Source organism: Fimbriimonadaceae bacterium (assembly GCA_019638775.1).
Taxonomy (GTDB): Bacteria; Armatimonadota; Fimbriimonadia; order Fimbriimonadales; family Fimbriimonadaceae; genus JAHBTD01.
Genome location: JAHBTD010000001.1, coordinates 226,956 through 283,870, shown reverse-complemented (window position 1 = coordinate 283,870; position 56,915 = coordinate 226,956). Strand labels below are relative to the sequence as shown.

57 protein-coding genes and 2 tRNA genes (1 of these 59 only partly in view) are annotated in these 56,915 nt (G+C 55.4%); 26 read left to right on the top strand and 33 right to left on the bottom strand.

Annotated features, from left to right (window positions below; all coding sequences use genetic code 11):
- Positions 1-3: 3 nt before the first annotated feature.
- The 7 genes from KF784_01335 to KF784_01305 form a co-directional block, all read right to left on the bottom strand.
- Positions 4-1,230, bottom strand: a complete 1,227-nt coding sequence (locus KF784_01335; GenBank protein MBX3117679.1) for an ABC transporter permease — start codon at positions 1,228-1,230, stop codon at positions 4-6.
- Positions 1,230-2,876 (bottom strand): efflux RND transporter periplasmic adaptor subunit, encoded by a 1,647-nt coding sequence (locus KF784_01330; protein MBX3117678.1) that lies wholly within the window; start codon positions 2,874-2,876, stop codon positions 1,230-1,232. The genes KF784_01335 and KF784_01330 overlap by 1 nt, the downstream gene beginning before the upstream one ends.
- A 61-nt stretch (positions 2,877-2,937) precedes the next feature.
- On the bottom strand, positions 2,938-4,137 hold the full coding sequence (locus KF784_01325; protein ID MBX3117677.1) for a peptidase C39 family protein: 1,200 nt from the start codon (positions 4,135-4,137) through the stop codon (positions 2,938-2,940).
- Positions 4,138-4,177: 40 nt separating this feature from the next.
- Complete coding sequence (locus tag KF784_01320) at positions 4,178-4,399, bottom strand: acylphosphatase (protein ID MBX3117676.1); 222 nt, start codon at positions 4,397-4,399, stop codon at positions 4,178-4,180.
- Between the two features lie 167 nt (positions 4,400-4,566).
- On the bottom strand, positions 4,567-4,944 hold the full coding sequence (locus KF784_01315; protein MBX3117675.1) for a hypothetical protein: 378 nt from the start codon (positions 4,942-4,944) through the stop codon (positions 4,567-4,569).
- Between the two features lie 58 nt (positions 4,945-5,002).
- Positions 5,003-6,097 (bottom strand): dehypoxanthine futalosine cyclase, encoded by a 1,095-nt coding sequence (mqnC, locus tag KF784_01310; protein ID MBX3117674.1) that lies wholly within the window; start codon positions 6,095-6,097, stop codon positions 5,003-5,005.
- A gap of 99 nt (positions 6,098-6,196) precedes the next feature.
- Positions 6,197-6,967, bottom strand: coding sequence for an HAD family hydrolase (locus KF784_01305; protein MBX3117673.1), 771 nt, complete (start codon positions 6,965-6,967; stop codon positions 6,197-6,199).
- 148 nt (positions 6,968-7,115) lie between these two features.
- On the opposite strand from KF784_01305, the gene KF784_01300 reads away from it, so the two are divergent.
- The 4 genes from KF784_01300 to KF784_01285 all read left to right on the top strand — a co-directional run bounded on the left by KF784_01300 (position 7,116) and on the right by KF784_01285 (position 12,543).
- The gene (locus tag KF784_01300; GenBank protein MBX3117672.1) at positions 7,116-7,685 is read left to right on the top strand and encodes a sigma-70 family RNA polymerase sigma factor; all 570 of its coding nucleotides are present in this window, start codon (positions 7,116-7,118) and stop codon (positions 7,683-7,685) included.
- Positions 7,678-7,917 (top strand): mycothiol system anti-sigma-R factor, encoded by a 240-nt coding sequence (rsrA, locus tag KF784_01295; GenBank protein ID MBX3117671.1) that lies wholly within the window; start codon positions 7,678-7,680, stop codon positions 7,915-7,917. The genes KF784_01300 and rsrA overlap by 8 nt, the downstream gene beginning before the upstream one ends.
- A 57-nt stretch (positions 7,918-7,974) precedes the next feature.
- Positions 7,975-9,546 (top strand): calcineurin-like phosphoesterase family protein, encoded by a 1,572-nt coding sequence (locus tag KF784_01290; protein MBX3117670.1) that lies wholly within the window; start codon positions 7,975-7,977, stop codon positions 9,544-9,546.
- A 228-nt stretch (positions 9,547-9,774) separates the two neighbouring features.
- The gene (locus KF784_01285; GenBank protein ID MBX3117669.1) at positions 9,775-12,543 is read left to right on the top strand and encodes a PAS domain S-box protein; all 2,769 of its coding nucleotides are present in this window, start codon (positions 9,775-9,777) and stop codon (positions 12,541-12,543) included.
- Positions 12,544-12,598: 55 nt separating this feature from the next.
- Here the strand turns inward: KF784_01285 and KF784_01280 are convergent.
- The 3 genes from KF784_01280 to KF784_01270 all read right to left on the bottom strand — a co-directional run bounded on the left by KF784_01280 (position 12,599) and on the right by KF784_01270 (position 13,488).
- Positions 12,599-12,683, bottom strand: a tRNA-Leu gene (locus KF784_01280).
- A 70-nt stretch (positions 12,684-12,753) separates the two neighbouring features.
- A complete protein-coding gene (locus KF784_01275) occupies positions 12,754-13,302 on the bottom strand; it encodes an LmeA family phospholipid-binding protein (protein MBX3117668.1) in 549 nt (182 codons plus the stop codon).
- Positions 13,303-13,413: 111 nt separating this feature from the next.
- A tRNA-Gly gene (locus KF784_01270) sits at positions 13,414-13,488 on the bottom strand.
- A 291-nt stretch (positions 13,489-13,779) separates the two neighbouring features.
- Here KF784_01270 and mfd point away from each other — a divergent pair.
- Together mfd and KF784_01260 are read left to right on the top strand one after the other, a co-directional pair.
- Entirely contained in the window at positions 13,780-17,316 is a 3,537-nt protein-coding gene (gene mfd, locus KF784_01265; GenBank protein ID MBX3117667.1) for a transcription-repair coupling factor, read from the top strand.
- A 7-nt stretch (positions 17,317-17,323) separates the two neighbouring features.
- Positions 17,324-17,863, top strand: coding sequence for an AhpC/TSA family protein (locus tag KF784_01260; protein ID MBX3117666.1), 540 nt, complete (start codon positions 17,324-17,326; stop codon positions 17,861-17,863).
- A gap of 138 nt (positions 17,864-18,001) precedes the next feature.
- On the opposite strand, the gene KF784_01255 is transcribed toward KF784_01260, so the two are convergent.
- The 3 genes from KF784_01255 to KF784_01245 form a co-directional block, all read right to left on the bottom strand.
- On the bottom strand, positions 18,002-18,766 hold the full coding sequence (locus KF784_01255; GenBank protein ID MBX3117665.1) for a hypothetical protein: 765 nt from the start codon (positions 18,764-18,766) through the stop codon (positions 18,002-18,004).
- A 161-nt stretch (positions 18,767-18,927) separates the two neighbouring features.
- Entirely contained in the window at positions 18,928-19,767 is an 840-nt protein-coding gene (locus tag KF784_01250; GenBank protein MBX3117664.1) for a hypothetical protein, read from the bottom strand.
- On the bottom strand, positions 19,764-20,381 hold the full coding sequence (locus KF784_01245; GenBank protein ID MBX3117663.1) for a GNAT family N-acetyltransferase: 618 nt from the start codon (positions 20,379-20,381) through the stop codon (positions 19,764-19,766). Before KF784_01245 ends, KF784_01250 begins: the two co-directional genes overlap by 4 nt.
- Before the next feature lie 281 nt (positions 20,382-20,662).
- Here KF784_01245 and KF784_01240 point away from each other — a divergent pair, with 281 nt between their 5' ends.
- Positions 20,663-20,821, top strand: a complete 159-nt coding sequence (locus tag KF784_01240; GenBank protein ID MBX3117662.1) for a hypothetical protein — start codon at positions 20,663-20,665, stop codon at positions 20,819-20,821.
- A gap of 9 nt (positions 20,822-20,830) precedes the next feature.
- On the opposite strand, the gene KF784_01235 is transcribed toward KF784_01240, so the two are convergent.
- Together KF784_01235 and KF784_01230 are read right to left on the bottom strand one after the other, a co-directional pair.
- The gene (locus tag KF784_01235) at positions 20,831-21,151 is read right to left on the bottom strand and encodes a hypothetical protein (protein MBX3117661.1); all 321 of its coding nucleotides are present in this window, start codon (positions 21,149-21,151) and stop codon (positions 20,831-20,833) included.
- Between the two features lie 38 nt (positions 21,152-21,189).
- The gene (locus KF784_01230) at positions 21,190-21,612 is read right to left on the bottom strand and encodes a hypothetical protein (protein ID MBX3117660.1); all 423 of its coding nucleotides are present in this window, start codon (positions 21,610-21,612) and stop codon (positions 21,190-21,192) included.
- Positions 21,613-21,659: 47 nt separating this feature from the next.
- Here KF784_01230 and KF784_01225 point away from each other — a divergent pair, with 47 nt between their 5' ends.
- Complete coding sequence (locus KF784_01225; protein ID MBX3117659.1) at positions 21,660-23,267, top strand: NFACT family protein; 1,608 nt, start codon at positions 21,660-21,662, stop codon at positions 23,265-23,267.
- Here the strand turns inward: KF784_01225 and KF784_01220 are convergent.
- Genes KF784_01220 through KF784_01195 form a run of 6 tightly spaced genes read right to left on the bottom strand, consistent with a single transcriptional unit; the run spans position 23,264 to position 29,334 of the window.
- Positions 23,264-23,938 (bottom strand): TrkA family potassium uptake protein, encoded by a 675-nt coding sequence (locus KF784_01220; protein MBX3117658.1) that lies wholly within the window; start codon positions 23,936-23,938, stop codon positions 23,264-23,266. The two genes, KF784_01225 and KF784_01220, sit on opposite strands and share 4 nt — an antisense overlap.
- Before the next feature lie 3 nt (positions 23,939-23,941).
- Positions 23,942-24,394, bottom strand: a complete 453-nt coding sequence (locus KF784_01215) for a TrkA family potassium uptake protein (GenBank protein ID MBX3117657.1) — start codon at positions 24,392-24,394, stop codon at positions 23,942-23,944.
- A 12-nt stretch (positions 24,395-24,406) separates the two neighbouring features.
- Positions 24,407-26,782 (bottom strand): HD domain-containing protein, encoded by a 2,376-nt coding sequence (locus KF784_01210; protein ID MBX3117656.1) that lies wholly within the window; start codon positions 26,780-26,782, stop codon positions 24,407-24,409.
- Complete coding sequence (locus tag KF784_01205) at positions 26,742-28,334, bottom strand: hypothetical protein (GenBank protein ID MBX3117655.1); 1,593 nt, start codon at positions 28,332-28,334, stop codon at positions 26,742-26,744. The genes KF784_01210 and KF784_01205 overlap by 41 nt, the downstream gene beginning before the upstream one ends.
- On the bottom strand, positions 28,331-28,780 hold the full coding sequence (locus KF784_01200; GenBank protein MBX3117654.1) for a hypothetical protein: 450 nt from the start codon (positions 28,778-28,780) through the stop codon (positions 28,331-28,333). The genes KF784_01205 and KF784_01200 overlap by 4 nt, the downstream gene beginning before the upstream one ends.
- The gene (locus KF784_01195; protein ID MBX3117653.1) at positions 28,777-29,334 is read right to left on the bottom strand and encodes a sigma-70 family RNA polymerase sigma factor; all 558 of its coding nucleotides are present in this window, start codon (positions 29,332-29,334) and stop codon (positions 28,777-28,779) included. The genes KF784_01200 and KF784_01195 overlap by 4 nt, the downstream gene beginning before the upstream one ends.
- 87 nt (positions 29,335-29,421) lie before the next feature.
- Between KF784_01195 and KF784_01190 the strand changes: the two genes are divergently transcribed.
- Positions 29,422-30,987 (top strand): LPS-assembly protein LptD, encoded by a 1,566-nt coding sequence (locus tag KF784_01190; GenBank protein MBX3117652.1) that lies wholly within the window; start codon positions 29,422-29,424, stop codon positions 30,985-30,987.
- A 4-nt stretch (positions 30,988-30,991) separates the two neighbouring features.
- On the opposite strand, the gene KF784_01185 is transcribed toward KF784_01190, so the two are convergent.
- Positions 30,992-31,198, bottom strand: a complete 207-nt coding sequence (locus KF784_01185; GenBank protein ID MBX3117651.1) for a hypothetical protein — start codon at positions 31,196-31,198, stop codon at positions 30,992-30,994.
- Between the two features lie 155 nt (positions 31,199-31,353).
- Between KF784_01185 and KF784_01180 the strand changes: the two genes are divergently transcribed.
- Positions 31,354-33,237 (top strand): glycogen debranching enzyme family protein, encoded by a 1,884-nt coding sequence (locus tag KF784_01180; protein ID MBX3117650.1) that lies wholly within the window; start codon positions 31,354-31,356, stop codon positions 33,235-33,237.
- Between the two features lie 34 nt (positions 33,238-33,271).
- On the opposite strand, the gene KF784_01175 is transcribed toward KF784_01180, so the two are convergent.
- A complete protein-coding gene (locus KF784_01175; GenBank protein MBX3117649.1) occupies positions 33,272-33,844 on the bottom strand; it encodes a PEP-CTERM sorting domain-containing protein in 573 nt (190 codons plus the stop codon).
- Positions 33,845-34,136: 292 nt separating this feature from the next.
- Between KF784_01175 and KF784_01170 the strand changes: the two genes are divergently transcribed.
- A complete protein-coding gene (locus tag KF784_01170) occupies positions 34,137-37,658 on the top strand; it encodes a DNA polymerase III subunit alpha (GenBank protein ID MBX3117648.1) in 3,522 nt (1,173 codons plus the stop codon).
- Here the strand turns inward: KF784_01170 and KF784_01165 are convergent.
- Both KF784_01165 and KF784_01160 read right to left on the bottom strand, forming a co-directional pair.
- The gene (locus tag KF784_01165; protein MBX3117647.1) at positions 37,626-38,525 is read right to left on the bottom strand and encodes a M48 family metalloprotease; all 900 of its coding nucleotides are present in this window, start codon (positions 38,523-38,525) and stop codon (positions 37,626-37,628) included. The two genes, KF784_01170 and KF784_01165, sit on opposite strands and share 33 nt — an antisense overlap.
- A 47-nt stretch (positions 38,526-38,572) precedes the next feature.
- Positions 38,573-39,145 (bottom strand): hypothetical protein, encoded by a 573-nt coding sequence (locus KF784_01160; protein ID MBX3117646.1) that lies wholly within the window; start codon positions 39,143-39,145, stop codon positions 38,573-38,575.
- Positions 39,146-39,340: 195 nt separating this feature from the next.
- Here KF784_01160 and KF784_01155 point away from each other — a divergent pair, with 195 nt between their 5' ends.
- The 6 genes from KF784_01155 (at position 39,341) to KF784_01130 (ending at position 43,875) form a co-directional block, all read left to right on the top strand.
- On the top strand, positions 39,341-39,682 hold the full coding sequence (locus KF784_01155) for a prepilin-type N-terminal cleavage/methylation domain-containing protein (GenBank protein ID MBX3117645.1): 342 nt from the start codon (positions 39,341-39,343) through the stop codon (positions 39,680-39,682).
- A gap of 140 nt (positions 39,683-39,822) precedes the next feature.
- Positions 39,823-40,272 (top strand): prepilin-type N-terminal cleavage/methylation domain-containing protein, encoded by a 450-nt coding sequence (locus KF784_01150; protein ID MBX3117644.1) that lies wholly within the window; start codon positions 39,823-39,825, stop codon positions 40,270-40,272.
- Positions 40,273-40,306: 34 nt separating this feature from the next.
- Entirely contained in the window at positions 40,307-40,879 is a 573-nt protein-coding gene (locus KF784_01145) for a hypothetical protein (GenBank protein MBX3117643.1), read from the top strand.
- 3 nt (positions 40,880-40,882) lie between these two features.
- A complete protein-coding gene (locus KF784_01140) occupies positions 40,883-42,784 on the top strand; it encodes a hypothetical protein (GenBank protein MBX3117642.1) in 1,902 nt (633 codons plus the stop codon).
- Positions 42,785-42,796: 12 nt separating this feature from the next.
- A complete protein-coding gene (locus tag KF784_01135; protein ID MBX3117641.1) occupies positions 42,797-43,231 on the top strand; it encodes a hypothetical protein in 435 nt (144 codons plus the stop codon).
- 47 nt (positions 43,232-43,278) lie between these two features.
- Positions 43,279-43,875, top strand: coding sequence for a hypothetical protein (locus KF784_01130; protein ID MBX3117640.1), 597 nt, complete (start codon positions 43,279-43,281; stop codon positions 43,873-43,875).
- A gap of 3 nt (positions 43,876-43,878) precedes the next feature.
- On the opposite strand, the gene KF784_01125 is transcribed toward KF784_01130, so the two are convergent.
- From KF784_01125 to KF784_01110, 4 genes are all read right to left on the bottom strand, one after another.
- Positions 43,879-44,988, bottom strand: coding sequence for an Mrp/NBP35 family ATP-binding protein (locus tag KF784_01125; GenBank protein ID MBX3117639.1), 1,110 nt, complete (start codon positions 44,986-44,988; stop codon positions 43,879-43,881).
- Between the two features lie 224 nt (positions 44,989-45,212).
- Positions 45,213-45,932: a hypothetical protein gene (locus KF784_01120; protein MBX3117638.1), complete on the bottom strand. Its 720-nt coding sequence runs from the start codon at positions 45,930-45,932 to the stop codon at positions 45,213-45,215.
- Entirely contained in the window at positions 45,929-46,456 is a 528-nt protein-coding gene (locus tag KF784_01115) for an RNA polymerase sigma factor (GenBank protein MBX3117637.1), read from the bottom strand. Before KF784_01115 ends, KF784_01120 begins: the two co-directional genes overlap by 4 nt.
- 214 nt (positions 46,457-46,670) lie before the next feature.
- Positions 46,671-47,231: an RNA polymerase sigma factor gene (locus tag KF784_01110; protein ID MBX3117636.1), complete on the bottom strand. Its 561-nt coding sequence runs from the start codon at positions 47,229-47,231 to the stop codon at positions 46,671-46,673.
- A gap of 220 nt (positions 47,232-47,451) precedes the next feature.
- On the opposite strand from KF784_01110, the gene KF784_01105 reads away from it, so the two are divergent.
- Positions 47,452-48,339: a hypothetical protein gene (locus tag KF784_01105; GenBank protein ID MBX3117635.1), complete on the top strand. Its 888-nt coding sequence runs from the start codon at positions 47,452-47,454 to the stop codon at positions 48,337-48,339.
- Between the two features lie 9 nt (positions 48,340-48,348).
- On the opposite strand, the gene KF784_01100 is transcribed toward KF784_01105, so the two are convergent.
- Genes KF784_01100 through KF784_01090 form a run of 3 tightly spaced genes read right to left on the bottom strand, consistent with a single transcriptional unit; the run spans position 48,349 to position 50,331 of the window.
- Positions 48,349-49,197, bottom strand: coding sequence for a hypothetical protein (locus KF784_01100; GenBank protein MBX3117634.1), 849 nt, complete (start codon positions 49,195-49,197; stop codon positions 48,349-48,351).
- 34 nt (positions 49,198-49,231) lie between these two features.
- A complete protein-coding gene (locus KF784_01095; GenBank protein ID MBX3117633.1) occupies positions 49,232-49,825 on the bottom strand; it encodes a sigma-70 family RNA polymerase sigma factor in 594 nt (197 codons plus the stop codon).
- A complete protein-coding gene (locus KF784_01090; GenBank protein MBX3117632.1) occupies positions 49,822-50,331 on the bottom strand; it encodes a DUF4446 family protein in 510 nt (169 codons plus the stop codon). Before KF784_01090 ends, KF784_01095 begins: the two co-directional genes overlap by 4 nt.
- A 102-nt stretch (positions 50,332-50,433) precedes the next feature.
- Here KF784_01090 and lepB point away from each other — a divergent pair, with 102 nt between their 5' ends.
- Positions 50,434-50,985 carry a signal peptidase I gene (gene lepB / locus KF784_01085; protein MBX3117631.1) on the top strand — a complete coding sequence of 184 codons (552 nt, stop codon included), beginning with the start codon at positions 50,434-50,436 and terminating at the stop codon, positions 50,983-50,985.
- Positions 50,982-51,461, top strand: a complete 480-nt coding sequence (locus KF784_01080; protein MBX3117630.1) for an NUDIX domain-containing protein — start codon at positions 50,982-50,984, stop codon at positions 51,459-51,461. The genes lepB and KF784_01080 overlap by 4 nt, the downstream gene beginning before the upstream one ends.
- Here KF784_01080 and KF784_01075 read toward each other — a convergent pair.
- On the bottom strand, positions 51,458-51,649 hold the full coding sequence (locus KF784_01075) for a DUF1289 domain-containing protein (GenBank protein MBX3117629.1): 192 nt from the start codon (positions 51,647-51,649) through the stop codon (positions 51,458-51,460). The genes KF784_01080 and KF784_01075 overlap by 4 nt on opposite strands.
- A 164-nt stretch (positions 51,650-51,813) precedes the next feature.
- Between KF784_01075 and nusA the strand changes: the two genes are divergently transcribed.
- The 6 genes from nusA to tpiA all read left to right on the top strand — a co-directional run.
- Positions 51,814-52,872: a transcription termination/antitermination protein NusA gene (gene nusA, locus KF784_01070; protein ID MBX3117628.1), complete on the top strand. Its 1,059-nt coding sequence runs from the start codon at positions 51,814-51,816 to the stop codon at positions 52,870-52,872.
- Positions 52,873-52,898: 26 nt separating this feature from the next.
- Complete coding sequence (locus KF784_01065) at positions 52,899-53,156, top strand: YlxR family protein (protein ID MBX3117627.1); 258 nt, start codon at positions 52,899-52,901, stop codon at positions 53,154-53,156.
- Entirely contained in the window at positions 53,141-55,087 is a 1,947-nt protein-coding gene (gene infB, locus KF784_01060; GenBank protein MBX3117626.1) for a translation initiation factor IF-2, read from the top strand. The genes KF784_01065 and infB overlap by 16 nt, the downstream gene beginning before the upstream one ends.
- Before the next feature lie 207 nt (positions 55,088-55,294).
- Entirely contained in the window at positions 55,295-56,131 is an 837-nt protein-coding gene (locus tag KF784_01055; GenBank protein ID MBX3117625.1) for a prepilin-type N-terminal cleavage/methylation domain-containing protein, read from the top strand.
- 114 nt (positions 56,132-56,245) lie between these two features.
- Complete coding sequence (locus tag KF784_01050; GenBank protein ID MBX3117624.1) at positions 56,246-56,701, top strand: OsmC family protein; 456 nt, start codon at positions 56,246-56,248, stop codon at positions 56,699-56,701.
- An 86-nt stretch (positions 56,702-56,787) separates the two neighbouring features.
- A protein-coding gene (tpiA, locus tag KF784_01045; protein MBX3117623.1) for a triose-phosphate isomerase crosses the window boundary here: on the top strand, positions 56,788-56,915 show its beginning. Its footprint extends 664 nt past the window's final position; only the first 128 of its 792 coding nucleotides appear in the window; it begins with the start codon at positions 56,788-56,790; the stop codon falls past the right edge of the window.

Below are 56,915 nucleotides of genomic sequence, written 5' to 3'. Positions count from 1 at the left end.
GGTCTACTCCGTCCGCAACGCGTCAATGGGTGAAAGTCTCGATGCACGATAAGCGGGATACAGGCCAAAAACGACGCCGATAAAAGCTGAGAAAATAGCAGCCCCGATGGCGGCCGTAATGGGGAAGGGCGTGGCTAAGCCCTCTTCGGTTGGAAACTTCAACGACGCGGTGAGGATCTGCACCAATTGCCCAAAAATCCACGCGAAGGTCATGCCGATAATTCCACCGACCAAGCTAAGAGTCGCCGATTCGACGAGGAACTGGCTGAGGACGGTGCCGCTGCGCGCGCCGATGGCCTTGCGCAGGCCGATCTCCTTGGTGCGCTCGGTGACGGAAACCAGCATGATGTTCATGATGCCGATGCCACCTACGAGCAGTGAAAGCGCCGCGATTCCGGCAAGCATGATGCCAGCCATTCCGAAGATGCCGTTGAGAACTTGAAGAACCGATTCGTTCGAGTCGAGGCGGTAAAGACGCTTATTGTTTGAGCGTGCCATCATCGCCTCCCAAACTCGATCCATAACGACTTTGACCTTCTCACCCTCCTTCGGGCGCATGCTGATGAACATGACCCGGTCATCGCCCGACCATTTCTTTTGAAAGGTGCTCAGCGGCACGAGGACATCGAATTCGTTGCTGTCGCCAAAGGCGCTGTGCTTCTTCATCACGCCAACGACTTCTACCGATAGACCTCGGAACGTAATGATCTTGCCTAGCGGGTTTTCCGCCTTGAAGAGCCGATTCTTGGTTTCGTCGCCGATGACACAGACGTTTGCAAGGTTTTCGAGATCGGCTTTGTTGATCGAGCGACCCTGGGTGATTTCATAGTTGCTCATCTCCAGGTAGTACTCGTCAACACCCTTGAGCGCCGCTTTGTCCAGGCTTTCGCCTTCGTGAGATGCTTCCAGCTTTCCGCCATCCGTCATCGGAGAGATGATATCAAGCGCCGGGATTCGCTCGCGCAAATAGGTGACATCGTCCATCCGCAGTCCGTCAATGCTGCCCAGCGACTGTCCGCGCTGTCGGCCGGGATCGAAGAAGAGATAGATGGTGTCGGCTCCAAACTGGTTGAACTGTCCGTTCATGTAGGCTTGGAATCCGTTCGAGATCATGACGATGATGGTCACGGAAAAGACGCCGATGATAACGCCGAGCATAGTGAGCAACGCACGCAGCTTATGCGTCCGAAGCATGTCGAGGGCAACGAGAAACGATTGCCACAAGCCCATTATTCGCCGTCTCCACCCGCCTGCATAAATCCTTGTCGTTCTGGACCAGTGAACTTGGGCCGATCGACTTCGGCTCCTTCAGAGACCCCGCTCAAAATCTCGATGTAGGCTCCACTCGAAGCGCCAGTTTGCACCGGAGTACGTTTAGGCTTGGCATCTTTGCCTGTGCCCTTGAGCATGACGAACGAACCTTCTTTATCCTTGCCAACGTATTCGGCGGGCAGGCGCAGGACATTATCGCGTCGGAGAACTTCCATCGTGCACTTGGCTGACATTCCGGATCGGAGCGCGCTGTCACTATTGGCCAGCCAGACCTCAACCTCGTACTTCACCACCGCATCGGCGCTAGCTGCCGCTCCACCTTGCCCTGCAGCAGCGAGGCTTGTACTGGCAGGAGCGATACGCTTGACGGTGCCCTTGAAGGTCTTCTCGGGGAGGGCGTCAACAGTGACGATGGCCTCCATTCCGACCTTGAGTCGGGCGGTGTCGATTTCGTTGATCTCCAAGCGGACTCGCATCGAGTCGCGGTCTTCGATGCGGAAGATCGCCGTTCCTTGGGAGAACCCGCTGAGGCCCGTAACGAGATCGCCGATCTCAAGATAGCGCTTGGCGACAACGCCATCCACCGGAGCGATAATCTTTGTTTCGTTAAGCTGACGCTGGCTATCCTGAAGGACACTGCTAAGCCGAGTCAGGTTGGCTGCCGTTTCCTTCTTGGACTGCTGCATGGCCTCGACGTCACGTAGACCTGCTTTGGCGCGGGCAACTTCAGCTTGGGCCTGCTCAACGTCTCGCTTCTTGTTGACATCTTGAATGCTGTTGACCACTGCGCGGTCATATTCGGCCTGCGCTTGCCGGATCGATTCTTCGGATCGAGATCGCTCAATCTTTTGCTGCTCGTCGAGGCGGTCCAATTGATCCTGAGCAGATCGTAGCCGTACCCGTGCGATGGCGATCTCTTGGCGGGCTGTGTCGAGCCGCTGTCCGGCAACGTATCCCAGCTTAACCAGCTCTTCGATGCGCTTGTATTCCTGCTCGGAGGTGTCGAAAGTTGCTTTAGCTTCGGTGAGCGCCCGCTGGGCTTCTGTGCGAGCATTGGGTTGAGTTGACTTGAGAAGAAGATCGTGGCCCTGCTTCGCCGAGTCCAAATTTGCCTTTGCCTGTCGGATCGCAGCACTTGTGAGTTTGGGCTGGGCAACAAGTTCATTTTGAAGTTGAGCAAGGCGAGCAACAGCGGTATCGTAGGCCGCCTTTGCCGTAATCCGACGCTGCTCTATCTCAATATCCTGTCTGGCGATAGAACTGCGCGCCCCTGACAGCGTGGCGTTGTCCTGATCGACGCGAAGCTGAGTCTCTTGGGGGTCAATCTCGGCGATGAGCTGGCCTTGCTTGACGATATCGCCCTCTTGGACATACATCTTGAGAAGTCGGCCTGTAGCCCTGCTGCGGACCTCCACAGCCTTCACGGCATCGGCAGTTCCGGTTTCGACGACCTTGCGGAGGATCTCACCGCGTTCAACTTTGATGACTCCCTTCTTCGCTTCAGCCGCTGCTTTTTGGGCTGCGCCCATGGTCTTCACCATGTATCCCCCAATTCCACAGATGACCACAACGACGATGAGAAGGACAACGGCGACCTTTTTCATAAGCGAACCCAGTATCCGAGATTACGGCTTGGGGCGGTAGGGCATGTGGGACAGTTTGAGGCTAGGGTCCCGAATACCTGTTACTGATGAGCCTAATGACTGAGTCATGCGACTCAGGAAAAATGAGATAAGTTGTACGATTCGATGTAGCCCATGCTCGCTCGAACGCCCAACGGTCGTAGGTTTGGCGCACGATTCGCTTGCCGGGGTCATTGAAAATGGGATCGCCGTTCTTTGTGAAGCCGACACAGACGACGAGGTGTCCGTCCTTCTTGCCCTGCTTATCCTTACCTTTCAGAAGATCGTAACTCACAGAGCATGCGACCGGGATGCCTTTGGCGATCAGTTGTTCAAGGGTTGCGCTGCTCTCAAGCCGAGCAACCAAGCCTCGCATTCCTGGGAAGCTCCCGGCATAAGCAGTGTTAAAGGGCCAATTTCCGGTGCCCGGCCAATTCGGGTCGTTGACGGCCGCGCAAACTCTTTCGACACCCTCATCCAACTCTGGACGGTTCAGCTTATTTGCCCAGTAAGCGAGGATCATGGATGTTGCAGTTGGGCTGCAAATGGCGCTGCCGTTGGGGTAGTCGCCTTGGCAGCGCTGGGGGACAAGAAGGAGCTTGCCCCATGCTTCCCGAAAAGTAACCTCAAAAGTCATAGGTCCAGCAGAAGTGATGAAAATTGGGTCGCCCTTCCTTAGGGCTGTTCCCGGCTTGCTCGATTCAGGGCTCATATATCTACTTATGAACTCTTCCGAAGTCTGTGGGACTGGAGTTGGTGTTCTTGAATCGACGGCGCTGACAAATAGAGACTTGATCAAGGGATGCCCGTTTGCAGCGAGGAGAGGTCTATCCGACGTGATTCGTATGTCGATTTTTCTGACCGCCTCGTTAAGCACCAAGATGTCCGTTTGCACTTTGCCGAAAGTGTTCGATTGGCCGTTCGTACTCTCACGCACCCCCTTCAAACTCCATGTGCCCAGCGTGAAATAAGGGCCGCGCTGATCCCAGAATACAGGTCTGACCTCAAACTTGATTGTCGCATCGGTGTCACGCTCTACATTCCAGCTCAGAACAATGTTGTTCCATTGAACCAAGGCAACGTCTTCAAGCTCAATAGAAAGCCGGTCAGGTGAATAATCGCGAGTCTTGAACTCCTTGAAGTACAGTGTTTGAGTACTCCTCGCTGGAACGAGCAAAAGTCCCTCAGACTGGGGAAAGCCATTTCCGTTCAATGCTAGTGCAGTGAGCAGGGCTGTTAGCATGGAATCAGTTTAGCTCTCCTCGTTCCAGACGCCAAGTAAATTATCGACTCGGCCCAATCTCGAATCCCTCAAAACTTAACCCACTCACGACCCCTAGATCCTGCACCGATTCCACCCGGCCGGGACCACCGCGAAGCCGAAGCGTAAGGTCGTTCAAGATGGCTTCGATATCGTGCTCGGCAACCAGCTCCACTGCGCCGTCACGAGAGTTCCAGACTTCTCCTTTACACCCGAGCGTCAATGCCGTCTCTTGAACGAACATCCTAAACCCGACGCCTTGAACGTAGCCCGTCACGCGAAAGTGTCTGCACGCCACGGCAAGAGTTTAGCGGCAATCTCAAAGAAACCCGCGAAAAGAGAACTCTTCCCCCTTGATGGGGAGGCGGTGCACGAAGTGAACAAGGCGCGGGTGACGGGCCGTGAGAGATCCTAAGCCTCTTTTGAAAAGCGCTGGATGACTTCGATCTTCCCGACGATATGTGCGTTGAAATCCTCCAACTCCTCCGCAGGTATCCACAGCTCCTGATGCTGGGAAGCCCCGGCAGTCTGCACCGGATACCGCGCCGCCCACTCCGCATCCACCTCAAACCGCGTCACATAGCCCACGAACCCGGAAGCAGCATCCTTTGTGTTCCAATCGCGAGCGATCTGGATGGCGTACTCCTCGCTGAGGACAGGGTAGAAGATCGGCTGGATCGGGAGTCGGGGAGGGAAGGCGGCATAGCCGGACTGTGCGATGAGGTCCAGTTCGGCCTGTCCAACGGGTCTGTACAGGATGAGCGTCTTGCCAGCAGATGAACTCAACATGCGCTCCTGTCGGATTTCGGATATCGGATCACCGATCACCGATTACTGATCACAAAACTCAAATCAATTCGTACCGCGTGTTTCTTCGATGCGGCTCATAGCCCGCATCCCGAATCTCTCGCTCGAACTCTTCAGCGCTCAGGATGAACTTATTGCCCGCCGCAGAAACGACGTTCTCCTCAATCATGATCGAGCCGAAGTCGTTCGCGCCGTAGTTCAGCGCGGTCTGTGCGATCTTCGGTCCCTGGGTGAGGATAGACACCTGTAGATTATCGATATTGTCTAAGAAAATGCGCGAAACTGCTACAGTTTTAAGATAATCCCAGCCCGACGCTTTCTTCGCAATCGGCAGGTTAGTATCTTCAGGCTGGAAGTTCCAGGTGATAAAAGCGCGGAACGGATTGCACTCATCTTGCAGGTCACGAATGCGCCCAAGGTGCTCCACCCGATCTTCAATCGTCTCCACATGCCCAAACATCATCGAAGCCGTGCTGCGAATGCCAAGGGCAGACGCCGTGCGCATACACTCCAGCCATTCGTCGGTCGTGTCTTTGTAAGGGGCGATAATTTTGCGAACGCGGTCGACCAAAATCTCTCCGCCCGCACCCGGAATCGAGTGTAGGCCCGCATCCTTCAGCCGTGCAAGGCAATCGTGAAGGGTCAGCTTCGAGATGTGGGCGATGTAAATGATCTCTGCCGGGGAGAGCGCATGGAGGATGACACCGGGGTAGGCGGTCTTAATCTTGCGGAAAATCTCTTCGTAGTATTCGATCTTGAGTTTGGGGTTCAGACCACCCTGGAAAAGGATCTCAATCCCGCCCTTATCCACCGTGTCCCCAACCTTCTGGAGAATCTCCTCTTCGGGAAGGAGATAGCCCTCATCATGCCCTGGAACCCTGTAGAAAGCGCAGAATTTACACCGCACCCAGCAGACGTTGGTGTAGTTCAGAATCCGTCCGATGATGTAGGTGACTGTGCGCCCAGGGACCCGCTGCTGCCTTCGATGGTTGGCAAGGGTCGCCAGATCCAACGGGTTGTTGTGCTCAAAAAGGAACAGAGCTTCATCCGCCGAGATTCGCTCGTTGTTGAAGACCTTGTCTGCGATGGAGTCAAAGGTGATCCCTTCGAGACTCGTGGGCGCGACGGAAGACATTAGGCTTATTGTACTCGGGAGGCGGTTTTGGTGGTTCGGACTATCGGCGATTGGGCGGTGGATTACTCGGGTGAGACACTCAAACCACAACGAAATGCCCTATAGCAAGGTGAGCAGCGGCGTTAGGCTGCTCTCTTCAAGATCGGGCCGGGGTGCGCCTTCAGGGCGGTCTTCGGGCATGGGATGAATTCCCGGTGCGCTGGGCGGGATATCGCTTGCCCGCCGCACCCAAAACGTTTTCCATCCAGCAAGGATCGCGGGCTCAATGTCGTGACGATAGCTGTTGCCCACGAACAAAATCTGCTCGGGCGGGAAACCCACAGCCTGCTCGGCCATGCGGAAAAGCTCGGGCACGGGCTTGCCAAATCCGACCTCTCCTTCGATGTATATGTGGTCGAAGAACCGTTCGATGTTGAGGGTGTTGACCTCTTGCCGCTGGATGTCGGCGGGACCGTTGGTCATCAAGCCGAGCGGATATCTTCCGTAGAGGTGGTTGAGGACATCAAGCGACTCATCAAAGAGCTTAAGATTCGCGTCACGCAAGGTCATGTAGGTGTGGCTGAGGGCTTCGGCGCGGGGGGTGTCGTCCACACTGACCCTTTCAAGGGCAAGACGCATCTGTTCGGTTCGCGTCTTCGTGCCAGATTTCAGGTACTCGGCATAAAGATCGGTGCGTTTGACTCGAGGGCTGAAATCTCGGAAAGCTCCTGCCCAATGCCCAATCATCTCTTCGGGCGTGTAGCCGTCTGGACCGTGCTGCTCAAATGCTGATCGCAGGGCGGCTTTGGAGGCGATCCAATAAGCGCACAGGGTGTCGTCGAGATCGAAATACACGGCCTTGACGTCGGCAAACGGGTTTGAGCAACTCACAATAGGCTTAAATTATGGCGGATCGGAAGCGTGTCCCGACCCGCCAATTGGCAAATAGTACGTCGTCCGTCCTGGCTGGGCTTGCCCAGTAGCTTCGATAACGTACAATAACTCCATCAAGTGTCATCAGTTTGTTTTGGAGTGAGATTTGGATAAAGGCGCGTTCGAGAATTTGCTTCAGCCTGAGCTTGAAAAGGCGTATCGCTATGCGTTGCGGCTTGTTAGCGGCAACGCAGATGAAGCAGCCGACCTTCTCCAAGACGCCACGCTTGCTGCTTTTAAAGGACGCGAAGGGTTCAAGCTGGGAACCAATTTCCGTGCCTGGTTCTTCAAGATTCTGACTAACGAGTTTTATCGAACCAGAACGAGAAAGCAAGTCCAGACAGTTGACATCGCTGACGTCCAAGACGCTTACCTATACGTGAACGCCGCCCAAGCGGGAGTTCATTTAGAAGGAGCCGATCCTGCGCGGGAGCTTTTCGACTCGATCGAAGCGGAACACGTCAAAAAGGCTTTAGAATCGCTTCCCGAAGAGTTTCGGATGGCCTGTATGCTTTTCTTTCTGGGCGACATGAGTTATGAAGAGATTGCTGCAACGCTTGATATCCCGGTGGGGACAGTCCGGTCCCGACTCCACCGTGGACGAAAAGCCCTCCAAGCCGAACTGTGGGAGTTCGCCAAAGCCCGAGGAATCGTTGGAGGTGGCGCCCATGTCTGAGAGGATGCTTAGTTGCGAGGAAGTTCTTGCCTTCCTGATGCCCTACTTAGATAGGGAGCTCGACAGCGAAGAGTCTGCACTCGTCCAGCACCATCTCGATGCTTGCGGGCATTGTGCATCGCTATTCAGCTTCGAACAGTCGATGCTCAAGCTGGTCAAGGATAAGCTCAACGAAGAATCCATTCCCGAAGATTTGCGCAGCCGAATCTTTAGCTCCTTGAACGAAGCCTAAGCCGCCGTCGTTTGGGTTAACACCCCCTTGACGTTGTTGCGGTGTATGCTTTTATCTATGATCACCTCGGCTGCACTGCTTGCCCTCTCCATTCATGGGCTCATCCCTGCTCAAGTTCCCGCCCCCGAGGCTTACGTTGGGACGGCGACCGGATTCGTCTTTGACGATAGGAACGGAAATGGCAAGAAGGACGGGGGTGAGCCAGGTATCCCTAATGTACGCGTCTCGAACATGCGGGAAGTGGTTGCCACCGATCGTAGTGGCAAATGGACGCTAGGGCACACGAACGATACAACGTTTTTTGTGGTGAAGCCTAAGGGCTGGATGACGCCTGTCGATGAAGACAACGTCCCGCGGTTTTATTACATTCACAAGCCGGACGGTTCGCCAAAGTTGAGATTCGAGGGCGTTGCCCCAAGCGGGCCGCTTCCCGCGTCGATCGACTTTCCTCTTCACCAACAGAAGGAGAGCGATAAGTTTTCTGCGATCTTCTTTGGCGACACGCAGCCCAGAGATTTGCGCGAAGTCAACTATCTTTCACGCCAGATTATCGACCCGTTGATCGGGCATACCGAGGGGAGTTCCTTCGGGGTGACACTCGGGGATATCGTGTTCGACGATCTTTCGGTGACCATGCCGCTGGTCAAGACCATCGGCCTGATCGGCATTCCTTGGTACTACGTGCTGGGCAACCACGACATCAACTACGACGCGAAGAACGACAAGTATTCGGATGAGTTTTGGGAGAAAACATTCGGTCCGTCGTACTACTCGTTCGACAGCGGCCCAACCCACTTTGTGAGCCTCGACAACGTGTTGTGGACGGGGGCGGAGAATTCAACCAACAACCGGGGAAGCTATAAGGGCGGCCTTGGCGCCGAGCAGCTTGAATGGCTCCGTCAGGACCTCAAGTTTGTCCCATCCAACCAGCTTGTTGTGGTGATGATGCACATTCCGATGACGGACATGGTGGACCGGGAGGAGCTCTATCGAATCCTCGAGAAGCGTCCCTATTGCCTTTCAGTATCGGCGCATACACACACCCAAGAGCACCGATTTATCACTGAGAAAGAGGGGTGGAAGGGTTCCAAGCCGCACCATCACGTCGTGAGCGTCACAACGTGTGGCAGTTGGTGGTCCGGCGCTCCCAACGAGTTTGGAGTGCCACACTCGACGATGCGCGATGGCGGGCCCATCGGTTATTCAATTTTCTCGTTCGATGGAAATCAGTATTCGATTCAGTACCGCGTAGCCGGCAAGCTCCCCAATTATCAGATGAACATCTACGCGCCGGATGAAATGAAAGCGGAGGACGTGCAGTCGTTCGAACTCTATGTGAACGTGTTCGGCGGATCGGAAAGGTCGAAGGTAGAAATGAGCTTTGCTGGTGGGTTGTGGCTGCCGATGGATAAAGCGTTGGAACCCGATCCCGAATTCGTAAAGATGAGCGCGCGAGACAAGGAGTTGAAGCCCCCATATCGGGCCTTGCCAGCGGCTGCAAACTCAACCCATCTTTGGAAGATTAAGCTTGGACGCACAGTCCCGCCCGGGGTATATCCGATTCACGTACGCACAACCGACATGTTCGGGCAAACCTATACGTCAACCCGTGCTCTGCGCGTGAATTAAATAAGCTGAAAAGCGGATTCTGAGTGAGAAGGAAACGGCATTTTCGAGCTAAATAAGTTGCTCCATTTTTGACATAAAACTGGATTACGATGCTTCCCGATGTTTGCAATCGTATAGTAAGCTACCGATTGGATTTGATTGTTCGTTCGCAAGTTGTAGCGAGTTGCCTTAAGATTCGCTTGAAAGTAATTTTAATCGCGTAACAGTCCCGGTTCATGAGGGGAAGGCATGGTCTGGAGATTCCGCAAACCAAATATGGGTTTATCAACGAGGTTGATCATAGCTTCGGTATTCCTGGTGGCGTTTACAGCGTTGTCCGTGGGCTATCTCTCGTATCGCAACCTTGAGAGTGTGATCATTCCAACCGAAATGGAGCGTCTAGAGACGCTTACTCGTCGGCGCACTGCACAATTTACTTCTTTTACCGAGGATACGCAGGCCGAGATCATCTCCGTTCGAGGCTCGGAAGCTGTCGAAGGAATCATTCGCGCAACCGTCGGTGGTGGGATAGATTCAGTCGCTGGGGAGACCCTTGAAGAGTGGAAACGGGTACTTGCGAACAATCTCGCTGCAAGCCTGAAAGCTCGCCCCTCGTACTATCAATTTCGTCTGATTGGTGTCGCCAACGGAGGAAAAGAGCTCGTCCGCGTGGATCGTGGTGGGCAGGAAGGCAGCATCCGTATTGTCCAATCGGATGGACTCCAAGAAAAAGGAAGCCGATCCTATTTTGCCCGTACATTGGAGCTTCAGAATGGCGAAACCTATGTCTCACCAGTTGAATTGAATCGTGAACAAGGCAAGGTGGAAGTCCCGCACGTCCCCATCATGCGAGTGTGCACCCCTGTACATTTGCCAAGCGGCAAAGTCTTTGCAATCCTGGTGATCAGTATCGATATGCGCATCGTGCTGGAGCGCATTCGATCAATGGCGGCTGTTGGGGCAACACTCTATGCGGTCGATAGTCAAGGCAACTATTTGATCCACCCACAAAAGGACCGAGAGTTTGCGTCTGATCTGGGCAAGGACTCAACCTGGCAAGAGGACTTCCCGTCCTTTACAAGCGCTTTTGCTTCGGGAGAGGATATTGCTTACGCCACGATGGGCTCTGGCCCGGATCAACTTTACGTCGTTGCTTCGACCGTTCAACTGATGGACAAGAAGTTTGTCGCGATTATTCAAACAATGCCCCGATCCATCGTCATGGCCCCAGCCGATGCAGTGCGGAAGGCTGGCATGTTCGGAGGTTTCGCGGCTGTTGTGATAGCCGTCCTCTTTGCTGTCCTCATCGCCCGATCCCAGATCAAACCTCTGGAGCAGCTAACTGCGGCAGTGGAACATTTTGATGGTGAAGAAACCCTGGAAGTGCCAACTTCAGCGGCAGGTGAGATCGGGGTTCTCGCCCAATCCTTCGATTCGATGATGGCGGATATCCGCGATAAGACGACCTCTCTGCGCAACATGTACGAGATGGAGAAGCTCTACGGAGCGGTCGTTGAGTCGTCGTCGGAGGCCATTATCACGGTCAGTTTGGATGGAGTCATTACCGCTTGGAATGCCGCAGCAGAGTCGGTGTTTGGTTACTCGGCACAGGAAATGATCGGTCAACCCGTCGAACTACTCGTGCCCGAAGACCGGAAGAACGAGATTAAGGAAGAACTGGAATTGATGGTCCGTGGAGAGCGACGAGAACGCTTTGAAACGGTTCGATTGAATAAGTCAGGCCAACCGCTCTTCGTTTCAGCGACGATTTCTCCCGTCTTTGGCGAGGATGGAGAGGTCGTCTGTTTTTCGAAGATGGTTCGCGATATCAGCGATCAGAAAAAGCTGGAAGAGCGCCTGAGACTTGCTCAGAAAATGGAAGCGATGGGCACGCTTGCGGGTGGCATCGCCCATGACTTTAATAACGTTCTCACCGCGATTGTCGGCAACGTAAAGCTTGCTCAAGATGAACTTGAGTTCGACCATCCCGTTCAACGCGATCTTTCTGAGATCGAGAAAGCTTCCGCAAGGGGAGCTTCGGTGGTCCGCCAGATTCTAAGAATGAGCCGCTCGGAAGCTCCGAAGAACGAGCAGGTCAATGTTGAGGCGGTGATCCAAGAGACGATTCAGTTCTTGAAGGCAACGAAACCGAACAACATTGAGATCGACATCCAATTCGACCCCGACATGCCAGCAATCCTTGGCGACTCCACCGAATTGCATCAGGTGATGATGAACCTCGGTGTCAACGCCTTCCACGCCTTGCGTGATCGTGGCGGCAAACTGGAGATTCGCGGAACGGTGATTACCCTCGACGAAGTGGCTGCGGGAACGTTCCCGAACCTGACCCCCGGACGGTTTGTGCGCATCTCCGTGAGCGACACGGGCAAGGGTATGGACAGCCAAACTCTACAGCGCATCTTTGAGCCGTTCTTTACGACAAAGGGCAATGGCGAGGGCACAGGTCTTGGGCTTTCAGTGGTCTATGGCATCGTTGAGCGGCATGGCGGGGCCATCACGGCATACAGCGAACCCGACAGAGGGACGATGTTCCGCATCTACCTGCCCGCGATGGAGTCGTCGGCTCCGGCGAGCAGCGCAAATGACGACCGAGTTTTCCGTGGTAATGGCGAGAGCATCATGTATGTCGATGACGACGAAGCTCTCGTTTTGATGGTCACCCGAATGTTGCGTCGGCTGAACTATGAGGTCGCGGGCTTTACCGATCCACAAGAGGCCCTGAAGGTCTTCCTTTCCGATACGCAGCGCTTCGAAATTGTGGTGACGGATATGTCGATGCCACACATCGACGGCCCCGAATTCGTTCGCCAACTGCTAGCCGTCCGCCCTGACGTTCCGGTCATTATGGTGACCGGCTACATCCGCCCCGAGGACATCGAGCAAACGAACGATCTTGGCATTCGGAAGTTGGTGCTTAAGCCCAACACCGTTCAAGACATGGGCCAAATCCTTCACGAATTGCTCGAAGAGCTGAGGATTAAGAAGGGGAGCAGTTAGTCGCAGGGAGCAGATATCTTCAAGGAATCTTCAGGGCTCAAGCTGAAAGAACAGATGGTGGGCAAGGAGAGACTCGAACTCTCACCCCGTGAAGGACTGGAACCTAAATCCAGCGCGTCTACCAATTTCGCCACTCGCCCAGGGGAGATTGAATATACCCGCCGTTAAGGTACGGGTCGGGACTGCTCTGCTCCGATACGAAGCCTTGCTCTATCCTCCAACAATCGACTCTGGCAGATCAAACGTTCCCCGCAGTTCGACCGCCTCGTGCATCACTTCCACTTCTGTTAGGGTCACAGGAATGGGGATCATCGAAGTCTCAAACAGCGGATTGATATCGTCGATAATCTTCTGCACCACCCCGGTCGGTGCGAGCCCCAGCGCCTTCGCTGACTTCACGTAGGCCATCACCTTCGTACCGCTCTCTACCTTTAGTCCGCATTGCACTTCCACGGAGATTGATACGCCAACGCGTACGACAGCCTCAATATCGATCACTCCCGGACTGAAGCTGATCGTCAACTCCTCGACTTTGCCAAGGTCACGATAGCCGAGGAAGTGGGCGATAGAGTCCTGCGAGATTCGGGCGACGACCTCTCCTGGTTTGGGCAAGGATGCTTGAAATGGATCGCCGAAGATGCTGATGCGATCTCCCGTAATGCTCAGGCTGTCGATGATCAGCCCTGGCGGAGTCTTCACGTAATCCAATCGAATGGAGACTTTTTCGGCGCTGCCGGAGGGACGCGCTTTCTTCGACATGTTCCGATTAGTATGCGACGAAGGCGGTTGAGGTTGCAAAGGTCCCTGTAGTGAAGCGGAGAGCTTCTTAGGGTTGCTTTGGAAGATTTCGCGGGCGTCCAGAAGAAAAACTGGAGCGGGAAAAGAGATTCGAACTCTCGACCCTCTCGTTGGCAACGAGATGCTCTACCACTGAGCTATTCCCGCTCGCGAAGGGCATATTTATACCCGGTCGGGCCGATGATTGCAAGGGACTTTTTGGGAGGGTTGGCAAGTAGTTGGCAAGTAGTCGGCAGGTTGTTATCAAGTGGTCGGCAGGTGGTTGGCAAGTTGACTTTTTATAATGAGTTGTCCACTTCGGAGCACAACCTGAAACCAACGTGCCGACTACATGCAGACAACGTGCCAACCACCTGCCGACTACCTGCCAACCACCTGACAAACCTTTTCACATCGTCCCGTCTAACCCCAACAGAACCCGGTACACTCCCCACACAGATGCGCTTTTCGGACTGGGCAAAACGCCTCCCCGATCTCTCGGCGCTCAAACCGGCATTTGAGTCTTTAAACGCTTCCTCGACATGGCAGTCCGTGGCCGACGAGGCGCGTGCGGTCCTGCTCGCTGCTCAGTTTCTTAGGGCTCCTAGTAAAGTGTTGGTGTTGACCAGCACCTACGAAAAATGCCTCAAATGGCAGGCCAAGCTGGTTCTTGCTGGCATTGCCGAATCCCAAATCAAGCAGCTCCCAAGCGGAACCTCTGCGCTCTTTGAGGATGCCGCGCCCGAGCATATCGCCCTCTCGGAGCGGCTGGGGGCTGTTCGCGCCCTTGCCGACGACGATCCGGTGATCGTGATTGCCACGGCCCCCTCCGCCCTGGAGAGGACCCTTCCCGCCGACCTCCTTCAGGATCTCCATCTTGAGCTAAGGCCAGGAGGAGAGATGGACCCGGATAAGCTCGTGAGCCGCCTCAAAAGGCTGGGTTATGAGCATCAAGAGCCCGTGCGTCTGCCGGGGCAGTACAGCAAGCGCGGTGGCATTGTGGACGTGTACGCCACCGGGCAAGACCTGCCCGTCCGCGTGGAGTTCTTCGGCGACGAGGTGGAGAGCCTCCGTAGTTTCGATCCGACCACGCAGCGGTCGGTCGGGCAACTGAAAGGGATTTCCCTCAATCCTTCGCGTGAGACCGTTTTTCCCGACGATGTCGCCGACTTTCGCGACATGCTCATCCGCTCGATGGATGTGGAATCTGGACAGCTTGAGGAGACGTCGGCGGAGCGCCTGCGCTCTCTGATCGCCGAGGATGCCGATTCCATCGTTCACCGAAGATACTTCGATCGGCTGGACCTGTATCGACCGCTCATCTTCCCCGATTCAGGTTGTGCCGTTGACCTTCTCGGGTCGGGAGGCCTCTTGCTCCTCGATGAGCCGCTTGAGCTTGAGGGCCTCATCACAAAGTCCGAAGAAGACCTGGCGCAGGCGCTCAAGGCCCGCGCAGAGCGCGGAGAGATTCTGCACAGCACCGTGCTCGACTTCATGCTCCCCCCCGAGCACATCTCAAACCACGATCGAATCTGGAACGTGACGGCGATGAACGCCATCCCCAGTTGGCTGGAAGCAGGGAAGGAGTTCGATCTGGAGATCGCATCGCTAGAGCCTTGCCGTGCCCGGCCCGACTCCTTTGCCAAGACCCTTAAAACTTGGGGAGATCAAAAGCTTTCGGTCGTGTTCTGCACCGATCAGCCAAGTCGCGCAACGTCGATGCTGAACCAGGTCGAGATTTTCGTCGGGGATTCGATTCCCGAAGACAAGATCAAACCCGGGTATTACCTATCGACTGGCAACCTCGCGGGTGGATTTGCATTGCAAAGCGAGAAGCTCGTCTTCGTAACGGATGCAGAACTCTTTGGTGTCGGACGGCTGAAGCTCCCCCAAAAGAGATTCCTTGAAGGCGCTCCTATTGCCACCGTTCTCGACCTCAAGCCCGGCGACTACGTCGTGCACATCCAGTACGGCATCGGCGTTTATCAAGGTTTGGTCAAGCGGATCGTCGATGGCCAAGAAAAGGAATACCTCTACATCGAGTACTCACCTCCGGACAAGCTGTATGTGCCTGCTGACCAGCTCGACCGCGTGCAGAAGTACCTCAATCCCGGCGATGCCGCGCCGAAAATCTACCGCCTCACCGGCGGAGAATGGCAAAAAACGATCTCGAAGGCGAGAGAGGACGCGAAAGCGTTTGCCCAGGACCTGGTCAAGCTTTACGCCGAACGGAAAACCGTTCAGCGCCCGAGCTTTGGACCGGACACCCCCTGGCAAAGTGAAATGGAGGCCACGTTTCCCTGGGTCGAAACACCATCCCAACTCGGAGCCATCCGAGACGTCAAACGAGACCTAACAACCGACTATCCGATGGATCGGCTGGTCTGCGGCGATGTGGGCTTCGGCAAAACCGAAGTTGCGATCCGGGCCGCTTTCAAGGTTGTGCAAGCCGGGCGTCAGGTTGCTGTTCTGTGCCCCACCACCATCCTTTCTGAGCAGCACTACCGCAACTTTCTGGAGCGGATGGGGCCGTTTGGGGTCCGGCTGGCTCTCCTAAATCGCTTCACGCATGCGAACGACCGACGGCAGATTCTGAGCGATCTTGAGCGCGGGAAAGTGGACCTCATCATCGGCACCCATGCAATCTTAAGCGCCGAAGTCGCTTTCAAAGACCTTGGCATGGTTGTCATCGACGAAGAGCAAAAGTTCGGTGTCAAGCAAAAGGAGGTTTTGAAGAAGCTCCGCACAGCGGTGGATGTGCTTTCCATGTCGGCGACTCCAATTCCCCGAACCCTAAGCATGGCGTTGATGGACATCCGGCAGATGTCACTCATCAACGATCCCCCACCAGGACGGTTGCCAGTTCGCACGTTCGTTCGCCCGTACGCGTCGGAGGTTGTCCGAGAGGCCTTGCTTCGAGAACTCTCTCGTGGCGGGCAGGTTTTTTACGTCTACAACCGGGTTAACGGCATCTTTCACATCGCCGAAAAGCTGCGTAAGATCGTCCCGAACGCCAGCATCGCCGTCGCTCACGGACAGATGGGCGAAAAAGAGATTGAGCCGGTCATGATCGGGTTCATCAAAGGGGAGATCGATATTCTTCTCTCGACCACGATCGTCGAGAACGGGATCGACATCGCCAACGTCAACACTCTCATCGTCGAGAATGCCGACCGCTTTGGGCTTTCTCAGCTCTATCAGTTGCGCGGACGGGTCGGAAGGTCGGACAGGCAGGCCTACGCCTATCTGCTGTATGAATCAAACAAAGTAGTTGCCGATATTGCTATGCAGCGGCTCCAGGCTTTGCAGGAGTTCAGTACGCTCGGATCGGGGTATTCGCTTGCATTCCGCGACCTCCAAATACGTGGCGCAGGAGAGTTGCTCGGGGCCAAGCAGCACGGGGCGATGGCTTCGGTTGGATATGAGCTTTATAGCCAGCTTATCAGCGAACAGGTGTCGTTGATGAAGGCGCTTTCGGAAGGGGAGATTTCGAAGCAAAAGCTTCAGGAACTGGAGGGCGATTCGCTGAGTGCAGCAGAGCCGCTGCCGTCCCTCGACCTCCCCATCTCCGCACTTATCCCCGAGAGTTATATTAAAGACCAAGCTCAAAGGCTATACATATATCAGCGAATGATGAGCGTTCGCGATCTCGATGCTTTGGGAGAAACCCGCGCCGAGATCGTAGATCGTTACGGGCATTTGCCAGAAGAAGTCGCGAACGCCCTTGCCGTCATGCATGTTCGCGTTCGCGCCCATAGCCTGTGGATCGACAAGATGGAGGCTCGGGGGGGACGGGTCGCGGTCTGGTTCCGACATCGTGAGAAGATTCCTGCAATGGCCTTTAGCATCATGGGCAAGAAGAACCGAGAGAGCTACCTCACTCGAGAGAATTTGATTTGGCCTTATACGGGCGACCCGCTTGCTGCGGCTCAGCGCTTGGTAGAGACCCTTGAGAACGCGATCGAAGAGGTGCGGTTGGCGCGGATTGAGGCATAGGCAAAACATGAAAGCACCTGATGCCCTGGTCAAACTCTCAACCGGCGACGAAGTCAGCCTTGCAAGTCTATATTCCGACGCGCCTCTTGCTCTGGTTTTTGTGCGCCACTTCGGATGCGTCTTCTGCCGTGACCACATGCGCAAGCTCGGTCCCCTCAACGGCTTGAATATCGCCTTTGCGACGATGGGAAACCCGGATCAAGCAGCGGAGGTGAAAGAGTTGATGAAGTCGCCTCACCGGTTCATCTGCGATCCTGACCGAGAACTCTACCATGCGTTTGATGTGAAAGAGGGCAAGTTTGGGCAGATATTCAACATCCACACTTTTCGGAAGGGGATAGCGGCGATGCTGCGGGGCAATAGCGCGGCAAAACCCTCCAGCAATCCTTGGCAGCTTGGCGGCACGTTCGTGATCGACACGACAGGGGAGATACGCTTTGCTCAGCCAGCGAGGGATGCTGCGGATAACGTCAGTCCAGATGAATTGAAAGCCGTGATGCGGTCGGTTGTGGCTGGGGATTTTACGCAAAGTTCGCTAAGTGACTAAGGGCGCAAAGTTGGTAGAAGTTCTCGCAATAGGTTCGCTGTGACCTCATCCAAAACTCTGCGTTCTCTGCGAACTCCGCGTGAAAGATCAAGCTAGGATGCCAGCACCACTATCTTTTTGTGAACGAGTCGGGATTGATTAAGGAGTAGGCACAGTGAAGTCTTCACCCTCAGGGAAGATCAACCAAGCCTTCGTCACTTTTACATCGGCGATGAGTTCGGCCAGGGAAAAAGGCGAACCGTCGGCATACCGGATTTGTGCATTCTGCTCTCGACAAACCCCTACAATTCCGGCAATATCGTAAAGCTTTTCCCGAATGCCGACCATCGCCCGCATTCGTTGTTGAGCCACCCACGCGCCCTCAACAACGAACGCTCCGTTGCAGCGCATTTTGCCAGGCCAGAGCACCTCGGGGTAGTTTTTGACGACGTTGTAGCAGTAGCTGACGATCTCGTGCTTCTTGATTTTGCCCTGTGGGATCGGTCCAAGCGGTTTGCCATTGCACACGGCCCCATGTCCTTGCACACTAGTGTACATCTCGTCAAAATCGGGCAAGTAAACGCTTGCGATGGGGATGTCCTCGCCTTGCACCAGGGCCACGCTGATCCCCCAAAGCGGTGATCCGAATGCAAAATTTGAAGTGCCGTCGACCGGGTCAAACGCCCACAGACCGTTCACGCCTGGAGGATTAAAGCCGGACTCTTCGCCCCAACATCCAGTCTTACCGACCAGCTTCGGCAGCTCGGAACATAGGAGTTCGTCAACCATGACGTCGGCATTGGTGACGACGCTGCCGTCCGATTTGAGGCGGGTGTCCAGCTTTTGGCGAGCTTCTCGGGCGATCTGGCCTGCCCGTCGCATCAGGTCTTCAAGGGCCGGGACAAGCTCGGAGTAGTTGGGCACGGGAGGATTATGGCAGGGAAGGCGAGAGAGAGGTGATGAATGAGATGCGATGAGTGAGGAACGATGAATGATGAATCGGGGACGGGAGGAGGTTGGTGTTGAGTGTTGGGCCTCACGATCCTTACAACCCTTACAACCCTTACCCTTTACAACCTTTACGTCTAACAACCCTTACTGCTCTGCCAATCCTCCCAATTCCGCACATCGCCCTTGGTCCGTGCATCCAAAAGGATCTCAAAGTCAAGGTCTGCTACCGCCACAGCTTCCACATTAAACGGCGTCTCCGCCAGCACCGCCGACTCTGGGAACAGTTCAATCGAGGGCGTCAGAATCGCGGAGCTTCCGTGCGTTCGGGGGATCGGCTCTCGACCCAGCGCCCCCACAAGCGAGGCGTGCACCACATAAATCTGATTCTCCACAGCCCGAGCGTGGCAGCACCAGCGTACGCGCTGGAACCCCCGGATGGTTTCGGTATAAGCGGGTACGCAAAGAAGCAGGGCCCCTGCTTCGCAGATCGGACGCACCGCTTCCGGGAACTCCGAGTCATAGCAGATGGAAACACCGATTTTCGGATCAAGCGTATTCGGCACTGCTGACCCACCGACCACTCCCCATTCCACACCCTCAAACTGCGTCATGAAAACTTTGGGGATGGCAATCGCGGTTTCAGGAGCCTCCTTAGGCACGTACAGACTCACGTTGTGGGGCTTGCCGTCACGCAAGGCAAAGTGAGAGCCTCCAACGATGCCAATGTTGTGGTTTCCTGCAAGTTGGATGAGCATTCGCTCGAACGGTTCGGCGAATTGCAATAGCCAATCGATCATCGACGGGCCCTGCAAATCAGGGCGCAAGCTACAGAGTTCTAGCACTACCGACTCAGGCAATACGGCAAGGTCCGCCCCCTTGTCGGCGCATCGGCGAATCAACTCAAAGAGGTGGTTAAAGAACCCCTGCTCATCGCGTAACTGCCGGATCTCCCAGTTGACGGCAGCTACTTTCATCTATCCCACTCCAATAAGGCTGTGCAGTTGCAGGATTCCTCGTCGTCCATGTAATTCTCGATCACGTGTACAAATCTTAGTCCGTATCGAAGGAGCGGTGTTAAGGTGCGGTCGGTCAACTCGCCGTTTGCCACCATCAAACAATAACTCAGGGCGTCTCCGTAGTTCGCATCCAGCCATCGCCTCAATCCAGGAATACGGCAAGCGGTTCCGAATCGGGTCAGGCCAAGACTCTGCACCAGGTCAAAACGTACTTGATAGAGAGCTTTGCCAACGCCAATCCCACGAAAGTCAGGATGGACGCTGATGTCCATTCCATAAAGGGTCTTTCCGTTTGGATCGTGGTTCTTCATGAAGTGGCCGCCGGTGGTGGTCTCCCAGTCCGACCGGCTCAGCCAATTCTCTTCGGAGATGATTAGGGTGCTGGAACTGCCGACGACGGTTTCATCGCTCATGGCGACGAATTGTCCCATGGGGAAGACCTTGATGTGCTGGGCAAGGTGCTCCGGCTGCCATAGGAGTTCTGCCGGAAAAGGCAACGGATAGCACTCGCGCTGGAGGGCGATGGCCCCGGCGATGGTTTCAGTCGAAAGCGGTTCTATCCGTACGGACATTGAAGCCGGATTATGACGGCTCTGCGGGAGTCTCAGATAGTCCGTTGCCCATGAGCGCGGGGGATAGCGGCTGGGCGCATTCCCCTTCGCAGCAAGCCGCAACGATCCCACAAATCTCACAACGATAATGGGAGCGCTCTTCACGGATCGGGGATTGGCAGCGGGGACACTGCAGACTTGGATTTTCGTGGTGCGGGGCAAGGAGTGCCATCTTCGGGAAAAGACGCCTTAGCCTAACGGATAGTCGCCATGTGGCAAGAATAATGCTAGGAGTATCTGATATGCACCGATTTTTTTCCCGGCTCATCATCCTGGCTGCGCTCATAGCGCCGATCTTGGCGGGTTGTGAGACCCTCGAAGACAAACCGATCGACCAGGGTAAGGCCGACCGGATTCAAAACGAGGTCGAGAACTCAAACGGCGACCAGTATCACCAGTAAGAGCAATCCCTACTTCTGCTCAGGGTAGTACCAGATCGAGTTATCGGTGGGGTTCACGATGAACTTGCCTGGGAAGAGGGCAAGTCCCTGTCCAGCGGGTGGATTTAGCAGACCCGGAATTCCCAGCGTGCTCAGTTCGGGAAACTGCACTTGGATGCCCTGCAGCATGTTCACGACAAACCAAGGGTCGGCGTGACGGATCGTGATCTTAATCGGCACGACTCGGGGCTTCGGCGCGATGAATTGGCCCGGACTTCCCGTCGGGGGAGTTTGACCGAGAGTGCCCGCGAAAAACGAAATCGAGCCCATCATGGCGAGGAAGGCGTTCATACACTATGTGACGCACCGCGTGAAAAAGAGTTTCGTCTCTACGCGTCGTACCACCTTCGATTCTCCGGCTTCCAGATCATGACGAGGACCCAGATCGCGAGCGGTGCGGGGCAGCAAAGCGCGATCGCCGCGATGACGTTTGTGACGTGCAAAGCGTATGCCCACCGCTTGCGCGGTAGAAAAATGATGACGATGTTCAAGATCGCAAAGACGATGGCGCACACGATCAAGAAGTCCCCCGCGCCACGATAGGTCGCTACAGCTTGACTGGGGTCCTCCTGATGAAACCACTCCGCGTTCGTTCGAATCCAGTATCCCAACCAAGCTAAGAACCCTTGAATCAGCACCAATAAGATGCAAAGCGCTCGGTACCAAATCCACGCCTTTGGCGTCTTCCCCTCGGGTGGATTGACAATCGGGGGTGGGGGAGGCATGGGGGGCGGCTGGGGAATCTGGCTCATGGTCGGCAATGTTCTATACGTCTCGGGCTGGTTTAATGAAGCTTGCGATGCCCGAGCTAAAAAAGATTCCGTTTGACAGTCTATGCCTGGCCGCTGTTTGCGCGGAGCTTCAGGTGTTGATTGGCGGCAAGCTCCAGCGGATCATCCAGCCCTCGTGGGATGTGGTCGTGTTGGGAATCTATGCGGGCGGCGAGGAGAGACATCTCAGCCTCTGCGTACACCCGATGTTTGGGCGTATTCATCTCATAAGCAGCCGAGGGCGCAACCCGGCGGATATCCCTCACCTTTGCCGGACGATGCGCGCCAAGCTCGATGGCGCCAGGGTGATGTCAATCACACAGGTTGGCTTCGACCGCATTCTGAAGATCGAGCTTGGGACACAGGAAGGTGTGTTTACACTGATCGCTGAAATCATGGGCAAGCACAGCAATTTGCTCCTCGTCGATCCCGACGGCAAGATCGCCTCAGCGGCAAAGTGGCTCAGCCCCAGCCAGAGCGCGCGTCCCATAGGCCCTACACGCCCTTACACGCCCCCTCCGGTCGATCCTATGCCCTCTTTGTGGAGTGCAGATGGTCTTGACGATCTCAAGGGCCGAGAAGGGGCATCGCCATTTTTGGTGCGGTGGCTTCAGGCAGAGGTCGAGCCGCTCGATCGCCTGCGTCAACGTGTCGAGTTTGAGGAGTTTCAGCCGGTGCTCGCCGAGGGTTTCGGCGCGTATCCTGTCGATGTTCGGGCGCTTGGCTATTCGGTGAGAGAATTCGGCTCGATCTCTCACGCGCTGGAAACGCACTATGAGGATGCCCTTCCTGCCTATGAAGCCGAGCAACGCAAACGATCTTTGTTCCAGCAGCTTGAGCGCGTGACCCTGGCCCGCCAAGTCGCCATCCAGTCGCTCGAAGAGGTCTTGGATACATCGAGGCGCGCGGCTGCATTGCAACTCAAGGGCGAGTTGATCCTTGCCTATGGAAACGGTTTAGAAGAGGGAGCAACAAAGCTTGAGGCGCACGATTATAGCGGAGAGCCGATTACGATCTCGCTGAATCCAGACCTTGACTTCAAGCAGAACGCCGAGCGTTTCTTTCACAAGGCAAAGCGGGCCAAGGCCAGCGCGTCGGATGTTGCAGAGCAGATGCAGCGTCTCTCCGCCGAGATGCAAGACGTGCACGAGCTACTGGCGCGCCTTGAAGCTGCCACCGACCCGGACGAAGTGGACCGTTTGCGGGAGGCGGCGAAGGCGCGCAGATGGCTCTTCGATCAACCGGAAGCGTCTCAAAAGAAAGAGGATCGCCCCTACGAAGGCAAGAAGGTTCGAGAGTTAATCGGACCCGGAAGCGAGCGCGTCTTCTTCGGTGAGAACTCTGAGGCGAACGATTACCTCACCTTGCGCATCGCAAAGCCCAATGACATCTGGCTTCATGTGCGCGGATCTCAGTCAACACATGTCGTCATCCAAACCCACAACCAGCCGGATAAGATCAGCCGGGAAGCGCTTCTGTTTGCGGCGCAGGTGGCTGTCAAGCACAGCGTAGCCAAGCATTCGAGCTATGTCGAAGTCGATTACACACTGAAGAAGTATGTGCGCAAGCCAAAGGGCAGTCCAACGGGCTTTGCCGTTTACACCCACGAGAAGACGCTTCGTATCGAGAGAGATTAGCCCTGGGCCATCACAGGATGGAGGGCAGCGCGAAACTCAATGGAGTGGTCTCGATTCACGAGCGCGACGACCATATCTCCCACAAGAAGATCGGTGTCACCGGTCACGCCCAACCCGTGATCTTCTCGAACGATCCAGATGATATTCGTTTGTGCGGGCAGAACGAGATCACGCACCTTCTTCCCGACTACCGGCGAGCGTGAACTGAGCTCTACCTCCACGATTTCGAGGTTGCCGCGACCCAACGCGCCAACCGGAACAACCACGTCAGGCGATATCTGCTGCTCAAGCAGGGAATAGATGATGCCGGTGGCGCTGACCGTGTCGTCGATACCGAGTTGCTTAAAGACCTCGACATGGTCGGGATCGTTGACTCGGGCCAAAACCCGGTCGACATTCCAAAGCGCTTTTGCCATCTGGCAGACCACAAGGTTGTCTTCATCCTCGCCCGTCACAGCAACGACGACATCGGCACGCTCAAGACCTGCGCTCTTTTGCACCACAACCTCGCAGCCATCGCCGATCAAAACATTCTCTTCGCCGATGAGCTGAATCAACCGTACGGCGCTGCGAGCATCCTTTTCGAGAACGAGCACTTCGTGATCGGCTTCGATCAGCCGCTTGGCGAGCTCAAGCCCGACATTGCCACCGCCAACGAGAACCATATACATGGACTAAACCTTCAGCTCCTCGGGGAGATCGTTGTACGCATCAACCGGCTTATACTCTCTCTCCAAAACCCAGTCCAGCATCATGCCAGCGGCGAGTGAGGGGGGATTGATGCAGACGTAGCCCATCTTGCGGTACGCATCGGCGCGGAGCGGATCGGAAACCTTGACACAGACGCGAGGGCAGTTGTACTTGAGCCGCACGATCTGGGCCGCCATAAGGTTGGTGTTGTCACCGCGAGTAAGCGCGAAAAAAGCCTCCGCGTTCGCGAGGTTTGCGCGTTGGAGAACCTCGTTATCGAGGCCACTGCCGATGATTATTTCGCACCCGTGATCGTTGCCCAAACGTATGAGCGCCTCAGGGTTTTGCTCGATAATCGTCACGCTGTATTTTGCAGCCCGCAGTTGCAGGGCAAGCGCTGCGCCGGTTCGGCCGCATCCAAAAATGACCGCATTCATAGGCCAGGCAGACTATACCCCTCGCGAGAGAGCCTGCTCGACGTCCGTCGCCGAAAGGGGGGCTTCATCCTTACCAGAGATATAGAAAGTCGCCGAACCCCGTCCTGCCCATTGCCCAAATCTTGCAGTGGAGATGTTCCAAGCGTTTTCGGAGATGAGCTGAGACATGCGATAGGCCATGCCGCGTCCGCGTGGGGCACGCACTTCAAGGATTCCCGGCTTGCCCTCGGTGAACGTATACGTGAACTGGTCCTGTTTACGGCTGGCGTCCTTGCCGCGCTTCTTGAGAATGTCAGCGACCGGCGTACGGCCTTCGATAACTTCGCGAAGGCCGGTTTCGATCTGCCTTTCTGTCGCGAAAGGGACGCAGTTTTCGTTGAAACTGACGGTCAGGGTGTCGATGGCGACCGGCTTATCGGTACGAGTGGTCGCCGCGCGAACGCCGAGAGTTGTGACGTCGTAGGCGTAAACCACACCAAGGATCTTGCTCAGTAATCCGGGCGCGTCCAGGCAGCAGACCGTGATCTCGCTGGTGTGGGCGTCGGGTCTATGGTTCACCTCAACGATGACAGCGCCTTCGCGCGCACGCCGCTCGTGCTGGAGATGCCGTTTTGCTGTCTCGGTGGGTGTGCTGAGGATGTAATGCGGCGGTAACGCTTGCAGATAGGCGCGGATCTCGTCGTCGTCGATGTCCTCTTTAATCAGCTCGCGCTCAAGCATTCGGCGGAAGGTTGCGGGCGCCGGTGCCGTGGATGTCTCCCCTTCGAGCGCGGCTGTTGTCCGCTCGTGGAGGACGCGTAGGTAGCTGTCTTGGGTGACGGTCCAAGCAGTATCGGATACGGCATTGACGTCGGCGTAGGTTAAGAGCGTGAGCATATCAAGTCGCTCTTGGTTTTGCACAATCGTGGCGAAATCCCAAGCGGCCTGTGCGTTTTCGACATCGCGAGTCCGCAAGAAGCGATCCAGTGTCAGGTGCTCCCGAACCAGCCAGGCAACCGTATCGCGCACATTTGAGGCAATCCCCCACCGTTGAGCCACTCGAAGGGTGATTTCGGCGCCTAACTCGCTGTGCTCTCGCAGTGGATCGATTTTGCCAGTGTCATGGAGCAGCGCGGCGAGATACAGCGCTGGCTTTGCCGAGACAGCCGCGCGAACGTTGCCCAAGTATCCCTCGCGAGGGACGTTGTCGAGGTTGCGGATAACGCGCAGTGTGTGTTCAAAGACCGAGTAGGTGTGCGTAGGGTCTTGGGGCATGAGCGTCCGGCAAGCGGTGAGTTCGGGGAGCAGCCTGTCAAGCAGTCCGGACCGGTCAAGATTCCGCAGCGTCACCTCGCCTGACGAGATAGCGTGCAGTGCCTCTGCCCCATCAACATCCGGGCTAGATTCAGACACATCCGATTCCACGCGCAGTCCAAGCTCTGTCGCAATCGCGATGCCTTGGGCGGCTGCGCTCAGCGTCGCATCGCCAGTCACTCTTGCTTCACCACGGATCGCCATCACTCCGGGGGCGATGCGGTATCGCGATTCGCGGAGGACGTCAAGCGCTGCGATGTACTCTTCGTGGACCGCGAGCATGCTCGTTGCAAGTTCGGACATAAGGTCGTTGGGCGTTGTGGAGAGCAGTTCGGCGAGTTCGCCTTGACGTGCCCACGTCAGATGGTCGGTGGGCTTGCCTGCAACAACGTGGAGAAGATTGCGATACTTCGCGACCGAGTCGAAAGCCGAGCTGGGCCGCGCAGGCATGGTCTCAATGGAGAGGCGTATCCAGTTCGCGCAATGAAAACACCGAATGCCCCCTGCACCCTCTTTGAGATGGGGAGCAGTAACGAGGGGGGTGTCATGGTAGGTCCGAAAATTCTCTTCGCGCTCGCGAATTTTTGCAAGCACAAACTCACCGGCGACAAATGACTCATGAAACAGCCCTTGGAAGGCTTGCAGCGGTGCGTGAGAACCCGCGACCAGTCGGGCGTCGAGCATCCCGGTTTGAGACTTGGCATCCAGAGCAATGGCGTCGTTGATGAGCCGATAGGCGTATCCAGGTTCTAACCCAAACTGAGTTCGGAAAGCCTCGTGCAGGTGAAAGTAAAGCTCTTTAACAGCGACATCGAGGGCGGGATGGGTCTCCTCGATGGGGATCACAACGATGTCGATGTCCGAATAAGGGGCAAGTTCGCGTCTTCCATAACCACCCACACCCACAATCGAGATATGCGGTAGGTCAGGGTGCGCTCTTCGGACAGCCTCGTAAATCTCTCGAATCGCTTCGTCGATGAGGTCCGAGTGGAGTTCGCACCAGCTAAGTCCGGCGGGGTCTTGGCGCAGACTTTCCACCAACGTCTGTCGACGTTCAGCGATCGGGCGTATTCGAGAAGCCTGCAAATCGTGCATCGAGTATGTAGTAGTTTGGCTCGTTTGCGAGAATCTGGCTAAGTTGTGCCTCCGTGCGGCTATCAATAAAAATACCGGCTGGCACTGCCAGGATACCGAACACGAGGCAAAGCCACATCGTGTAGCTTCCGAATTGCCGAAAAGCGATGGTGAGCGCCCGGGTCGTATCGATGCGTTGGACAAACGCCCAACTTGGCGCAGCAACGCACAAAAGACAGAGAACAATAAACGCCAAGCCCAGCGGCAGCGTCCCCCCTCCGATGTATTCGGGAGGGATGACAGCTAGTTCGCTAATCTCGATTGCGGGTCTGGTGAGGCCGATGATGAAGACCGACAACAGCCCGACAAAGACAACGACAAAGGTGCCACAGACGACCTTGAACAGCGGCCCAAGATCGTCCGGAGGACGGCTGCGAGTCTTAGATGGAGTGAAGGCAACAAAGCCGATGCAAAGAACAGCGGTCAGGGCAAGCAGAAGCAAGTCTGTCGTCAGGTACAGGACGATCGCGGCCAGCCCTCCGATCGCAGGCGCGAATGGGGCGCGAAAGACAACCATCATCTTAGGCCATCTTTCAAAAGCCTTCGACAGCCCTAACACAGCAATACCAATCAGCGAGATCATGAGCAGTGCGCTGGGTAGCGTCGCCGAAACAAGCGAGGTCTGAACAAGCCTCTGAGTGAGACCGTCGGCTTCGTCGCGATTCAAGAATGCACTCCACGCATCATTGACCGAAAAGGCTCTTTCTGCGATCTTGGCCTCGTCGGGAAACCCTTCGCCCCGGAGGTTCTTCACAAACTCAAGCCGCGAGACGATGAGGTTGCGCGGTGAGCGTTCCGGCACACGGATGCCAGGCGGGAGGCTCGCTAGTTCGATGAGAGTGACCCCGGATAAGCCTGACGTGATTGACCGCGAGCCGTCGCGTAAGAGCCGCCCATTCTCAAGCGTTGCGTAGCGAACGACAAGCCCGCCCTTGGAAGTTGTACTGGACTTTGAGATGATGCTTGTCCCCGTCTGGCGGATCGTGTTTGCACACGCATCTGAGCGAAACATCATCGCACGAGAGACATGCCAAGCCATCGGGGTTCCGGTTTCCCGAGAGAGCAGCTTTGCGATGGCGAACAATCTCTCCGACTGATAGTCTCTCCAGTTCGTGCATGTGGCCGCTTCCAGCCAAGCCGTTCTCGCCTCGGTCGCGCGCCCTCGCTTGAGCTCAAGGACGGCGATCATCTGCTTCCAAAAGGCGTTCGAGGGTTCCGACTTAGCGGCGTGTTCGGCAACGCGCAAGAGAGTCGTGATCTCCTCGGAGGAGAGTTTGCCGCCCGGTCCAAGCTGAATGGCCCCGACCTGCATGTACATGCTGGCATCGATGAGGTTTTGCGGAGGGCTGAGTTGTCGACTGTTTTGCGGAATCAGATTCGACGACTGAATGGCGGTGGAGCGGCCCTGCTCGACGATTCCGGCGAGCGCAATGGGGCGCGAACGTGAGTCAATGATGAGAGTGAGCAGTGAGCCGGCGATGACCCCGAGTGCGATCCTAGCCGAAGCGTTCATTTGGAGAACGGATGAGCATCAACTCCAGGATTCCAATCCGGGATAAGGGGCGCTTCTGAAGTGACCCTTTTCGCGTCGGTACCCGGCCCGTGGAAGACGGGAAGCTGCGCAGAACGGCTTACCATCTGAAGAGCAGCGAAGATCGCGACGACGGCGAAGGCGGCCCCCCATACCGTTGGCGACCAGTAGCGGATATCTTCTCGCACGGTATCGAGCTTATGCCGACGCAGGACACGCTGATCGAACTGCGGTTCAGGATCGACGTCGAAGGCGGCCATCCGCAGCATATTCAAGGCAAGGTCGCTCTCTCGTTCTTTCTTGCGGCAATTCGGGCACACGGTGCGGTGCCGATCCATATATCGGCGTTCGCTATCCGTGATTAGCCGGTCCTGCGCGTCCGAGAGCAGGCGGCTAAACTTGGTACACCCGAAAAGCCGGAACTTCACTCGCGATTAGCCTCCAACCAAAGCTTCCGGAAGCGCTCACGAGCCGTATGGAGGCGCGAACGCACCGTTCCCACAGGAACGTGCATCAATTCGGCAACCTCTTCATAGCTCAGTTGTTCCATTTCGCGAAGTACAAGCGTTGTACGCAGTTCGGGCGATAGAAGGTCCAAGACCTTTTCGATCACCACTCGGTTTTCGACAATCCCACCGTCGTGCGGTTGGGCGGTGTCGAACTCGACGAGTTCAGGGCGCTTTAGTCGCAGCCTGTCCATGCAAAGACGGACACAGATGCGATAGAGAAATCCGGCGAACGCGCGATCATCCCGTAGCCGATGAATCTCACGAAAAGCCTTAAGGAACGCTTCTTGCGCTACATCTTCGGCTTCGTGGCGATCTCGCAACAGGTTGGCGGCGGTTCGAATGAGGCGGTTACGGTGTCGGGTTATCAGGTAGCCGAGGGCAACTTCGTCGCCGGCGCGGCAACGAACAACCCAATACAACTCCTCCTGTATAGCTTCCGAACGGGATATGGGGACGGTACGAGCTTCAAGCATGTCTTTAGACCTACGCTCTCCTATGATACACGACGTTTCCTGGGACGTCGATTGTTCGGTACGGTTCGGTACACTGGGAATTCTTCAATGGCTTGGCTCATCGGCACACCGGCTCCTGTTCTCTCGCCGCTTAGCGTTGCGCCAGCTTTTGTGATCCAATCGGAGCAGATCGACCAAGTTCTTCGCATCGAATGGCGGCACAAATCAGCCGATCTCGAAGCCAAAACCCTTACTTTTACTGGGGGCGTCAAAGCCTACTACGGTCCAACGGTCTTAACGGCTGAGAAGCTCACACTCTATATGAAGGATGGAGAGGAGAGGGGTGTCGCCGAGGGGGACGTTCGTATCGACGATCCAGACGGAATGATTCTCGCTCAGCGCTTCGAATTCAATTGGGCGCTTGGGACGGGTAACGCCCAAGATGTAGAGGTTCATGTGGACCGTCTCGTGGTGAAAGCAGAGTCGATCGACGTGATGCCAGACGCCTGGACGCTCAAGAACATCGTCGCGATGCCCTGCCCCGACGAACCCGGTCGCATCACGATCAGCGGGGATTCGGCTGTGGTCCGTCCAGGAAAGAGCGGCGTCGTTCGGCGCATCGCGCTCAACGTTTTTGGAAAGAAGGTCTTGTCTCTGCCCAAGCACACGTTCAGCCTCGATAGTCGCTCACAAGGGATTTCCATGCCATCTCTTAGCGTTCGTCCAGGAACAGGCGTTGGCGTGACTTGGTCGAGCGACATCCCGGTGGCTGCGGATACTTTCGTGTCCGGATCGTTCTCAAGCTTTACAGGACGTCGGCCCCGGACCGACTTCATGCTCAGCCAAGACTTGCTCAAAGGCGGGTCGGAACGATCCGTGCGTCCCGGCTCTGAGCTCGGCGATCCATTCTCCGACTCTTACCTCGACAACGTATTGGTCAAAAGCCCAGAATCCGAGCACAAACGGCTATCTGCCCGTGTCTTCACTGCCGGTATCGGCTCGGCGTGGAACCTCTCGTCGGGTGGCAGCCTCGGCGGTGGAGGAATCTCAAAACCCTGGGATATCGCAGTTGAGATGGGGGGAACGGTTGGACCGCTGGCAACGACCGCACAGATACGCTACCAGCGCATTGGTGAGAACGGCGGCGGCTATCGCAATCGCGCTGTTGTGTCGAGCACCGTCGGAATCCCTGCCTACAGTGTCAACTCTCAACTGTCCACCCTCGCCCGGTTCGATGCGCGAATGTACTTGGGTAACGAAAAGTTTGGCTGGATGCGCGGCACCGCGGGTCTGCTCTGGAAGCCCGCCAAAGAGTTACAGATCGCAGTCGGGCGTACCTTTACGGTAGATACAGGCACACCCTCGTTCAGTTTTGATGATCTGGATCGAAAGCATACGTGGATCACGCGTGCCGACTTGGAGCTTGGCCCGCGCAAGCTTTCGGTTATCGGGAAGTACGATTCGGAGCGCAGCACACTCTACGATAGAGAGGTTTTTCTTTCGCAGGTGGCAGGGTGTTTCGAGCTGTATCTGCTGTATCGACAGGAGCCACGGCGGTTTGGGATAGGGTTCCAATTCCGCGCGTTCGATGTATTCGAGCGCCTAAAAAGTAGGGATATCCAGAGAAAAGAAAAGACGCCAAAGGCGCCTCATCTGACCGTTATTGGCGGTTGAGCGTTTACGCAGCAGCGGCGTCGAGCCGCTCGCACGTATGAATCCTATCAAGCTTAATTTCGCCCATGCTCGTGACCATGCACTGGCCGTACATCGGCACAAATCCCACTTCCATGACGTACACGTCCTCGGTATGCAGATTGCCGCTGCGGTCAAACCATGATAGCCGCACGTTCGATTTGTCGAATCCTTTTGCGAGTGATAATTCCATCCTGGAGTCCCCTGAAAGGTTAGGTGCGCCTCTGACCCTCATGATCCATATTCCAGTATTCTTCTCGGTCATTCCAGGTAATTCCACCAGGTATATCTCATCAAGTCCGACGTTTCGGCCTAACGAACTGTTGAGGATTGTGCGATGGTAGGACTATGGGCTATCGGTTTGATCAAGAGCAATGCCGCAATCTCGATTTCTCGTCTCGTCACGAATGGGTTTTGACGAACGGAGCGGGCGGCTTTGCTATGGGGACGATCGCAGGATTGAACACCCGCCGCTATCACGGTCACCTGCTTTCATGCAGCGACTCGATGGAGCGGACGCTTCTTCTGGCAAACATAGAGTGCACCCTTCAGGCAGAGGGTAACCCCGTCTCACTTTCTACCAATCAGTACCCGGGAGCAATCTTCCCCGAGGGCTACCTTTATCTGGAGTCCTTCGAGGTTGGGACGAAGGCCGTGTGGCGTTGGCGGGTTGGGAAATGCCGCCTGGAGAAGGTGATCTGGCTGGTTCGACATGAGAACGCCGCCGTGATCGAGTATCGAAACGTAGGGGAAATCCCATTCTCTCTTGCGTTAAGACCGCTGGTCGCCCACCGCAGCTATCATGGCGAGTTTCATGAGAGCGCCGATTACCCCCAACGTATGCTCTTCGAGGCCGAAGCCACTGCGGTAGTGGATGATCCCACCCCAATTCGTATTGAGCACACAGGTGCGCAGCGCGTTCCTGTTCAGGGCTGGTACTACCGGTTCGATCATGCACGCGAGCTTGAAAGAGGACTCAACTATCGAGAGGATCTCTACTGCCCGTGCGAACTACAATACGAACTCGCTCCCGGACAAACCGCACGATTGATGGTCAACACCTACGAAGAGATGGACCTTACTGAGCCCGTACAGAGCCCACTCTCTCAACCCCTGGGCGCGAGCTTGGCATCAGCTGCTGGGGTTTATCTGATCGATAAGCCAGGCAGTGAAGCGATCATCGCGGGTTACCCGTGGTTTACGTCTTGGGGACGAGACACGATGATCTCCCTGCCGGGCTTGTGTCTCCACACCGGACGCATCGATCTGGCAAGACGCATCCTCATGCGATATTCGGAGCACCTGAAAAAGGGGTTGATTCCAAACAGATTTGTAGAGGATGGAGGCGCAGACTATAACACGGTTGACGCAACGTTGTGGTTTGTACAAGCTTTGTACGAAACCCTGAAAATGGAATGGGACATTCCGTTCGCCGAGTTTGCCTACGAGTGCATCAAGGATGTTTTACACTGCCACCGCAAGGGCACCGAGTACGGTATTCGAGTGGACCTTGAGGACGGACTACTCACGCAAGGCGTTCCAGGGGAGCAACTCACCTGGATGGACGCAAAAATTGGTGACTGGGTGGTGACCCCTCGTCACGGCAAGCCGGTTGAGATCAACGGGCTTTGGGTGAATGCCCTGTGGGTCATGGCTTGGCTTTCGAAGGAGCTCGGCAAGCAATCGTGGCGCTACGAGAAGGCGGCGAAGTTTGCCGAAGACAGCTTTGAATCCAAGTTCTGGTGCGCATCCAGGGGCCACTACTTCGACACCGTCGATCCCTTCGATGCAACCCTTCGTCCGAACCAGTTGATCGCAATGTCTCTCCCGTTTGGACCTGCTAAAGGCAAACGCGCCGAACAGGCTTTGAGCCACATCGAACGGGAGCTTCTGACGCCGTATGGATTGAGGACGATGGGGCCATCGGAATCGGGCTATCAAGCGCGATTTGAAGGCACACTCCGTGAGCTTGATGCGGCGTACCATCAAGGAACCGTTTGGCCCTGGCTGATGGGCCCTTATGTTACGGCGCTAGACAAGCTTCGAGGAGATAAGGGTGAAGCGAAACGGATTCTGCGCCAGGGGCGAGAGATGCTGACGGAATATGGGATCGGAGGATTGGCGGAGGTCTACGATGGAGACGCCCCCCACCGCGCCAACGGATGTCCCTGGCAGGCCTGGAGCGTCGCCGAGTGGCTAAGGGCTTGGAAAGAAAACGCCGATGGCGATTAGCCATCGGCGTTTTCAAATGATGACGCGATAGAAGTTATCGGGTCTGTCGTCGACGTCGCAGCAATGCCAAAGCGCCAACACCAAGGATCGCAAGCGAAGCGGGCTCGGGTACCGGGTCAAGCGTGATGTGGCCCGTGTTGCCCTGTGTGCCGGGGAAGAATCCTTCGGTCAAACGAACGTGGAAACCGAACTGGTCAATGTTTCCAGCGTTGATCGCCGTGTAGGTAAAGGTGTCCGATTGATTGGCAAAGATGCCGTCGTTCGGATTGGACTTCCAGCCTGCGATCGAGCCTGTACCCGAAGTGCTGTCGTTCCACGTCCAGTTGCCGTTCAGGCCGGTAAAGTTGCTTCCGGTCGCTCCGAGGTTATCGGGGTCCTGATTTCGCAGGGACCAGAATCCCAGAACGTTTTGGATATTGTACGTGACGCTGTTATAAACGAACGTCGGCGCAGCGCCCACAGCAACCGTGTAGACGAGGCCGCCGCCGCTTGGCGTTACGGTGATCCCGTTGATTTGACTTACCCCAAGAAAAGAGCTTCGCGATTGAGCCTGAGCGCCGAGCGCCAACGCAACCAAACCAGCCGCCAAAAATACCTTCTTCAACATATAAAATCTCCTTAAAGAGCAGTTGTAATTGCCGCAAAAAATCGAGCCGATGTTCGTGAACTCTAGCTCTACTAATGAAGAGGCTACATCAAAGCGTGTGCCGTGGCGACGTATAGGGGCAATTACAGGGAAAAATACCGGGGTCTTCTGGGAGACTGATTTTCCACATCTCAAGAGCTGCGCGGCGAAAGCCAGCGCTTCTTCGTCATCATAGGAGCAGGGCAAACCAACCGCCTCTATCCGGCGCATATGGCGTAGGAAGAAAGAGGAAGGACGCCCGCTCCATCTGGCTATGTGTCAGAGTTTCGTACACCTCCATAATCACACGGAATACAGCCTCCTCGACGGGGCAAACCGTATCCCGGATATGGTCGGACATGCCAAAGACATGGGCATGGACGCGCTTGCCATATCCGACCACGGCGTCATGTTCGGGGTCATGGATTTCTATTTCGAGTGCCAGAAAAAAGGCGTCAAGCCGATTATTGGCGTCGAGGCTTACGTTGCGCCCAACGGGCACCAAAAGAAGACGGGAAGGGAAGAGAACGAAACCTATCATCTCCTCTTGCTCGCGAAAGATCTCGAAGGCTATCGCAACCTCTGCAAGCTTTCCACGATCGCCGCGATCGACGGCTATTACTACAAGCCTCGCGTCGATCACGATCTCCTGCGCCAATACAGCAAAGGAATCATCGCGACAAGCACTTGTCTTGGAAGCGAGGTCAATCAAGCGCTGCTCAAAGGCGATTACGAAAAGGCAAAGAACCTCGCCGCGATGTACCGCGACATCTTCGGGCAGGAGAACTATTTCATCGAGCTTCAAGATCACGGCCTCGCCGAACAGCGACAGACCAATCAGGGCCTAATCAAGATTTCTCAAGAGCTCAAGATCCCTCTGATCGCCACCAACGACGCACACTATCTTTGCCGAACCAGCGCCACACCGCACGACGTTTTGCTGTGCATCCAAACCGGAGCGCTGCTTTCCGATACAAAGCGGATGAAGTTTGAGACGGAGGAGTTCTATCTCAAATCTCAACAAGAGATGGCGGCTCTCTTCCCCGAGCATCCCGAAGCGATGGAGAACACGGCGATGATCGCCGAGATGTGCAACGTCGAGCTCGGCAAGCAGCGCGCACCGATGCCCAATCCCGACCTGCCACCGGGGGAGACTCCGATGTCGTACCTCCGCAAACTCAGTGAAGAGAACCTTGAAAAGCGGGCGTATAAGGCGGATGACGAGGCTTGGGAAAGGCTGAACTACGAGCTGAGCGTCATCGAAAAGACCGGATTTGAGTCGTACTTCTTGCTCGTTCGGGAGTTTGCCAACTACACAAGGGAGCAGGGAATTTACTACGGTGTCCGCGGCTCTGCTGCCGGATCCTTGGTTTCCTATGTGATCGGGATCACCGATGTCGATCCGCTTTATTACGACCTCACTTTTGAGCGCTTCTTGAATCCAGAGCGTGTGTCCATGCCCGATATCGACATGGACTTCGAGGACGCACGCCGTGATGAGGTCATCAAATACGTCACCGAAAAATACGGCTCTGACCACGTGGCCCAGATCATCACCTTCGGAACGCTCGGCCCCAAAGCCGCGATCAAGGACTGCGGCCGAGTAATGGGCTACACCCCCCAAGAGACCGACAAGATTTGCAAGACGATCCCCAACATGCCCGGAATGTCGCTTGAGAGAGCCATCAAGGAGACCGCCGAGTTCCGGCAGATGATCGAACACGACCCACGCGTCCGAAGCCTCGTTGACGTGGCGAAGTCGGTCGAAGGGATGTCCCGTCACACCGGAGTCCACGCGGCTGGCGTGGTCATCTCAGGCGAGCCGCTTGTCGATCACATCCCCTTATATAAGGGCAACGACGGACAGTCGATCACCGCCTTCGAGATGGGAATTCTTGAGAAGATCGGCCTCCTCAAGATGGACTTCCTTGGTCTGTCAAACCTCACAGTTCTATCACGAGCCGTCAAGAACATCAAGCAGACGCAAGGGATCGATGTCGACCCGCTCACCTTCCCGCCAGACGATCAGAAGGCATACGACATGCTCGCCCGGGGCGAAACCGTAGGCGTCTTCCAGCTTGAATCGGGCGGGATGAAGAGAAATATCGTCGAGCTAAAGCCCCAAAACGTCCAAGAGCTCGCCGCGATGGTTGCCCTCTATCGGCCCGGTCCGATGGAGCATATCCCCACCTACATCGACACAAAATTTGGGCGAAGGCAGCCGGTCTATCTGCACGACCTCATGCGCCCGATCTTGGAAGAGACTTACGGCGTCATCGTCTATCAGGACCAAGTCTTGAAGCTTGTCCAAGCTCTCGCCGGATTCAGCCTTGGAAAAGCCGACATCCTCCGCCGTGCGATGGGTAAGAAGGACAAGACGGCTATGGACTCGATGATGGTTGAGTTCATGCAAGGGGCCGAGGAGCGCAACGTTCCCAAAGCCGCTGCCGAGAAGGTTTGGGAGCTCCTACTGCCGTTTGCTGGCTACGCGTTCAACAAGGCTCACGCGGTCTGTTACGCACTTTTGGCGTATCAGACGGCCTACCTCAAGGCCAACTATCCCGTGGAGTACATGGCAGCCCTGCTTGCGTCTTACCGCGACAAGGAAGACCGGGTCGTTGCCTTCATCGAAGAATGCCGAAGACAAAAGATTTCGGTCCTGCCGCCCGACGTGAATTCGTCTCAGATGGACTTCTCGATCGAGGGCAGCTCTATTCGCTTTGGTCTTGCCGCGATCAAGGGCGTTGGAGCCGGTTTGGCGACAGCGATGATCGCGGAGCGAGCGGAGAATGGGGCGTTCCGACATCTCTACGAATTTGCCGAACGCACTCGTCCACTGGGCATGAACCGCACGGCCTTTGAGGCGCTCATCAAAGCAGGGGCTCTCGATTCGATCGATAAGAACCGCCGCAAGCTATTGTCAGTTGTTGACGGTGCGCTGGTCTTTGCCGACCAGGCACAAAAGCAGAAGATCGCCGGTCAAGACTCTCTATTTGGCGAAGATTCCGGCCCAGCGCATATCGACTACCCCGTACTGCCCGAGACTGAGGCTCCCGCACGTACCGAAACCCTGGCGATGGAAAAGGAAGTGATGGGGATTTACGTCTCCGATCACCCGCTGCGTGGCTATGAGCGCGTGATTAACACGACGGCAAGCTATACATGTGCCTCAGTCGCCGAACTCGACGAGGGCACTCACGTCCGCCTTGCCGGGGTTGTCGCGAGCCTGCGAACGATCATCACTAAGCAGCGCGGCGAGAAGATGGCGACGATGGTGCTTGAAGACTTCAGTGGGCAAGCGATGGTAACGGTTTTCCCTGCAACGTATTCGAAGTTTGGCGAGTTGCTTGTGCGTGATACGGTCGTCAAGCTGAACGGAGTCGTGACCTATCGCGAGCGTCCTGGCGGGGGTGGAGAACGGTCGATTGAAGTAAGAATGGAAGACGTCGCGCCAATCGATCCCTCGCTCTATTCGGATTCTATTCAAGAATCAAATGGTCGAGGAACGGTTTGCATCGAGGTCTATCGGGCCACCCAACCGCAGCTTGCCAAGCTCAAAAAGCTCTTCCGGCAGCATCCCGGCGACTATGAGGTGCAGATTCAAGTCATGCCCAAGGAGAGCTATCTGCCGGTCTATCTGAATGCCACCGTCGAGCCATCGACGGATTTCGTGAACGCGATCAAAGAGGCGCTCAGCAAGGCCGACGTCAAGATCATCGGGGCGACCGATGCTGGTGTCGAGCTTCCCGCCGAAGAATCAGCATCACCATCGCCAGTAGCGATAGCCGGTGCTTAGCCAATCCAATCTATTCCGGTTGGAATAGCGCGAGAGCATGGCGTACGTAGTTCCCATGGACGTACCGTCAAGTACGTAATCCCCTTTGTATTTGGATTTGGGAAGATCAAGGGGCTTCTGAGGCGGAAACTTCTTGTCAAGCTTCGCGATGTTCTCTTCAACTCGCTTAATTCTTCGCTCCGTGTCCGGGTGGCTGCTCAAAAACTCCCAGCCCTTGGCGCTGCCTCCCGCCTTTTGGAGGACGCGGAACGTATCCGCCATGCCCCGGGGGTTGAAACCGGCCTTGACCATCATCGCCATGCCGACTTCGTCGGAAGTCGTTTCGTCATTGCGCGAATATCTTAAGTCGTTGAAGACCTCTCGTCCCAGGTGAGACAATTGGGCGACCGTGTTATTGGCTTTGCCAAGAATCAGCGCCAAATTCAGTAGGAGCGATTCTTTTTGGCTCTTCGCATACTGGTTTGCCCAGTGCTCTTTGCGGACGTGGGTGAGCTCGTGACCGACAATAGCGGCAACCTGGTCTTCCGTTTCGAGCTTGTCAAGCAGTCCGGTATAGAAGAAAACGGGTCCACCAGGGAGGGCAAAAGCATTGACGTCCTTGCTTTCAATCACGTCGAAGCTATATTGCCAAACGGCTTTCTTGTCATCTGGGTTCGCGGCAAGGAGCTTCGCTCCAAGCTGACGCAGGAACTTGACGCGCTTGTCAGAGTCGGGCAAAACCTTCTCCTCCTTGCGTATCTGGTCAGCAACCTTCTGCCCAAGCTGAACTTGATCCTTAGCGCTTGGCTTAAACGGATCGCTTGCCGCCGTTCCGGCGAGGGCGGTTGCGACGGTCAGTATCGTGAATAGACGTGTGGTTCGCAACATAACTCTTTAGACGCCCCCTCCCCCATTAAGGTTTGGCTTGGTCCCGATCATACGATCCGGCGGGTGAGACCAATAGAGTACATCATCTTGCGTGGCAATGACTTTCGATAAGAGGCTTCGTCGGCCCAGAACGCCAGCGCAATCATCTCCTCATCGAGGGCTGCATTGGGTCCGTGCATGCTGCCGATAAAGCCAGAGATTGTCTGCAAATCTTGGAAAATACCTTCCAGTTCGTCCTCCATCTCATCCATCATTCCTGGCTCGGCAATACGGTGGCTTATGGAAAGATAGTCGCCTGAATCCGTATCGTCAATCGACTTCCCAACTGTCGTGGTGATCCGCACTCGCTTCATGTCCGCAGGTCCCGTAAAGGTCTTGAGCGCCTCGGCGTAAAAACTGTTCTGCGACATGGTGAGGGCGATCTCATCGGCAATTTCATCGCCCTCGACCCACAAGATTGTTGTGAGCTTTGCGGGGTCCGACGGGTCCTGCCACGCCGTGTAAGATTTCACCCCTTCGTGCTCCATCAAGAGCTCACGAGCTCGCATCGGCATTCGAGTCGCCTGACTCAAAAACACGGGAAGGAATTGAAACGAGCTAACGACGAGCAAATCAGGCATGACGCTATTCTGTCTGATTCGCCCTGACGATAAAAAGCCTACAGGCCCCTCAGCCTCATTTCTGGGGCTGACTGAAGGGATGGGATGAAGTTGCCGAAGATATCCAATGGATACGCCTTAACGGGGAGAAGTGAGGCGGATGCGCCGTCGATGCGTAATAGCGTGAGGCGTGAATAAGTTGGAGGACGCTAAGAAATGAAGCGAATTGCAAAGAAGAATAAGGGTTTCACGCTTGTTGAAATCATGATCGTCGTTTTGATCATCGGTATCCTGCTCGCCATCGCGGTGCCGAACTTCCTGCGTGCTCGAGAGAGCAGCCGGACACGAAGCTGTATCGCAAACCTGCGCCAGGTAGAAGCAGGTAAAGAGCAGTGGGCAATGGATAACAAGAAGGGCGCGACCGATACGCCTGTTCAGGGCGACCTCGCCCCGACTTACATCAAGTCCTGGCCCGCCTGTCCGAGCGGTGGCGCATACACGATTGGCGACATGTCGACCAACCCGGTTTGCAGCACAGCTACGCACGTGCTTCCGTAACGGTAGCGCAAGTCTCACAATCAAAAATGAGGGCGGCTTGTGCCGACCCTCATTTTTTTATCTCACCAACTTGAGTACAGCCGAGAGACGGGAGCCATATGAGCTTTTCCGCTCAAAACACCGATGGTGTAAAGAGGACTATGTACAAGAAACGAACAAAAGGCCATACGCTCGTCGAAGTTCTCTTCGCAGTAGCGCTTTGCGGGATCTGCGCGCTTATTATGGCGGCAACGATGCCGATGGCTAATACGACGCGTGCGAAGGCCGATCTAAACAATCGCGCGACTAGTCTGGCGCAGAAGCAGCTCGAAGCGATCAAATCGCTTGGCTATGCAAATGCGACCACCCAACAACTCTTTGCCAACGGACTGATTGATTCTCAGTCGCCCGTGGCAACCAATACATACGCCTGGACCAACTCTGACGCGGCGGCTACGGATAACCCCGCGAAAATCTTGCCCAGTGGCACGGCGACGGTGAAGTTGGAGCAAGTCGATTTGGACTTGCGCCGAGTGACGGTTGTCGTCAACTGGAAAGTAAGAGGGGCGAACCGTTCGATCTCGATTGGAACCCTGATCGCAAACTTATAGAAAAACATATCTGACTAAAAAAGAGGCAACCCCAATGAGGCCAAGACGAAAAAACACCGGTGGCACGCTGATCGAAGTCTTGACTGCTAGTTTCATTGGTTCGACGGTGCTGCTTATTACGATCTCCGTATTCATTGCGGGGATGGCAAGCTGGCTCCGCGGCCAATCGAAAATCAACGCAGAATCACAGGCGCAAAACGCCGTCCGCATCATCTCCCAAGAGTTGCGTGAAGCGATGGTCGTGACCGTCGATACCGACGGAAAAGGACTATCCTATCGACTTCCTGCCAAAGGCAGCAACGGAAACTACACCGTTCCCGCAACGTGGGACGGCGTGGCTCGACGCATTGAGCTTCAAGGCTCAAAGATCGTTGTGACGAAGCCCAGCAGCACGCGAGTCATCACTGAAGACGTGATTCTCACCGATCCGCTCTCTACCGGCGGCAGCGCTACTTACAAAATTTTTACCGCTGGCCCTGGCACGATCGTGAGAAGTCTCTCCGTCATGGTCGTGACCAAAACTGCCGAATACCGCAAGGAAACGAACACGAGCCGGTCCCGCGAGCTGATCTTCCTTCGCAACATCCCCGATCTAGCGCGAGGTTAAACCATGTCGAAGCAAGTCAAAAGAAACAGCAAAAAAAGAGGTTACTCCCTCCTTACGACCTTCGGCATCATGACGCTCCTGTCTGTTGCCGCAGCCTCGTATGTGAACAGTGCCACGCAGATCACTCGCGATTCGCGCAAGCAAACGCTCGACCTGCAGACGACAAGCCTGTGCGAGGCTGGTGTCCAGAACGTTTTGAGGAATCTTTGGCGGCCATTCAAGATCAATCAAAACTTCTTTGACATGGAGGACCTATGTAACTCCGCCTCTGTCAGTGACCCGAAGGCGCTTGTCGATGGTCAGATCAGTGGAGTAGGCCGATTTACAGCCGGGGTCGTGTCCTTCACGATGCCATCCTCCGACACCTACAGCCGAATCGTAACGGTACGCGCCGTGGGTTGGATGGATAGGAACAACAACGGTGTGCTCGATTCAAACGAACCGAGAAAAACCGTCGATGTCACCGCTTCTTTTGCCTTGGCAAGAAGCCAAGTGTTCGACTACACCTACTTCGTGAACAACTATGGTTGGTTGGACGGATTTGGTGCCAACGACCTGATCGTGAACGGCGACATGCGCGCAAACGGAAACTTTAACGTTCTCAACGGTTCGCCTACGGTGAACGGTTCACTTTATGCGTCGCTGAACGAGAAGCTCAGCCCGCCCGCAGCCGGTCTTGTGAACACCCCCCCGATCAAGTGGGCAAACAGCACCTATAAGACGAATCAAAACAACGCCGCAACTGCCTTCCGAGAGCGTTGGCGACAAGCTTACGACCCTGCAGTTCACGGCGCTCGCGGAACCGACGAGTATGAAAAATGGCGCGATTTCATTTTCGACTCAGACGGTCAGATCACCAATAATCGCCCATCAGGTGCCGTAATCGGCGATGCCACCGGCTACAAGTCTTGGACTCGAACGAGTTCAGGCATGTCGCCGACCACCACATTGCTGGACTCTCGCTCGACTGAAGAGGTGATCATGCCAGACCTCAGCGACCTCAACTACTACCTGAACCTTAGCCAGACGTATACGGATTCAAAGGCCACGTTTGGCGATGGATCGGCCAATCCAAACGTAGGTCAGCCAGCCTATGTCGAGGTGTGGGATGCGACTCTCAACAGCGGCGCAGGTGGATATAAGCGTGTCAGCACGAACGGGGTCATCAACGGATCGGCAATTCTGATCGGAACCGACACTAATCCGATTCGTGTCCACGGTCCAGTCACGATTACGCAGGACGCGGTTATCAAAGGCACGATCGCAGGCCAGGGCACGATCTATACCGGGCGGAACGTCCACATCGTTGGCGATATTAAGTACAGCCCGAAGAACATTCAGGGCACAAATGTGGGTACGCCGGACTTTCGTGGATCGGAGCCGCAGAGCATCGACAATGCGAATGAAAAGCGGAACTTCATGGGTCTTGCCGCACGCGGCTCGGTCATCATGGGCAACACGACGACCTTCACGGCAAGTTGGCCGCTGAAGTATATGTCCCCGCCTTTCACAAAGGGCCGTTACGATGAAAACGGCAACTGGATTCCACCCTTCAACGCCTATGAGTTTGACTCGACTGGCAGAATGCGCTACCAAAGCACGATCTCGGACGCCACGATGGCGCTGATCTCATCAAACATCAACCAGATGGACGCCATCCTCTACACGAACTTCGTCGGCGGTGGAAACATCGGAACGGGTGGTGGTGGCGTGAGCTTCAACGGCTCAATCATCTCCAAGGACGAAGCGATGGTGGTTTTTAGCCTTCCGATGAGGATGAATTACGACAACCGCATTCGTGAGCGAACCATCACCAAGGCTCCGCTCATCGACCTACAACTCCCGCGAAGCCCGACGCTCTTGAGGAGCACCTGGCAGGATCGCGGCTTCAGCCACGGCTATTAAGGAGAAACAGATATGAAAGCATGGACAAGATGGATACTTCCCGCAATGGTTTTGGCGATGGCAGTTTGGTCGCCAGCCCCGATCATTGACCAGAATCATCGAGGCAACTTGCGAGACGATACTCAGGCCGATCTCGAAAGGCAGCAACAGTACAACGGCACAGTCGACGTCGTGGGTGGAGTTGTCACCGACACAACCCCCAACGATGTCGGCAAGTCGACTTCAAATCCCGATGGACGCAGCGTTTTCAACGCAGCCGAGAATCAGGCCGAGAAAGCTGCTCAGACCATTCGAGAGGCTTCAAAGACGACCAAGGAGAAGTCAGGCCCGAACTGGTTGTGGGCAGGGATTGTTGCAGCGCTTGGGTTTGGTAGCGTTCTGGGAGTCCGCGCCTGGGCAAACAAAACCATTCAGCCACCGCCGAAGAAACAAAAGGTTCGCTGGTAGCTTCCAGCACAGCACATTCGACCGCGATCTGCGTGTAAGCTTCTCTTGTGGAAGCGATGCAGGTCGCGGTTCTTGGCATAGGAGGGCTCACCTTTGGGCCAGGCATCGTAGGCAGCTTAGCGACCTACTTCGGTGAGCGACCCCTGTCGGTTCGGCTCTACGATGCAGACGAGGAGCGCCTCGATTTCATGCACCGTTTCCTGCGAACGTGCTGCATCTTCAATCAGAACGATGTCGAGATCTTTATGACTCTATCGGCATCCGAAGCTTTGATGGACGCAACCCACATCATTCTTAGCATAGAGCCTAACTGCGCAATGAAAATTCTCCGGGTGCAGGCTTCGGAGGAGAGGGACGCGTATCTGATCTCATCGGCAATTGATGTGCTCGCATCGGAAACGCCCCTTATCGCGCCGGTCTTGTCGTTGCTGCCTCCCGACGTAAGGATTCCCGTTCCCCAATACTATCGCCTGCCCGAGCCGTTGCCGATGATGGAGGGCGACGCCCCCACCTGGCCCCACCAAATTTTACGCTGGATCAATGCTGACGAGTATCCGATCGAATTCTTAAAGGAGCATGCAAAATCTCCTCTCAAGTCGTGGCTCGACGACATCGAGTCGGCGCTGTTGGTTAGCGAGGCGTGAGGGCTAACCCGGCGTTACCGATTCAAACTTGGGTTGCGTCTCATCCTCGCTCTCACCAAGCAATCTCTGCTGGACCATCGCGCTGATGCTGATCTGCTGGGCAAGTCGTCCTGCAAGGTCTCGGAAGCACTGGGCTTGCACACGTTCCGGGCTTGCAATCAGGGACGGCGTTCCGATGTCCGATGCTGAACTGACCGACGGATCAAGCGGGATTGAGCCGAGATAGGGAACTGCCAGCGTCCGAGCAAGCTCTTCGCCTGTCATCCCCGAGAAGATGTTGGTTACCGTTTGGCAGTTCGGGCAGATATAGCCCGCCATGTTTTCAATCACGCCAAGCACTGGAGTGTTAAGCCGTCGGAAAAGAGCCGCCGATTTTCCGGCGATGTTTGCCGCGACGTGTTGCGGTGTTGCGACAATAACGACACCGCTCAAAGGAGCGATCTGGGCAAGCGTCATCGGCGCGTCACCGGTTCCGGGGGGCAGGTCAACCAAGAGGTAATCCAAAACTCCCCAATCCACATCCTGCAAAAGCTGCTTCACGGTGCCGGCAACCATCGGCCCGCGCCAAAGCACCGACTGTCCCTCCTCCAGAAGGAAGCCCAGCGACATCATGTGGACGCCATAACGATAGATCGGCACGATCTTGCCGTCCTTGGTGAAGGGCTGCTCGTTCACACCCATCATCAATGGAATGCTGGGACCGTAGACGTCGGCATCCAAAATCCCAACCTTCGCGCCTTGTTGAGCCAGGGCGATCGCGAGGTTCACCGTAATGGTGCTTTTACCGACTCCGCCCTTTCCCGAAGCGATCGCGATACAGTGCTTGACCCCAGGAATCAGGTCTTGGGGAACCGGTGCGCGGGCGCGCACCGCCGCAGTCATCTCAACCAAAACCTCTGCAACCCCTTCGATCTTGGAGACCTCCTCTTCACACTGTGCTTTGAGGATGTCCTTGACCGGACAAGCGGGAGTCGTTAACTCGACGATGAAGGAGACTTTGGCGTCTTCGATCTTGACGTCCTTTACAAAACCGAGCGTCACGATGTCCCGGTGAAGGTCGGGATCAATCACGTTTCGAAGCGCATCAAGCACTTGAGTCTCGGTGAGGGGCATGCTTGAAATGTACCTAATGAGCGGGTTCTCGGCCCGGGAAGGAGCGGGCTCAACAGCCTGCGATGCGAACGAACGTGAAGCAAAAAGGAATCCGTGAAGACTGGCGAATGGTTCATGGGTGTGAGTGAACTCATCCGCCTACCGACGCAAAAAAATCCCCCCATCGCAAGCGACGGGGGAAAATAGAGATAGTTGCAGGTTCAAAACGGGTTGTATCGTTTGGGCTATAGGACTTCTCCAAGCGTCTGAGGGGCGAGGTGAGTTGCAAAGCGCCAACGCTCGGCGGCAGTTCCCCCACTCAGATAGAAAGTCTTGTTTTGGGCTTTCCACCCTACGCCTTTGCCTTCGTAGTAAACGATGCCGTGGAAGGTTTTTGTCTTCTTGTCGTCGAGAACGCCTTGTCGTACGGTGACGAGCAGACAAAAGGTTTTGCCGTTGTATTCAAAGTCCATACAAGCCCAGCATTCGGTCTTGCCGTAGGCCGCCTTGACGACCTTGGCCTCCCGAGGAAGCGTTAGCTCCGGCATCCTAAAGCTCGCGTGTCGATCGATCCAAGACTTCGCCGAAGCCGTATCGTTCATGGCAAGGGTGTCGGCTTCCGGAGGCAGTTCAATCCCGCCGTGCGTATCGGCGCCGACTCCCAATAAACCATAACCAATGTATGCAGCAGCAAGGACAGAGGCGGCAGCCCCAGCAACGACCCAGCGTCGAGAGGTGACACCCTTTCTCTGACGGCCCGCTAAGACCGTGTCAAGCATCGCGTTCAAGCGGTCGGTGGGAACGGGTTCATTCTCACGCGTCCTTTTGATTTCGCTCTTGAGGGCCTGGAATCCTTCCCACTCGGCTTTTATCGCGGGATCGTTTCTCAAGGCTTGTTTGATCTGAACGATCTCTTCGGGAGTGAGCGAACCATCGTCGAACGCCTGCCAATCAATTCTATTCATGCGTCCACCTCGGCAAAGCCCATTTGTGTTGGAGAGAGTCGCTCACGCAGCCTGGAACGCGCACGAAACAGTCTTGATCGCACGGTGCCGATGGGAATATCGAGAGCGTCGGCAGCTTCTTCATAAGTCAATTCCTCAATATCGCAGAGCTGAATAAGCATTCGGTGGATGTCTGGCAGCTTATCGACCTCTTCCAGCAGGCGGTGCGCCTGATCTCTCCAGAGCACCTCCGACCAAAACGGTTCTTCAACGACGTCCTGATCGCTGAGCACTTCGAGAGAGACCGGTGGGGGTGGCCCTCGCCTCGATCGAATCACCTCGTTTCTCAAAATACGTATCAACCAGCTTCTTAAAAACCTCCCGTCAAAACGGTCCCAGTGTTCATAAGCCCGGAGCATGGTCAACTGGACGAAATCCTCGGCGTCGTCGGCGCTTGCGCCCAGACGTCGACACACGCGGAAAAGCACAGGCAATTCCGGGCGTACCGCCTTTTCAAAATCCGTTGTTCGCGACTTCCAGAACAAAATGTAAGGGCCTTCTCCGTTTCGTACGCGGATGTATTCATCGGTAAGCCACTTGGCAGGGAATGAGTTCCAACATTTTGAGTGAGGCCGCGCATGAGTCCCACCACCAAAACATGTCTGCGCACCCGTAAAGGCGGACCTCGCCCCGGAATAAGAAAAGGGGTAGGGCCGGTGCTTGGCTCTACCCCCTCTGGTGGGATTCTTTATTGTCGTGTCAGCCTGTGACGAGGCCGAGGTCCTTCTTCAGAAGAGCGCGTGCTCTAAAGAGCCAGCTCTTGATTGTGCCTTCGGGCTTGCGAAGCTCTCGGGCAATTTCGTTGACTTCCATGTGCCTGAAATGGCGCATGTGGATGATCTGCCGGTACCTTTCGGGAAGCCGCCCTATCGCGGCTACGACGGCCCTGTTAGACAGATTTCCCTCGGCGCGCTCCTCGATCGATTCCCCTTGATCTTGAAGCATGTACTCGTGGTCATCCAGCGAATCGCCGCCCTTGCGACGAGAACGAACTGAATCGACACAACAGTTCTGGCATATCCGGAAAAGCCACGGTTTGATCGGGCGCTCCGGGTCGAAACTGGTAATGGCCTTGTACGCTTTTAACAGCGCTTCTTGCACGGCATCCTTAGCGTCGTCGGCGTTACGTAGCATCTTTAGTGAGAGGCTGAATAGCGCAGGACGATACAAGTCTGTGAGCAGTTCGAAGGCGATTCTTTCCCCCTGGCATGCTCGCTGAACCAGGTGTTGCTCCCAAGTAGAGAACTTAGCGTTATGCATTTGATTTAGCCCTCCTTCATTCCCCACCGGAATGCGGAGTTAGCATCATTGTAAGAGAGCTTTTTTGTGGCGGTAGAGGCCTGGGTCTAAACCTGGGGCTATAGCACTGATATGGACCTATTCGCAAAATTTCGGGGTGTCCGAAGTCCCATTTCGTGCGAAAAGTGTCGCATGAAACACAGCCTAACGACGGGGCTCCTACCCTCCGAAAATCACAAGTATGAGAGCACGGACGTTCTTGTACCAATTCATGATCGCCAGTCCGGTGATTATGCTGGCGGCTGTTGGAGTTCAAACAAGGACGTATCACGACGATTTTGAGTTCGCTCGCTATAGCCCACACCTCGAGAAGAAGATTCGTGCATATTCGGGTGTCATGCGGGCCGTAGAGCTGGCGAACGACGCAGAAGGTACCGACAGTCATCCCCGACTTGTGCGCGCCGCAGCAGCGCAGTGGGTCCAAGATTCACGCAGTGGCGAGTTGCAGCCTCTGGAGCCCGAGTTTCTTACCGACGCGATCAACGACGGCGTGAAATCCCAAATCTATTCCGCCTGCATGGGGCTCTGCGCAGATCTCATGGTGAACGCCAGAGAATTGTCGCGGCAGGGCGAATACGATGCCGCAGCGAACGACCTGGTGCTTGCGACTGAAGTTGTTCAGACCTTGAAGTACAGCGACCTGACTTCGGTAGGCGCAATCTCAACGAGGCAGCGAGGAATCTTCCGAATGATCGGAGAATACGCGCCCCATCTTTCGGCTGAAGTTCAAAAAAGCCTCACCGAGCGATTGGCACGGCTTGAGCACAGCGAGAAGCCCGTAGAGCCGATTTTAGAGCGTGCTCGCGGATTGTTCGTAAAAGCGAAGAAGCAGGATGCCGACCGCATCCAGTCCGACAGCTTTGCGAAGCTCGTGCAAGAAGCCGGTCCAACCGATCCGAACGCGATCCGAGTTCTTGCAGAGCCTCCGGTAGATCGCCGAGAAGTACCACGTAACTGGAATTCAAACTGGTCTGAGGGGCACTATGTCGTGATGACGGTCGACCTCCAACGCCAAGTAAATCGCGAGCTGATTCAGCGATTGCAGAATCAACTCGCGAATAAGCGATGAGTTTTTAGCTCAGTCGTTCTTTTCGACCCAAATGAGGCCGTTCGCACGCTCTTCGCACGAGTAGCTCGTGCCCAGCAGCGCCGCCTTTATCACAGCCATGGGGCTCGTCCCCACTTCAAGGTTCCATCGTACGGTGACGCTGGGATCGTTGGTGACGATCACGATTGGCGTATGGAAGTGCGCAGCGACTGCCTTGGCAAAGTCTGCCATCTTTCCTTCGCTTTGCGACACTCTGTCCATGCGTGTTCCCGGTAGAGCGATGATATTGGTCTCGTCGGAACCTTCGGCTTGGATGGTGACGATTGCGGTCTCCTCGTTAGGATTGTTGACCGGCATCTCCAGCTTCTGGTTCGTGACTGTGCGCAAAACCGTTCCGTCTTCGTTAAAGACCGTAACCGACTTGTCGGCGTCTGCCTTGTAGTTGACGATGACGCTGTTGGACGAATCGACGGTAACACTAAACGGTGGCTGTGGCTTTGCCGATGAAATACCAGGGCCTGCCTGAGACTCGATGCTGCCACGATTCAGTTGGCTTACCGCTCCCCAAATCGCCAGCACGGCAATTGCGCTCACGCTAACCGTTTTCAGCCAGAGCATCCAGCTTGGCTTTTGCTTCGCTTGGCTTTCGTGGATGTGATGGTCGAGCTTGCGTGTAATCCGCTCGTGCAGATCGAACTGGGGTTCGGGCACCGGCGCTTGCAGCGCTTCAAGCTGTCGCATCACTTCGACGAACCTGTGATACTCCGACTGGAGTTCAGCATTCGTGCTCAGCGCTCGCTCAAGCTGCTGCTTTAGACCCGCATCGAGCGAGCCTTCAAAATATGAGGAGAAATGCTCCCTAGCCTTTTCAGAATTCATGGAATCACCAATAAGTACAGCTCTTTTGACTTGACTATGCTTGGAACAGTTCCAAATTTCCCTCTAAAATCTCTCGCATGGTTAAACGGGCCCTATTTAGCCTGCTTTTGACGGTCCCAATCGGTAGGTCTAACGCCTGAGCAATCTCTTCATAAGAAAGGCTTTCTCCGTGATACATGACGATCATCGCGCGTTGGTATTCCGGTAATTGCGAAACCGCATCCTGCATCACCCTCTCACGTTCGCTGCGCTCGGCAAGCTCTCCGGGTGTTTCGGCATCATCCTCGATCTGCCGTTCAACCTCTCCCTCCTCTGTCGTGAGCGTGTTCTCCAAGCTCACCGTCTGGCGGTTTTTCTCTTTTTTGCGTAGGTCCAGAAAACAGTTTGTGATGATCCGGTAAAGCCAGGTTGTAAAAGCGCTCTGCCCCTTGAAGTTCGGAAGGGCGTTGTAGACGCGGACAAAGGCGTCGGCAACGATGTCCGCGGCCTCTTCCGGGTTGGTCGTAAGGCGGTACGCGTACTGATATGCCCGCTTCTCGTGGCGGTAGATCAGGTCGTCCAGCGCATTGCGGTCTCCCCGTTGTGCTCGCTCGATAAGAAGGCTATCGTCTACAGTTCCAGAACTCATGGTGTGATAACGGGCCTGGGGTTGCGATCTTCGGCATCGTGAATCGCGCGGACTTCCTCCTGTGAAAGATTCCTGTCGGACCGCCCGCTAATGAGCGGTTTACAGTACACACGGCAATCTGTTCTACCAACGAGGCTATTGATAATGGCTCCATTTCCTTGATCGTCGTATATCGCCAAACAAAAACTCTGAGAGCCACCCACATCTTCAAACGCATCGTAGCGAACCAGTCCCGTGTACCGCTTCGCCGACATCATCTTGTCTTCTAACGTGGATATACGCTGTTGAGACTCTCGCAGTTGCTCTTCGAGTTCGAGGCGCTCGCGAAGATGGTCGTAAAGGACGGCCTCAAGGTTCTTCCCCGACTGCCCTTCAAGCAGGGCGTTCCACTTCGTTCGCATGCGTCGGTTCTCCTGCGCCGTCCTCCAACTCCACACAAATTGCAGAATTGCCAGTACGGACAGGATCAAAATGATAACCGCCGATTGTTGTTCAAGAGTGCGCAAAAGGTTTTCCATACCAAGCCTTGCGGAGGACCGAAATGTGCCAATAGAGTATAGCGGAGATCGCCGCCCAGCAACCTTACGGTGGCATAATGGCAAGTTGAGATGAACCCAAAACCCCGCAAAAGAATGTTTACTGGATTTGGCGTCGTTTTGTTAGGCATTCTTGCACTGGCGATTTTTTGGCGCCAGAACTTCCAAACCGTCGTGGTTTCGGGTCCATCGATGGAGATCACCTACACAAGCGGCGATAAGTTGCTGGCCTGCAGAGCCTATTGGCTGATCGGTGCCATTGGACGGAAAGACATCGTGGTCGTCAGGACGGGCGACAATGCTTACATTATTAAGCGCGTAAAGGGATTGCCGGGCGACCGGATTGACCTCCTGAATGCCCCGAAGGATTGGCCGATCTCGAAAGGCGACTTTATCGTCCCCGAGGGCAAGCTTTACATCCTTGGCGACAACACCACGATGTCCGAAGACAGCCGTGCTTTCGGGCCAGTAGATTCCAGCGACGTCCTCGGCAAGATCGTCACGCTCGACCCGAACGTGATGCCTATCGTCATGGGATCGGTCGGCGGTTTCTGCCTGGTCGGCATTATCATTGGATTTATTCTGGCGATGCGCGAACGTCGAACAGGTGTTGCCGAGGCGTGAAGCGCTTTCCGCCCGCTAAATACGGCCGCCAATCCATGCAGTTTTATCCAGCGCCCTACCGGGCGCCGTTGAGGGCATTTGCCGCGCTTGTCTTTGCCTGGAAGGACGAGACGGTGTTGATCTGCGACATCATCGAGCGCGGATGGAGCATCCCATCCGGTCGAGTCGAGCCCAACGAATCATCGCGTGAAGCCGCCATCCGGGAAGCCAAAGAGGAAGCCGGGGCCATCATCGACAATTTGCAGTACATCGGATGCTACGAGATCAAGGAGCGCGGGGAGGTTCGGTGGGCCGATTGCTATGCCGCAACGGTTGATGCACTGGTCGAGATCGGGGCCGTCGCCGAATCCAGAGCAAGACAGTTTGTCGAAATCGAGCAACTGCCGGATGTTTACCATTGGTGGAACGAGCTTTCGCTCCAAGTCTTCCAGCACTCTAAGGCGATCATCGACCGGCTAAACCGCACTGAAGCTTAAGACTTCTCCCACTTGTCTAACCCCTTTTTGAGCCTTAAAAGAACGGCTTCTTTCTCTTCTTCCGTCATCGACGGCCACGCCGTAATCTCCTCAATCGACCTTTTGCATCCGCAGCATACGCCCTTCGCATCAAGCACGCAAATACCGACGCATGGCGAAGGAAGTAAGGACATTTGAACTCGAAACATCGGAAGGAATTCAGGACGAACGATCAAGGCGATTGGTCGCAAAAATCCCGAAAGTCCGCCTCGAAAAGGCGCCTTTCATGCTATACTTTGGCATAACAATTTGGTCTGCCCAACTGGTGGCCAGCGAGCCGCCTTTTTTTATTTGGCCCAGACGGAGAAAGCCTATGGATATCTTGCAACAGTTGAATCAAATCGCAACCGAACGAGACATCCCCCTCGAAGATCTCTTGCACGAGATTGAGGAGTCCCTTGCAGTCGCGTACCGAAAATTCGTCGGTGCAACTGGAGAAGTCACGGTTAAGCTAGACCCCAAAAAGGGCATGACGGCTTTCATTGAAAAGGAAGTGGTCGGTGAGGTTTTGGAAGCATCGATCCAAATGAGCCTCGTCGATGCACGTCGCAAAAAGCCAGATGCCGAAGTCGGCGATTTCATTGCCGTCGAAGTTGATCCGAACCGGTTCGGAAGAATCGCCGCGTCAACGTTTAAGCAGGTGCTGAACCAGAAGCTGCGTGAGGCCGAGCACAGACAGATCAACGAGGTCTTCCATGAGAAGATCGGCGACGTGATGACCGGCAACGTCAAACGAAAGGACGACCACGCCGTCTACATCGAGATTAACAACGTCGAAGTCGAACTGCCGCGCCGAGAGCAAGTGCCAACCGAGCCTTACCGCTCGAATGACCGCATGCGCTTCTATGTGCTGCGGGTCGATGACACGCAGCGCAGATTGAAAGTTATCGTCAGTCGCACGCACCCGAACTTGCTGCGAAAGCTGTTCGACCTGGAAGTTCCGGAGATCGAAGAGGGTGTCGTTCTGATTAAGAGCGTTGCTCGCGAGCCGGGACAGCGGAGCAAGGTGGCGGTTGTGAGCACAGACGAGCGCGTCGATGCAGTTGGCGCGTGCGTTGGCCCGCGCGGTGCGCGTGTTCAAGCGATCGTCGACGAACTCTACGACGAGAAGATTGACATTGTGCCTTACAGCGAAGATGCGGAGACGTACATCACGAACGCACTCAGCCCCGCAAAGGTGAACTCACTGACGCTCGACGAAGCCGAAAGAAGTGCTTTTGTCGTCGTGCCGGACACGCAGCTGTCGTTGGCTATCGGCAAAGGCGGACAGAACGTTCGGCTTGCCGCACGACTCACAGAATGGAAGATTGATATCCGCAGCGAGACTCAAGTCGCGTCAGGAGAGAAAAAGCGAGAGAGTCCACGAGCTTAAGCTCGGCTCATGGACCAGGAGCGCTGATGCCGATTCGCACTTGCGTCGGATGTAGAGGCAAGTTTGAACAGGCGACCTTGTTTCGGATCGTGAAAGGCGAAGACGCAACGATTCGGTTGGCAGAGCAGGGATCGCACTTTGGTAGAAGCGCCTATGTGTGCAAGAGCATGTCTTGCGTAGAAGCGGCCCTGCGCAAAGATGCCTTGGCAAGAACGCTTAAGTCGTTAGTAACGGCTCAAGCAAAAGAAGAGCTGGAAGAGATTTTGATATGCAAACTCAGGTAAAGAAAGACGGAATGCAGGTCACCATTGCCGAACTGGCAAAAGCGGCCGGCCTTAAACCAGGCCAGGTCTATGGCGCGCTAAGCGATCTTGGCGTGACCCACGATGGCGTGGTTTTGGAGGCAGAAGCCGACGAAATCGAGCTGATCAAGGAGGCCGTCAATGAGCTTCCTAAGGACTCGCCGCTAGTTCTCCAGCCAAACCGCACACCCCGAGACATCGCAAACGCCCTCGGAGTACCCCAACAAGAGGTTCAAAAGACTTTGATGATCAAGCTCAAGGTCATGGCAACCTTGACAACGAACCTCAAGCCCGACGACGCAGAAAGGCTCGCAAAAGAGTTCGGATGCGAAATCGTTTGGGGAGACGGCCCCAAGCCAAAGCCAGCGGCTAAGCCGGCAGCAGCCGCCAAGAAATCGGGTGGACTGCAGCACCGACCGCCGGTTGTCACGATCATGGGCCACGTCGATCACGGCAAGACCTCTCTGCTCGACTACATCCGTAAGGCGAAGGTTGCCGACAAGGAGCACGGCGGCATCACCCAGCACATCGGCGCTTATCAGGTCGAACTGCCAGAAGGCAAAATCACTTTCCTCGATACTCCCGGTCACGCCGCTTTCACAGCGATGAGGGCTCGAGGAGCCCAAGTCACCGACATCGCGATCCTTGTCGTTGCTGCCGATGACGGCATCATGCCGCAAACGATTGAGGCGATCAACCACATCAAAAACTCCGGCGTTCCGATGATTGTCGCCGTTAACAAGATCGACCGACCCGAGGCCAATCCTGACCGTGTGACGATGCAGCTCACCGAACACGAGGTCGTACCCGAGGCGTTTGGTGGTCAGATCCCCGTTTGCCCAGTTTCTGCGATCACCGGACAAGGCGTACCCGAACTCCTCGAAATCATTCTTCTTCAAGCCGGCGTGATGAACTTACAGGCTGACCCGAAGGGCGATCTCGAAGCCGTTGTCGTCGAGGCAAAGCTTGAAAAAGGCCGCGGCCCTGTTGCCACACTCCTCGTTCAGAACGGAACGCTAAAGATCGGTGACAATGTCGTCGTCGGCAACACCCACGGACGCATGAAGGCGATGACGGATTATATGGGCAACCGTATCCAGGAAGCGGGTCCGTCAGTGCCGGTTGAGATCCTTGGTCTCAACGATGTGCCTGCAGCTGGCGACCATATACTCGTTTGCGACGATGAGCGAAAAGCCCGAGAAATTGCTGAAGAGCGCGCCGACGCCGCGCATGTGAAGTCTTTGCAGGCTCCATCGCGTGGCCTTACCCTTCAGAACCTAAAATCCCGTCTCACCGAAGGCGAGGGCAAGGACCTTAACCTCATTGTCAAAGCGGACGTCCAAGGTTCGGTTGAAGCGGTTAAGGGTCTCATCGAGCAGATTGAGAACGATGAAGTTAGCGTCAAAGTGATCCACTCGGCTGTTGGCGGAATTACTGAAAGCGACGTACTCCTCGCCAGCGCGGCAAGTGCGATCGTCGTCGGATTTAACGTCAAGCCTGAAGGCAATGCAACCCACGAAGCAGAGCGTAAGGGCGTCGAAATCCGCACCTATCGCATCATCTACGAACTGATCGAAGATATCGAAAAAGCTGTTAAGGGCATGCTCGAACCGAAGTTCGAGGAGCAGCATCTCGGCACCGTCGAAGTTCGCGTTCGGTTCCAGTTCGGACGAAAGGGAATCATTGCCGGATGCTTTGTCACAGAAGGCAAGGTCGTTCGAAACGCACTCTGCCGCGTCACTCGGAACAGGGAAGAGGTCTTTGCTGGCAAAATCGGCTCGCTAAAGCACTTCAAAGAAGACGTTCGAGAGATGACGATGGGCCAAGAGTGCGGAATCACCTTCGACGATTGGGAAGCCTTCAAGGAAGGCGATGTCGTCGAAGTTTACGAAATGGTCCAAGTGAACGATTAAGAAGATAGCCAATCTCTTAATCGTCACCCAAAATCTTCTTAATCTTTTGAGCTCGCGCTCTTTAAGCCTCTTCGCCAAACGGCAGGAGGCATTGTTTATTCCTGTAACCAATTCCTCACAATTGGCTCAAGCGTTGCGTCATTGAGGGTTCGATAGTTAGGGCTCTCATATTTGTTAACGTTCTTAACAATTAAGGGAGCTATTAATTTGAAGCGAGCATTTACACTCATCGAACTACTCGTCGTCATTGCGATTATCGCAATTCTTGCCGCCATCCTATTTCCCGTCTTTGCCCAGGCGAAGCTGACCGCAAAGAAGACTAAAGGGCTTTCTCAGGTGAAGCAGATCGGCACTGCAACTCAGATCTATCTCGTCGATTTCGACGATGTCTACTTCCCGTATCGCGTCAACGGTACCAATCCGGACTATGTGAAGACGACCAACCAGATGGGCGCTGCCTTTGCCGACTCGGTGTTTGGGACCAACTCGCGAACGCGCATCTTCTTCAATCAACTGCTTGAGCCGTACGTAAAAAATAATGAGCTTTGGAAGGCCCCGACCAACGCGATTGCTTGGGTTGGCTACGACCCGACGGGCAACTCCACAGACACCCCGGCCTTTCGCAGTTATGGAGGACAAAACTCTTACGGCGTAAACAATTATATGTTTACTCCGGTAGGTGAGCCGCCCTCCTCAACCGTGATAGAGGACGTTTCGAACACGGTTATGTTGGTTGACGCAAGCTACTATAACGTTCTCCCGCGAAACCCATGCCAACTTATCGGTCAACAGTTCGACCCAACGACGAGCACTTACCCCTTCTACTGGAAAAGTCTGGGCAACTCCACCTACTTCCGACCGGGCGGACCCCCCTCCGATGCTGAGGCCGAGAGACTCATTCAGCAGCGCTACAGTGGTCAGCTAAACGTCGTCCGTGCCGACACGAGCACGAAGACAACCGACTGGAAGAAGGTTGTCAACGATGCGCCGCGAACGGGCTACACACAGTCCATGTGGGACCCGTACAAGGCTGGCTGCAACTAAGTAGTTCTCAGCTGTCCTGGCATAAACCCCCTGAACTCAAAGTTCAGGGGGTTTTGTGCGTCTGAAGGTCGGGCTGAGACTTGCGTCCGTCATCCTCGCCGGTAAACTCTTTGCATGGCTCACATACACGAGTATCCCGTCGCTGTAAATTGGACGGGTGGCCGAGACGGAGAGGGCTCCGTCAAGGGCGGCAATAGCGGTGTCTCCAATCCGATCAGCGTTCCTGCAGAGTTTCAAGGTCCGGGCAAAGGAACCAACCCCGAAGAGCTGCTGTGCAGCGCCGTCGCGGCGTGCTACACCATGACGTTCGGAATTATCGCCGGAAACCGAAAGCTTCCTGTTAAGGGCTTGGAAGCAAACGCCGTTGGCGAAGTCGAACAGGCTGGAATGCAGTTCACCTACAAAAAGATCACGATCCGCCCCACCATCACGCTGGAAGCTTCGGCAACAGATGCCGATCATGCCATGGCTGAGGATATGGCGCACAAGGCCGACGCCTACTGCATCATCACAAACGCAGTTCGCGGAAAGGTTGAAATCGTGGTTGAGCCCACGATCGTGCGATCTTAGCGAACTGTTCAGGATAACGAGCGCGTACCATAAGGAAGGAGATTCACGCGTAAAAGCGGAATCAAGGATACGTCCACGGGAGTTCCATGCGAAGAAAGCTCATTGCCGGTAACTGGAAGATGAATATGACCATCGCCGAGGGGTGCGCGGCGGTTGAGGCGTTCATCGAAGCCGTCGAGCTTAAGCATATGGTCGACGTTGTGATCTGTCCACC

Excerpts from the sequence above, each read along its gene's own strand:
- mfd (MBX3117667.1), top strand. The coding sequence starts at position 13,780 with ATGCGCTTTTCGGACTGGGCAAAACGCCTCCCCGATCTCTCGGCGCTC.
- infB (MBX3117626.1), top strand. The coding sequence starts at position 53,141 with ATGCAAACTCAGGTAAAGAAAGACGGAATGCAGGTCACCATTGCCGAA.
- KF784_01170 (MBX3117648.1), top strand. The coding sequence starts at position 34,137 with ATGTGTCAGAGTTTCGTACACCTCCATAATCACACGGAATACAGCCTC.
- KF784_01195 (MBX3117653.1), bottom strand. The coding sequence starts at position 29,334 with ATGCTTGAAGCTCGTACCGTCCCCATATCCCGTTCGGAAGCTATACAG.
- KF784_01175 (MBX3117649.1), bottom strand. The coding sequence starts at position 33,844 with ATGTTGAAGAAGGTATTTTTGGCGGCTGGTTTGGTTGCGTTGGCGCTC.
- KF784_01230 (MBX3117660.1), bottom strand. The coding sequence starts at position 21,612 with ATGAGCCAGATTCCCCAGCCGCCCCCCATGCCTCCCCCACCCCCGATT.
- KF784_01065 (MBX3117627.1), top strand. The coding sequence starts at position 52,899 with ATGCCGATTCGCACTTGCGTCGGATGTAGAGGCAAGTTTGAACAGGCG.
- KF784_01335 (MBX3117679.1), bottom strand. The coding sequence starts at position 1,230 with ATGGGCTTGTGGCAATCGTTTCTCGTTGCCCTCGACATGCTTCGGACG.
- KF784_01155 (MBX3117645.1), top strand. The coding sequence starts at position 39,341 with ATGAAGCGAATTGCAAAGAAGAATAAGGGTTTCACGCTTGTTGAAATC.
- KF784_01125 (MBX3117639.1), bottom strand. The coding sequence starts at position 44,988 with ATGCCCCTCACCGAGACTCAAGTGCTTGATGCGCTTCGAAACGTGATT.
- rsrA (MBX3117671.1), top strand. The coding sequence starts at position 7,678 with ATGTCTGAGAGGATGCTTAGTTGCGAGGAAGTTCTTGCCTTCCTGATG.
- KF784_01050 (MBX3117624.1), top strand. The coding sequence starts at position 56,246 with ATGGCTCACATACACGAGTATCCCGTCGCTGTAAATTGGACGGGTGGC.
- KF784_01315 (MBX3117675.1), bottom strand. The coding sequence starts at position 4,944 with ATGTTGAGTTCATCTGCTGGCAAGACGCTCATCCTGTACAGACCCGTT.
- KF784_01285 (MBX3117669.1), top strand. The coding sequence starts at position 9,775 with ATGGTCTGGAGATTCCGCAAACCAAATATGGGTTTATCAACGAGGTTG.
- KF784_01260 (MBX3117666.1), top strand. The coding sequence starts at position 17,324 with ATGAAAGCACCTGATGCCCTGGTCAAACTCTCAACCGGCGACGAAGTC.
- KF784_01120 (MBX3117638.1), bottom strand. The coding sequence starts at position 45,932 with ATGAATAGAATTGATTGGCAGGCGTTCGACGATGGTTCGCTCACTCCC.
- KF784_01240 (MBX3117662.1), top strand. The coding sequence starts at position 20,663 with ATGCACCGATTTTTTTCCCGGCTCATCATCCTGGCTGCGCTCATAGCG.
- KF784_01140 (MBX3117642.1), top strand. The coding sequence starts at position 40,883 with ATGTCGAAGCAAGTCAAAAGAAACAGCAAAAAAAGAGGTTACTCCCTC.
- KF784_01075 (MBX3117629.1), bottom strand. The coding sequence starts at position 51,649 with ATGTTTCGAGTTCAAATGTCCTTACTTCCTTCGCCATGCGTCGGTATT.
- KF784_01180 (MBX3117650.1), top strand. The coding sequence starts at position 31,354 with ATGGGCTATCGGTTTGATCAAGAGCAATGCCGCAATCTCGATTTCTCG.
- KF784_01210 (MBX3117656.1), bottom strand. The coding sequence starts at position 26,782 with ATGCACGATTTGCAGGCTTCTCGAATACGCCCGATCGCTGAACGTCGA.
- KF784_01205 (MBX3117655.1), bottom strand. The coding sequence starts at position 28,334 with ATGAACGCTTCGGCTAGGATCGCACTCGGGGTCATCGCCGGCTCACTG.
- KF784_01290 (MBX3117670.1), top strand. The coding sequence starts at position 7,975 with ATGATCACCTCGGCTGCACTGCTTGCCCTCTCCATTCATGGGCTCATC.
- KF784_01245 (MBX3117663.1), bottom strand. The coding sequence starts at position 20,381 with ATGTCCGTACGGATAGAACCGCTTTCGACTGAAACCATCGCCGGGGCC.
- KF784_01150 (MBX3117644.1), top strand. The coding sequence starts at position 39,823 with ATGTACAAGAAACGAACAAAAGGCCATACGCTCGTCGAAGTTCTCTTC.
- KF784_01160 (MBX3117646.1), bottom strand. The coding sequence starts at position 39,145 with ATGCCTGATTTGCTCGTCGTTAGCTCGTTTCAATTCCTTCCCGTGTTT.
- lepB (MBX3117631.1), top strand. The coding sequence starts at position 50,434 with ATGAACCCAAAACCCCGCAAAAGAATGTTTACTGGATTTGGCGTCGTT.
- KF784_01190 (MBX3117652.1), top strand. The coding sequence starts at position 29,422 with ATGGCTTGGCTCATCGGCACACCGGCTCCTGTTCTCTCGCCGCTTAGC.
- KF784_01320 (MBX3117676.1), bottom strand. The coding sequence starts at position 4,399 with ATGTTCGTTCAAGAGACGGCATTGACGCTCGGGTGTAAAGGAGAAGTC.
- KF784_01100 (MBX3117634.1), bottom strand. The coding sequence starts at position 49,197 with ATGAATTCTGAAAAGGCTAGGGAGCATTTCTCCTCATATTTTGAAGGC.
- nusA (MBX3117628.1), top strand. The coding sequence starts at position 51,814 with ATGGATATCTTGCAACAGTTGAATCAAATCGCAACCGAACGAGACATC.
- KF784_01095 (MBX3117633.1), bottom strand. The coding sequence starts at position 49,825 with ATGAGTTCTGGAACTGTAGACGATAGCCTTCTTATCGAGCGAGCACAA.
- KF784_01105 (MBX3117635.1), top strand. The coding sequence starts at position 47,452 with ATGAGAGCACGGACGTTCTTGTACCAATTCATGATCGCCAGTCCGGTG.
- KF784_01145 (MBX3117643.1), top strand. The coding sequence starts at position 40,307 with ATGAGGCCAAGACGAAAAAACACCGGTGGCACGCTGATCGAAGTCTTG.
- KF784_01110 (MBX3117636.1), bottom strand. The coding sequence starts at position 47,231 with ATGCATAACGCTAAGTTCTCTACTTGGGAGCAACACCTGGTTCAGCGA.
- KF784_01225 (MBX3117659.1), top strand. The coding sequence starts at position 21,660 with ATGCCCGAGCTAAAAAAGATTCCGTTTGACAGTCTATGCCTGGCCGCT.
- KF784_01215 (MBX3117657.1), bottom strand. The coding sequence starts at position 24,394 with ATGAATGCGGTCATTTTTGGATGCGGCCGAACCGGCGCAGCGCTTGCC.
- KF784_01275 (MBX3117668.1), bottom strand. The coding sequence starts at position 13,302 with ATGTCGAAGAAAGCGCGTCCCTCCGGCAGCGCCGAAAAAGTCTCCATT.
- KF784_01185 (MBX3117651.1), bottom strand. The coding sequence starts at position 31,198 with ATGGAATTATCACTCGCAAAAGGATTCGACAAATCGAACGTGCGGCTA.
- KF784_01330 (MBX3117678.1), bottom strand. The coding sequence starts at position 2,876 with ATGAAAAAGGTCGCCGTTGTCCTTCTCATCGTCGTTGTGGTCATCTGT.
- KF784_01135 (MBX3117641.1), top strand. The coding sequence starts at position 42,797 with ATGAAAGCATGGACAAGATGGATACTTCCCGCAATGGTTTTGGCGATG.
- KF784_01325 (MBX3117677.1), bottom strand. The coding sequence starts at position 4,137 with ATGCTAACAGCCCTGCTCACTGCACTAGCATTGAACGGAAATGGCTTT.
- mqnC (MBX3117674.1), bottom strand. The coding sequence starts at position 6,097 with ATGTCTTCCGTCGCGCCCACGAGTCTCGAAGGGATCACCTTTGACTCC.
- KF784_01235 (MBX3117661.1), bottom strand. The coding sequence starts at position 21,151 with ATGAACGCCTTCCTCGCCATGATGGGCTCGATTTCGTTTTTCGCGGGC.
- KF784_01250 (MBX3117664.1), bottom strand. The coding sequence starts at position 19,767 with ATGAAAGTAGCTGCCGTCAACTGGGAGATCCGGCAGTTACGCGATGAG.
- KF784_01165 (MBX3117647.1), bottom strand. The coding sequence starts at position 38,525 with ATGTTGCGAACCACACGTCTATTCACGATACTGACCGTCGCAACCGCC.
- KF784_01220 (MBX3117658.1), bottom strand. The coding sequence starts at position 23,938 with ATGTATATGGTTCTCGTTGGCGGTGGCAATGTCGGGCTTGAGCTCGCC.